Source organism: Methylophilus flavus (genome assembly GCF_042678905.1).
Lineage (GTDB): Bacteria > Pseudomonadota > Gammaproteobacteria > Burkholderiales > Methylophilaceae > Methylophilus > Methylophilus flavus.
Genome location: NZ_JBHTLN010000002.1, coordinates 576,716 through 634,386, shown reverse-complemented (window position 1 = coordinate 634,386; position 57,671 = coordinate 576,716). Strand labels below are relative to the sequence as shown.

The following is a 57,671-nucleotide window of genomic DNA, read 5'->3' as shown; positions in this document are numbered from 1 at the left end:
CACATAATTCTCCTGTGGCAAGGCACGACCTTTGGCACTGACAATACCGGCGGTCATGGTATTTTCCAGGCCAAACGGGGAACCGATGGCTGCTACCCACTCGCCTACTTTCAACGTGGTTGGATCGCCCACTACCACTTTAGGCAAACCAGTTGCTTCAATTTTAATCAGCGCCACATCGGTACGCTTGTCGGCACCTATGATTTTTGCCTTGAATTCGCGCTTGTCAGACAACTTCACCAGCACTTCATCGGCTTCACTCACTACATGCGCATTGGTCAGAATATAGCCGTCGCTGCTGATGATAAACCCAGAACCCAATGACTGGGTTTTATAATCCTGCCCGCCTTCTTGTCCTGGCAGGCCCGGCATTCCTGGGATTCCAAAACGACGCAGCAGCTCTTGCAAGTTTTCATCATTTGGCATACCTGGAAAACCCATGCCACCGCCACCATGAACTACCGAGGTAATGCTGATATTAACCACTGTAGGTCCTTGTTTTTCTGCCAGCTCAGTGAAGTCAGGCAAATCCTTGGCCTGCGCCGGCATCACAAACATACTTACTGACATGGTGCATGTCAGAAACACTGCAGAAATCCATTGCTTCATCATGATTCTTCCTATTATTTAATCAATTAAATTTCAATATTTTTAAAAACTTACTCATAACAGCCAAAAAGAAAAATTGGTCACTGTTAAAACACTTTTTCATATGGTGACTAAACGCACAAAAACAAATAGGCTTGGTTTGACAATCACTCCACAACAATACGTCAGACGCTACTGATCCATCCAATATCGATTGATTTGAGGAATTTGTCATGAATTGAGGATATATCAGAGATGAAAATGATTCTGGAAGTGGGTACAGCAAGCTGGATAGGTAGAAATCATCGAGGTTGATTACTTCTTAAAAGTCACCTGCTGCGCAATTTGTTCAACGGTTTGCGCGGGCACTTCGCCTACTACCACGAGTTGATACCCGTTTAAAACATGGGCATATACATTGGTAGAACCCATATTTTTCTTACCTATGCGGGGCTGCATGCCTTTAATCACAGGTTCGACAAACAGAGACACCGAAGCCAGGCCATCGGAAAAGATTAACTGCTGCACCGGTACTGCCCGGCCGGGCACGTGCAGCCGGATCTGGTCTACTTTTTTATATCCGGCAGGCAGGTTAGCGATCACCAGATTATTTTCCACATGGGTCAAATCGGTAGTGTCATCCATCACATACGGTTTGGAAGCATCAATCTTAGGCTGGAACCAATCCAGGTCTTTGGTTTGCAGCATGGAAACCTGGTTGAAACCGATTTGTTCCAGAGTATGTCCCTGCGTATCCAGCATACTCATTTTAAGCAGCAAGCCATATTCGCTATCGGACCAGACGCGGTACTGGTAGCGCAGATTATCATTCGGGATCATATCGATCACTTGCGCCAACCGTCCGGCGATACGCTCCTGGCCGATAAATTTAAGTTTGTAGTTTTGCTTGAGGGGTTGGAGCTGGGTAGGTAACATGGCCGGGAACAGGTTCTGGCCACGGCGTTTTTCAATCACTACTTTGTCATTTTTAGCATTAAAAATAACAATATCATCGCCTTCACTGAATACTTCACGCGGGCGACCATCTAATACGACATTGCGGGTAAATTCACGCCCGCCTTCATTGATGTGGGTAATTTGAACGGAGCGAATAATCGCTCCGTTGTGATAGATAAACAAACCCTGGTAATTAAGCTCCCTGGCTGCAGAAGCAGTTTTCTGCATGGCGGGCCATAAATCTTCTTCTGCCCATGCCTGCTGACAGAGCACAAACGCGAACAACACACGAATTACACCCTGCACAGACATACCAATCACAGTTAAATTTATTCGCCGGCGTTGTAAGTTACATTGTGGATGTAGTAAGTCGCACTATTTGGGGAATAGTTATGATGCGCCATGACATACTGATCAGTTTCGCTATCAGCAATCTGTACCGTTTCAACCGCAGCTGGCTGGTTGAGCACAAACATACCGACAAAAAAAGCGGCTGCTACAGATGCCGCGATTGACCAGATGTATTTACTCGGTCGCGGGCGTAGCTGCGTTACAGTGTTGGTTGCAGGTTGCTGCGGTGCCAGAACCACAGGCTCATCATTCAACGCAGCCATGATACGGTTTGTCATATCAGGCTGCACCCAATGCTCTTCGCGGATTACATCACGGATGATGTGATAATCCTGCCAGGCCTGCGCTACCTCTCCCGTAGACTTGGCTGCGAGGAAGATATGTTCACAGCGTTCAATATCGGCTTCGCCGTCAATTAAAGCGGACAATTGCTGCTTCATAATAACCCCAAATCAATCAATGTTTTTATGTTAGCACTTAACAAATTATTTGTCATAACACCTATAAATTCAAAATAATAATTGCATCAAAATGGACTGATTTACCAACGTTTATGATTTGGTGTGTCCAGCAATGGTCTTAGTTTTGCAGCAATGGTTTCACGTGCACGAAAAATACGTGAACGTACTGTACCAATCGGACATTGCATGACCGTGGCAATGTCTTCATAACTCAAGCCTTCAAGTTCGCGCAAGGTAATGGCCGTACGCAACTCTTCTGGCAATGCACCAATAGCATCGTTCACAGTTTGAGCGATTTCTTTAGTCATGAGGGAAGTTTCAGGCGTCTCCATCGTACGCATGTCCTGGCCCTCATCAAAATTCTCTACATCTTCAATTTCAATGTCCTGCATCACTTGTGGCTTGCGCCCCATGGATACAAGGTAGTTCTTCGCAGTGTTGATGCCTATACGATACAACCATGTATAGAAAGCACTGTCGCCACGAAAACTATGCAAAGCGCGATAGGCTTTAATAAAGGATTCCTGAACCACATCCTCGACTTCTGCCTGGTCGCGGATCATGCGCGACAATAGACGCCCAAGCTTGCGGTTGTACTTCTCCACCAGCAATCCGAATGCGCGTTTATCGCCCTGCTGGGCACGTTCAACCAGCAACTGGTCAAACTCTCTATTCTCTATCTGTTTGGCGTTTGCCGCCTGAACAGTCATATCGCGATGACTCCCTTGGGTAATTTTCTGATTGGGAGTAGTATACGCTTTTGTATTGTTATCGACGAACCCGGTGCGTGTTAACGCCTCTAATTTTGTTGTGTTTAACATCGTCTCATCCCTTATTTTCGCCTGCCAAATGCAACATGCAATACAGACATCATTCCGACATTGTCTTATCCGCAAAGTTCCACAGATTTAACAACACATGAATAAAGTCTTTGATATATTGATCATTGGCAGTGGATTGGCGGGACAATCTCTCGCCTTGCGCCTGGCAGAAAATTACCGCATCTGTATCCTCAGCAAACGCGAGCTATCCTTGAGTGCCAGCAATTGGGCGCAAGGCGGCATCGCGGCAGTGCATAATAGTGAAGATTCCTTGGAAGCGCATATTCAGGATACCCTGGATGCAGGTGCGGGATTATGTGATAGCGAAGTCACTCGCATGGTGGTCAATAATGCCCGTGCCAGCATTGAATGGCTATTGCAGCAAGGCGTGAATTTCACACGCGACGCCGAAGAAGATTTGCACCTGACCCGCGAAGGTGGCCACAGCCACAGGCGGATAGTGCATGTGGCAGATGCCACCGGCCAGGCAGTGCAAACAACGCTTACCGACCGCGTGCGTGAACATCCAAACATCACTGTTCTTGAACACCATATTGCGGTAGACCTGATCACCACGCACAAATTGTTCCAGCAGACCGTCAGCGATGGGCCTAATCGTTGCCTGGGTGCTTATGTATTGAATAGCCAGACCGGCCATGTCACAACGCTTTCGGCACAATATACGGTGATGGCCACCGGCGGCGCAGGCAAGGTTTACCTTTACACCACCAATCCTGACATCAGCACTGGTGACGGCATTGCCATGGCGTGGCGCGCCGGTTGCCGGGTTGCCAATATGGAGTTTGTACAGTTTCACCCGACCTGTTTATACCACCCGCATGCCAAATCGTTCCTCATTTCAGAAGTTCTGCGTGGCGAAGGAGGTTTGCTGAAGCTACCGGATGGCACACGCTTTATGCACCTGCATGATGAGCGGGCAGAACTGGCACCACGCGATGTCGTCGCACGCGCGATTGACTTTGAAATGAAGAAACGCGGGCTGGATTGCGTTTACCTGGATATCAGCCACAAACCACTGGAATTTATCAAGTCGCATTTCCCCAATATTTACAAGCGCTGTTTGCAATTGGGCATAGATATCAGCAAACAGCCAATTCCCGTCGTGCCTGCCGCCCACTACACCTGCGGCGGCGTGATGACCGATATGCATGGCCGCACCGATATCGACTGCCTGTATGCGATAGGCGAGACCGCATGCACCGGCCTGCATGGCGCCAACCGCTTGGCCAGCAACTCATTGTTGGAATGCCTGGCATTTAGCGAAAGCTGTGCCCAAGATATACAGGCCTCCGGCCAGCAGCCTACCATTTCCCTGCCTGACTGGGATGAAAGCCGCGTCACCGATGCCGATGAAGAAGTGCTGATCACCCATACCTGGGATGAGTTACGGCGGTTTATGTGGAACTACGTTGGCATTGTGCGCACCAATAAACGGCTTAGCCGCGCATTACACCGCATCCATATGCTGCGTGATGAAGTGCACGAGTTTTACAGCAACTTCAAGGTCAGCCATGACCTGATCGAACTGCGTAACCTGTTGCAGGTGGCCGAGCTGATCGTCCGCTGCGCCATTGAGCGCGAGGAAAGCCGTGGTCTGCATTACAGCAAAGACTACCCGGACTTGCTGCCTGAGGCGATTCCCACTGTATTAGCGCCGGAAAACTACACTAGCCTGCTGGATTAATATGCCAACACCCTGGCTGTTACTAGCGCTAAGCCTGATCAGCATTTGCTCTCATGGAGAACCCGTGCTACAAAAAGTGCTGGATGGCGACACCGTGATTATCCGCGACCAGGGAAATACTTATCGGCTGCGTCTGCTGGATATTGACGCGCCCGAATCACAACAAACGTATGGCAAACAGGCGAAGCGTAGCCTGATGGCACTCTGCAATGGCAAGATTGCCGTTCAGGCAACCGGCACAGACCTTTACGGTCGCACCCTGGGTCACCTATCCTGTAACAACATAGATGCCAGCCAATACCAGGTTGCTCAAGGGATGGCCTGGTTTAACAACCGTTACTCAACCCGCGCAGAATTAGCGTCATTGCAAGCGCAGGCACGACAACAGGCATTGGGCATCTGGCAACAACCCAACCCTACCCCACCCTGGGTTTGGCGCAAGCATTTTGGTCAACATTATCGGCACCCGGAATGACAATATCCTGCCAATATCCTTTAGAATAATGCTTTATTACCGAATAACTTAGGACATTCACATGCAAGTAGCAATGAACACCGTAGTCAGCATGACTTACAAACTACAAAATACTGATGGCGAAACACTGGAGGAAAGCCAGCAACCGGTTGCTTACCTGCATGGCGGTTACGACAATATTTTCCCTAAGGTTGAAGAGGCCATGCATGGCAAAAACGTCGGTGATGTGATTGAAGTCAGCCTGGACCCGGAAGATGGTTTTGGTGAATACGACGATGGCCTGGTGCAAATCGAACAAGCCAGCGCTTTTCCGGCTGAGGAATTAAAAGTCGGCATGCAATTCGAAGGTGAAGACGAAACCGGCGATGTGATTTTGTACACGATTACCGATATCGCCGATGGCAAAGTAGTTGTGGATGGCAATCATCCGTGGGCAGGTCAGCGCCTGTTGTTTACTGCAACGATCAAAGATGTACGTTCAGCCAATAAAGAAGAGATCGAACACCAGCATGTGCATGGTGCCGGTGGTCATCACCACTAAGTATTAAGTGTCTGCGCGAGCGAATTACTGCGTTGCGCGGACCTTTCCAAACAAAGCCTCGTAACCTTGCCGCATCCCGGTTTCGCCGTTACGAGGGTTCTGCACTTCATCTCGCGCTATCACTTAACTCCGCGTTTCCTTAAGTAACCGGCTGGCGCAATTGCCCTTGCGTCAATTGCAATACCTCATCGGCGATTTCCGCCACCTCATCCCGCACATGGCTGACATACAAGGTTGGCAGGCCAAATGTGGTGATCACTTTCCTGATATAAGGCAGCACCTGCTGCTTAAGCGTTTCATCCAGTCCGCTTAATGGTTCATCCATCAGCAATACGCCAGGCTGGCTGAGCAAAGCGCGGCCGATCGCTACCCTTTGTTTCTCACCGCCGGATAACTGGCTGGGCTTGCGCTGCAACAAAGTACCGATATCCAGCACAGTAACCACTTCCTGCAATGAAATAGGGACTGTCCCTTTGGGCATGCCATACACCAGATTCTGTTGCACATTCATATGCGGGAACAACCGCCCATCCTGAAAAACAATGCCGACTTGCCGTTGCCAGGGCGGTAGTTGAATGCCCTGCTTTGAATCAAACCAGACATATTGATGGCTTTGAATGACGCCGGAAGCTGGCATTAACAGCCCGGCCAGGCTGTGCAGCAAAGTCGTCTTGCCGGAACCGGATGCGCCCATAATCCCCAGGCAATGACCAGGCTTTAAATCAAACTTTGCTTGCAACGCAAAAGCAGGCTCTGTCGCCGCGACTGCATACGGCTGCCTGATCTGGATATCGACCTGCAGCATCAGCGCTGGCTCCTGATCAGCCGTCTTTCCAGCCATTGGCTGGCAAGCAGAGCAAACACCGACACCAGCACACTGAGGATCACCAGCCTGAGCGCCGCGGCGTCACCTTCTGGCGTTTGCGTCAGGCTATAAATAGCCAGTGGCAAGGTGCGGGTTTCACCTTCAAGGTTACCGGCAAAGGTAATGGTGGCGCCAAACTCGCCCAGGCTACGGCTAAATGCCAGAATCGCGCCGGTCAGCAAACCGTGATAGGACAAAGGCAGCGTGATGGTAAAAAATACTTTTATCGGCGAAGCACCCAGCGTTTGTGCGGCTTGCTCCAGAAGCGGGTTAACCTGATACAAGGCTTGGCGGATAGCGCGTACCATCAATGGAAATGCCATCACCGCCGAGGCAATCACGGCGCCCCACCAGTGAAAAGTGAACTGGATATGGAATTGCTCAAACAACCACGCGCCTATCCAGCCCCGGCGCCCTAGCAGTACCAGCAACATATAGCCCAACACCACCGGCGGCAATACCATAGGCAAATGCACCAGTGCATCCAGCAGCGATTGTCCCCAGAAACGTTTTTTGACTAACAGCCAGGCCATCAGCATGGCGGGTAATAGCAAAATGACCACGCACCAAAAGGCCACTTTCAAGGAAAGCAGCACGATGGCGATTTCGGCAGGTGATAAGGTCCACATACGAACTAGAAAGGTAACAACAGTTTAATCCAGTGGTTTGAACCCATATGAGCCTAGTAATTTTTTGGCTTCAGGTGTCTGCAGATACTGATAAAAAGCGGTGGTCGCTGAGGAAGCCTGCGGCAACACAGCCATAGGATAGATAATCTGCACATGGCTGTTCTCCGCAAACTCGCCAGCCAGTTTCACCTTGCTGGAAGATTGCGCATCACTGGCATACACGATGCCGACATCGCACTCATCGCGCTCCACCAGATTCAAGGTGGCGCGCACATCCTGTGTGCTTACCAGGCGGTTCTTGAGCTTTTCCCACCAGCCTAAACTGGTCAATGATTGTTTGGCGTAGATGCCAACCGGCACTGACAGTGTATCACCGGTACACCAGTAACCAGGCGCCTGCTGGTTCACATCTACAGCTGCCTCGGTCTTGATATTTAACGGTTTGGCTAAGGGGGTGATCAGCACAAGGCGGTTACTTAGCCAGGGCTTGATAGTCGCGGTTTGCACCAGTTGCTTGTCTTTCAGGTATTGCATCCACTTTTCATCGGCAGAAATAAATAAGTCTCCCGGCGCACCTTGTTCCAGTTGTTTGGCCAGGGTGCCGGATCCGCCATATACCGGCACGATCTGCACGCCGGATTGTTGGCTATATTGCTTGGCGAGAACGTTCATCACATCTGTGAGGCTGGCCGCAGCAAATACCTTGACCTTGCCTTCTTCCGCTTGGGCCAATGCGCTGATCAAACACAGGCCGACAAAAACGCCCACATAAGACAAATATCGCCCACCCCATTGCTTCATGTTTCCTATCCCCAAAAAAGATTAATAAGCGATGCTAGCAATCACTTGTCAAAAACAGTCATGCTACCATCGTTATATCCATGCATGCATTACGAGAACCAAAAAAATTACGTTTTTTTCAAATGTTTTGTGATCAGGTCCAGCTCATCCATTGCGGCCTGGGCCGATTTCTGCAAAATCTGCTGATAAGCTTCTACCAGCGATTTGCCAAACTCCGTCACTTGCGCCCCGCCACCGTGGGTACCGCCGGTCGTACTCACCACCACCACCTGGTCAAAACAGCGATTCATCACATCCACCAGCTCCCAGGCACGGCGGTAAGACATCTGCATTTGTTTGGCTGCGGCGGAAATAGAACCATGTTGCTCTATCATCTGCAACAGCTCAATCTTCCCCGGCCCAAGCGCGGTATTGCCGTCATGGTTAATCCGGATTTTGAGTAAGGTGGACGACATCGATCAATTATTCCAGCGGGATTTCAGTCTGGGCAAACGCTTCAAATGGCGGCAGTTCCGCCAGTGAACGTAAATTCAGGTCGTCCAGAAAATGTTTGGTGGTTGCATATAACGATGGCCTTCCTGGCACTTCGCGTTGTCCGACCACGTCTATCCAGTCACGCTCCTGTAACTGGCGGATCACGTTAGGGTTAACAGCCACGCCGCGAATCTGTTCGATATCGCCCCTGGTGACCGGCTGGCGGTAGGCGATAATGGCCAGGGTTTCCATGACTGCGCGCGAATATTTCGGCTGCCGTTCCGGATTCAGGCGGGAAAGATATTCGCTGTATTCCGGCTTGGCCTGGAAACGGTAACCACTTGCCACCTGGACCAGGTCAAGCGTTCTATCCAGCCAATCTGTTTTCAACTCATCCAGCAGCATGCGCAGCGTAGGCCGCTCCATGCGCCCCGCAAACAGCTTAAGCAGATCTTCCAGTGCCAGTGCTTGCGGCGAAGTGAGCAAGGCCGCTTCCAGAATCTGCTTCATTTCCTGGATATTATCCGGGTCACGCATCAAGAAGTCCCTTCGTCATATGCATGCGCCTGGACATAAATGGTGCCGAACGCCTCCTGTTGCGTAATACGTATCAAGCCTTCTTTTGCCAGTTCCAGCATGGCCAGGAAACTCACGACCAATTTGGGGATGCCATCTGTTTCCAGGTCAAACAATTCATCAAAGCGCAGCACGTTGGCCGTGCTCAAGCGCCGCAATAACAAGCTCATATGCTCGCGTACCGACAGTTCGGCGCGGCCCAGCTTGTGATGCTGGTTCAATTTGGCGCGTTTGAGCACATTGCGCCAGGCATCTACCAGGTCATCAAGGCTGACTTCCGGTGGTTTGACCTGGCTGACATGCTGGTAGTAAGCGGCCGCTATATCAATCTCCTCACCTACTTTAGGCATGGCATCCAGCCGTTGCGCAGCCAGCTTGATCGCTTCGTATTCCATCAGGCGCCTGACCAGTTCCGCACGCGGGTCATCCTCTTCTTCCACTTCGGTCGGCTTTGGCAACAGCATGCGTGACTTGATCTCTATCAGCATGGCGGCCATTAAGAGGTAATCTGCGGCCAGCTCCAGCTTGATCGCCTTCATCTTTTCGACGTAAGCCATATATTGCACAGTCAGCTGCGCCATCTGGATATCAAGGATATCCAGGTTATGCTTGCGGATCAGGTAGAGCAATAAATCCAGCGGACCTTCAAAGGTATCCAGGTAAACTTCCAGCGCATCCGGCGGGATATACAAATCCTGCGGCAGCTCGGAGAGCGTTTCGCCTTTGATTTTGACCGGGCTGTGTTCCTGGATATCCATACTGGGGATTGTAACGATTTGCGCGCGCGGATTAAAGGCTATTCGGCGTAAGGGTTGCCGAAGCCCAGTTTCTGCATGACTGCCGTTTCCATAGCCTCCATCAAATCGGCTTGCGCATCGACTTCATGGTCATAACCGTGCAGGTGTAATACACCGTGTACCGTCATATGCGCATAATGCGCCAGCAGTGTTTTCCCCTGCTCGCTTGCTTCCTTCACCACCACCGGCGCACAGATCACAATATCGCCCATCAGTTGCGGCTCTTCGGTTAATGGAAAAGTCAGCACATTGGTTGCATAATCTTTGCCGCGGTAAGTTGCATTTAACAGGCGCCCTTCCCCGGCATCGACAATACGGATGGTGACACTGGTATCCACACGTAAAGCGGCACGCACCCAGCGCCTGAATTCTGCTTCAGTTGGCAGGTTATTTTCTTCTGAAGCCAGTTGCAGGGAAAAATCTAATTGCGGCATACGGTCAAGTTTTCTGAAAAATATCCGTCATTATAAGAAGAAAACCCTTTAAGGAAACCGTGGGATGTCGAATCGGTCGAAACTGGTGGTTGCCAACCGTAAAATGCATGGCAGCGTACCGGACAATCATCAATTTATGCAAAGCCTGTTGCAGCAAACGCAGCATCACCATGCGCGCTACGCCGTGTGCCCACCACATCCGTACCTATACCAGGCGCAACACATCCTGCAAAACAGCCATATCGCCTGGGGTGGGCAAAACATGAGCCGTTTTGAAAAAGGTGCTTACACCGGCTCGGTTTCTCCGGTGATGCTGAAAGAATTTGGTTGTACCTATGTGATCATTGGCCATTCAGAACGCAGGCAACGCGGCCATGATAGCGATGAAAGCTGTGGCGAACGGTTTGAAGCGGCAATCAAAGCCGGGCTCACGCCTATCTTGTGTATAGGTGAAACGCTGGAGGAATATGAACAGGGTGAAACCGACCTGGTGGTCGTGCGCCAGTTAAATCCGGTGATTGCGCATGTCGGCATTGAGGCACTCTCCCAGGGCGTGATTGCCTATGAACCGGTATGGGCGATTGGATCTGGCAAAGCAGCCACGCCACAGCACGTGCAGGCGATCTTGTCATTTATCCGCGGCCATATAGGCTTGCTCGATGAGCAGGTTGCAGAAAAGATTGATTTGCTTTATGGCGGCAGCGTGAACCCCGGCAATGCAGCTCAGCTATTGAGTATGCCGGATGTAGATGGTGGCCTGATTGGTGGTGCTTCGTTGATTGCAGAAGACTTTATCAGGATATGCCAGATAGCGAATAAATTAACCGAATTGAAAACAGCGGCTTGATCAGCAGCAAGAATTGCAGGCAACAAAAAAGCCGACTTGCGTCGGCTTTTTTATAACCAGGTAATCCAGATTACAACTGTCTGAATTACTTAGCTTCTTCAGCAGGAGCAGCTTCAGCTGGTGCAGCTTCAGCAGGAGCAGCTTCAGCAGGAGCAGCTTCAACTGGAGTTTCAGCAGCTGGAGTTTCAGCAGCTGGAGCTTCAGCAGCAGGAGCCTCAACAGCAGGAGCCTCTTCAGCTGGTTTTTCACCACAAGCGGTCAAAGCCAAAGCCAACAATGCAGCCAACAATGCAGAACGTGTCATCTTTATTTCCTTAGTATGTATGAGCAAAATTTTGTGTACGGCACAATTCTCAATGCAAGAACCCGCCGAGTAGAAAAATTGTATCAGTAATTTATTAAAAAAAGAATGTAAGTGCAATTAAAAACACAGGATTTTTTTGTGTAAGAACAACAACTCTGCATTTTTAGACAAAAATAGGTCATAAATGGTTCAAATCAGCGCTGCCAAGCTCACATTTCACTCAAATGCAAGTAACCCACAAGGTACATCTCACGCAACCAGGGCATTAAATGGGTGTCACTCCCGGCTTTAAAAAGTGATTTACTCAATTGTCGCTGGTTAGCGAGAATATTGAGTATACGCGCGCTATCCTCACTGACATGAACAATTTCGCCATTGATAAAATACTGCCCTTGCCAGTGCAACATTTGCGTTTGCAAGTCTAGTGAAACGCCGCTATCACGAACCGCATCGGTAAACTTCGCCAGGCTAAGCTTTCGATTTGGTGTAAAAACGACATAGTTTTTTGGCTCAGTGAAGTAGCGCGCCAGAAATGGCCCCAACGCTTCCGGCTGCCAGGTTAATCGTTGCAGCATGCCACTGACCCGACCCACCATTGCCTGGTCAATCTGCGCAGCATCGGCGACTGGTTGTAATTCAGGATCCTGGTATAGCTCGTCAGGCAAACTCTCTTGCCTGCAGGCATCAAGAAACTCCACTGCCAGCTCCCGGGCCGCCGGTGCGCGAAAGCCGATGGAATAAGTCATACAGTCATCATCTTCAGACACACCCCAGTGGGCAACGCTGGGTGGGAGGTACAGCATATCGCCGGCTTCCAGCACCCACTCCTGCTCACTGACAAAATGTGAAAGGATGCGCAACGGGGCATCTGGAATCAGACGTAAGTCATCTTGCTGGCTGATAGACCAGCGGCGCTTGCCTGCCCCCTGCAAAAGAAACACATCATAACTGTCTATATGCGGCCCTACGCCGCCGCCGGTCGGTGCATAACTGGCCATCACATCATCCAGCCTGGCAGTGGGAATAAAATTGAAGTGGTTTAGCAAGGCTTGTGCTTCGGGCACCAGGTGATTCAAGCCTTGCACCAGTAGCGTCCAGTGTTGCGGCGGTAACGCTGAAAAGTCATCCTCATCAAAAGGGCCTTGTGTCACTTGCCAGCCTGCGCCTTCCTGCGCCTGGGCAGGATCAAACTGTATAAGACGTGACGGCACTTCTGTTTCGCAGGCCAAGCCAGCCAGTTCATCTGGCGTCAGCAAACCTTTGAAACCGGGGATGGCGCCACGGATAAGCAATGGTTTTTTTTGCCAGTATTCCGCCATGAATTGCGCCGGGGTCAGGCCATTGAGTAAAGTCAGAGCTTGTTGCATGAATAATGTTTATCTAAAAGGGAGGAAAGGCGTCGTGGTAATGCTTTGCGTTAACCGGGAAATAAAGCGCTGCGATTTTTCCGCCAGCATCAATGCCAGTAAATCAGTCCGCGTAACCAGTTTTGTAAACTCGCGCTCAAAACTCAGGTTCTGGCCATCCGCCTGCATGCTGTTGGTCAGCAGCAATAGCTCACCGCGCGCATTTTTGGCGGTGCCCAGTTTCCAGACGGCGATTTCAACATTGCGTGCGGCATTGTACAAATTTTGCGGCTCTATACTATCCATCAGGAAGAAAGCGGATTTATTACCGTGCGCACGGTATAGCATGGATTGTATGCCAACAACCAGGGCCAACACGCGGTCACCACTGAATTGAGGATTTAACGCCAGTTTAATCGCCGCGGTATCCTGCGCACCGCCCAGCGCCTCAAATTTCCACTGATGCGTAGCCACCTGGTCAAATACCTGGGTAGCAATCTTGTCTGGCGAGCCTAATCCAGATTTGTGTGCTTCGGCAGGGTTTCTTTTGTATAGCTTGAGCATCAGCAGGCGCAGACTGGCCTCATTCTCGGCATATTCAATATCCGCCAGCCGGTCACTATCACTTTTCACTAACTGATGCAGGGCATTACGGTCCTGCCGGATCGGCAATGGCTTGCCATTTGGCGAATCCACATAGCCGCCACTCGGGTTGGTGCTACAGGCTGCAAGCAACAATATGCTTATCCAGCTGCAGACCCGCCATTTCATGCCACAAGCACCCTTTGCGCTGGAAAAACAATACTGAAACGGCTGCCTTCACCCGGCTCACTTTCAACTTTCAGGATAGCCTGATGATGATGCAGGATATGCTTCACAATCGACAGGCCAAGGCCGGTGCCACCGGTATCACGGCTACGCCCGCTATCTACCCGGTAAAAACGTTCGGTCAGCCTGGGCAAGTGCTGAGACTCAATGCCTATGCCGGTATCCTGCACACTGAAAATCACCTGTTCATCCTGCATCTGCCAGAAAATATCTATCTTGCCATGTTCCGGCGTATAACGCACTGCGTTACTGGTCAGGTTACTCATGGCGCTTAGTAATTCATTATAGCTGCCGCGAATATTCACCTTGGCATCCATATGTAATGTAATGGTGTGCTCGCCCTGGCTCAGTGCTTTGGCATCCTTCAGCAACTGGTTAAGCATCGGTTCCATCGCAATATCGGTTTCATCCTTGAGCGTGACATTATTTTCCAGGCTGGATAATGTCAGCAAGTCTTCAATAATGCGCCGCATCCGGGTGGTCTGCGATTGCATCATGTCGAAATAAGGTTGAATGTCAGGCGAGACTTCGCCTTGCATATCGCTGATAGTTTCCAGGAAACCACCCACCACCGTCAACGGTGTGCGTAATTCATGCGACACATTGGCAATAAAATCCCTGCGCATGATTTCGGTTTTTTCAATGGCCGAGATATCCCGGCAAATCAGTAAGCGCTGCTTGCTCGCAAAAGGAATAATCTGCAATTCCAGCGAGACATCCGGGCTGCGCCAGGATTTGAGTTTCAGCGGCTCACTGTAATCTTCGTTCTGCAAATACTGCACAAATTCAGCCTGACGCAGTAAATAATAGATGGGCTGATTTTCATCATGCTGACGCTTGAGGCCTAAACGTTGCACTGCCGGTTCATTAAACCATTCGATTTCGTTGCGTTGATTGAGCACCACCACGCCATCCGGCAATGCACTGGTCGCGTGGCGTAATCTTTCCAGCGTGCTGCTAAGCTGGCTCTGGCTACGTGAGTGCCTGCGCATTTCCTGGTAAAGGTTGGCGAAGATGTCTTCCCAGATGCCTTTACCATTGGGCATGAAATTCAGTCCGGGTTTTAGTGACCACTGATAAAGCCTGTGCATCCAGTAAAGATGCCCGGCCAGGTAGGCAATAATGCCGGTGGTGTAAACCAGCCACGCGGTCTCCGCACTGGTTGTCCAGCCAAGAATGAGGCAGCAGAACGCCCAGAAAACCAGTAGCCAGAACGCTTTCCAACGAATATCTTGCACAGGCAACACCCAAAATACAGATGGCTGGGATTATACGACACATCCGGGGCAGGATTGTGACGCGACTGCGAAGGCGTGGATTACTCAGGAGTCACGGGTGCACTTCTGACATACGGCTTGGCCAGAGGCTCGCCAACAAACAAGCCTTGCATCGGCCACTTCACGCTTTTCCAGTAAGACTCGATCAGGGTTTCGCCTGCCAGGTAATGCGCCATCACCACTTGCGGATTAGGGAATTTTTGCCAGTAATTACATGGTTCTGACACCGTGCCATAGCTGCCGGTGACGCCAGCATCGAGCCAGCGCGTGGCAGGCATCTGGTAACTGCTGGTCAGCATGCCGCCTGTAGAAGTCAGATGATCTGCGATGGCGCCTGGCAGGTAACTATTGGTCAGCAGGTAATCAACGTTTGCCTGGCCGGTAAAATAAAACATGACTGCCTGGGCCTTCTCAAGTGCTTCCTGGTTTAGCGTATGTAACGTTAACCGTTTGGATTTGACCGTCATGCCATCCGGCGGGAAAAACGGCTCTCGTGGTTTGGAGCGGGCAGCATCTTTTGTTTTAAGGAAATAGCCATTGCCTTCATTCAGGCTGAATTCACTCAACGTACCGCGATCAATCAATGCCTTCGCGGCATCGACACTGGTCACCGGCAGCAACATGGAGAGGCGGATATGATGGTCTGCCCAGGGGTGCAGTGACGAACTATTGAAATAAGCACTATCACGGCCAGGATCACAGGTTTTTTTACACTGTTCGAGATCCAGGCCCAAAGTCAGCGCGCCTGTCAGGCTGTTGCACTGCACGGCAAACGGTGTTTTCCATACCAGCAGCAACACCTGCTGGTTGCCGAGCTTGGCTTCAATCTGGCTTTTCAGTGACTCAAATTCTGCGACGGAGAGGACATCTTTGGTTTGCCGTGGCAATTCCACGCCTATCAGGTTTTCAGCAGGCACCTGGCGCGCCTGCAAATAATAACGGGCGACTTCTTCACTGAGTGCATCATTCGCATTGTAGATCACCGCGACATCATCGGGCTTGAGCAAGGATGGCCTGGGACGTAATTGCCGGCTGATATCTGTAGCACCTGCCAGAACTTCGCTCACCATTAATACACAAATCAAACACAGCCCAAAACTGAGAACACCTATTCTTCTGTTAAAACGCATGAATAACAGCCACTCCATTGATCGTTATAAATATACAGTTCAGGCAAATGAAACCGCGTAAAATTCAATCATATCCCAGATTAGGTTGGGTATCAGAGACATTGATTTAAGGAGATGCATGCAATGACTACTTCTCAAACCATTTTGATTACCGGCGCCAACCGTGGTATCGGACTCGAATACGTCAGGCAATATGCGCAGGCAGGGTATACGGTGTATGCAACCGTGCGTGATGTTGCCAGGGCTGATGAACTACAATCGCTGGCGGCAAGGCATGCTCAAGTGCAGCTACTGTCGCTGGATGTTGCTGATATCGCCGCTATCCGTGCCTTGTCAACACAGCTATCTGAAGTGACCATTGATATCCTGATCAGCAATGCAGGCATCTACCCGCCAAGCCGCTTAGGCACTACTGACCCGCAAGAGTGGCTGCACGCTTTCCAGGTCAATACACTCACCACCTACTATCTGGCAGAAGCATTCTTGACTCACTTGCAACGCGCGGCGCAAGGCAAGGTGATTGCGATGACCAGCAAAATGGGTAGCATTGCTGATAACGGCAGTGGCGGTGAATACATTTACCGCAGCACGAAAACGGCACTCAATATGGTGGTAAAAAGCCTGGCGCTTGACCTGCAACCATTCAATATTGCCGTTGCTTTATTACATCCTGGTTGGGTGCGCACTGATATGGGCGGCCCGAATGGATTAATCAATACGGAAACCAGTGTGGCAGGCCTGCGTAAAGTGATAGATGGCCTGAGCCTGGCCCAATCAGGTGAGTTTATTGCCTACGATGGCAAACCGGTGCCATGGTGATTATCCAGGTCGATTGCTGATTGATTCCGGCATAACCTTGTAAGGACTGCGCTCTTCCAGTTCGTTCACATAATGCTGCATGGCGGTTTCTTCCCTGGATAAAAAGCGCGCGACGCTTTGGTGAAAATCTTCGTGCGCTAACCAGTGGTAGGAACAAGTGGTATAGGGCACAAAGCCACGCGCCAGTTTATGCACGCCTTGCGCGCCGCCTTCAAAATAACGTATGCCTTGCGCGATACAAAAAGCCTGTGGCTGGTAATAACACAATTCAAAATGCAGGCAGGAAATATCACGCAGACTGCCCCAGTAGCGGCCATATAACGACTCCGCTCCTAATATGCACAGGCTAGCAGCAATATCCTCTCCCGCTTGGGTCGCAATAAACAGCAACACATTGTCAGGCATGTCACGGACTATGTGTTCAAAAAATGTTCTGGTTAGATACGGCTGGCTACCGTGCCTGTGATAAGTGTTGCTATAGCATTGATAGAATAAGTCCACTTCAGCAGCAGTGAGTTGATCTCCGTTGACCACACGGCATGACACGCCCTGTTGCGTCACTTTGTTTCGTTCCTGGCGGATTTTTTTACGCTTGTCACGACTGAGCACTGCCATAAAAGCTTCCCAGTCCGCGTAGCCTTGGTTTTCCCAGCGAAACTGGACGCCATCGCGACGTAGCCATTTTTCTGCGGCACAATGCGCTGCTGATAATGCGTCAGGAAACAGAACATGCGTGCCTGATAACCCATGCTGTTCACAGAGAGTACGCATTTCTTGCAACATCGCTGCCGCAAGTTCTTCAGGCTCGGCATAGTTCGGGTGTACTAGCAAACGCGGGCCGGTGACGGGAGAAAAGGGAATGGCGGTAATCAGCTTGGGATAATACTTACCTCCTGCCTGCTCGTATGCATCTGCCCAGGACCAGTCAAACACATACTCACCGTACGAGTGGGTTTTAATATAGCAAGGTGCCGCGGCAACCAGTTGCTCGCCATCGAATACCATCAGGTGATAGGGAATCCATCCGCTCTGGTGGTCAACTGAAGCCGAAGTCTCAAACGCATGCAGAAACCTGTAATCCAGCATCGGGTGTTGCCCGGCCAAAGCTTGCCAGGCGGCAGGTGAGATATCCTGAAGTCCACGGGTCCAGTTAAAAGATAATTGGCTGAGAGGCATGATGAATTTATACCATGCTATATAGAGACAGTGGGAGTGTATGCAAGATCAGTTCAGAATTTTGAACCACTGCTATGTCAGTATCGTATCCATACCATACTGAAATGCCATCCAAAAAATCAACTGGGGCGCTTGCGAGGACCAGAAGCTTCTTTACCGGATGAGTTTACGGAACTGCTGGCAGGAATGACAGATGGGTTTGATTTTGGCTTGTTTTTGAGTTTGGCATCGATATCTGCATCGGCCGCTGCTGCTTGCTGTGCTTCAGTCTTGGATTCTGCTTCGCGCTGGCGCTCTGTCATTTTGGCATATGCGCTTTCAAGCTCTTCCAGGGTGATGACCCCATCGCCATCGAGATCGACATAAGAGAAATGTCGTGCCACCTGCGGCAGACACAACGTCGCCTCTTCCCTGTCCAGCGTTTCGTCATTATCACGATTACACTCGTTAAAGCGCTGCGAAATGCTGTCATGCATGGCTTTACGCTTTTGTAACATCAACTGATGGTCTGGATCGGTGTTACGGGCATACTCGGTAAGCGCCTTGCGCAAGCGCGCACGGTCTTCAGGGCTGAAGTTATGTTCCAGGGTTTTGGTAAGCCCGGACTCTTCGTTGTCCATGACACGGTTATCTGTTAACCGGATAGGCAACTTAAGATCGGCAAAGGCAGGCAATGCTAGCAACATGGTCGTTGTTAGCAAGAAAACCTCATTTAAATGTTTTATCGCTCTAAACATCCACACCTATACATAACATTGAATCTTTATCTATCACCAAAGCATTGTTAGGCTTAATAAAGATCACTTTTAAAAATGCCGGCTGACTGCAAAAAAGTCAGGCTGCATACCATAACGCAACTGTAGCAAGCACATCAACAGTTTTAACACAAAATAGCGCTTTTCAAGCCACCTTTCTGTGTAAACCGGCACTCATGATGCCTAAGGATTGTAAATGTAATATTTCATCGCAATCGCTATTTGTAACCAATTTGTAACCGACCCATTTCATGCTCTCTACTGCTTGGAGTATAATGCCAGCTAATAAGTTTAGTCCCCCCAGCCGTTTTATCATCAGGTCTCATGACCACGTTATTTCGGCTTAACGCGTTAACCAAGACGCCAGTTTTAGTGTGAAGGTTCGTATGGCAGAACAGTTTAAAAAAATCTTGATGGTCGATGACGACTTGCGTATGCGCGAACTCTTACAGCGTTACCTGACGGAACAAGGTTTCAATATCAAATCAGTGTCTGATGGCAAGGAGCTGGACAAAGCCATGGCCGCCGAGAGCTTTGATTTACTGATTCTCGATCTAATGCTGCCTGGCGAAGATGGCCTGGCTATTTGCCGCCGCTTGCGTGGTGCCAACCATGTCACGCCTATCATCATGCTGACCGCTCGCGGTGATGAGGTGGACCGTATTGTCGGCCTGGAAATGGGTGCGGATGACTATTTGCCTAAACCGTTTAATCCTCGTGAACTGCTGGCACGCATCAACGCCGTACTGCGTCGGCATGAAATCACGCCGAAACTGGCGGCTGAAGATAAAAATGCTGCCTTCCAGTTTGGCGAATTTGTGTTTGACGTTAACACCCGCAGCCTGAGTAAAAATGGCACTGCCATTACCATTACCAGTGGTGAATTCACATTACTAAAGGTATTTACCGAGCACCCGCGCCAACCACTGTCACGTGACCGGCTGATGCAACTGGCGCGTGGCCGCGAACTGGATGTGTTTGACCGCAGCATAGATGTGCAAGTCTCGCGACTGCGCCGCATTATTGAACCGGACCCGGCGCACCCACGCTACCTGCAAACCATGTGGGGTTTTGGCTATGTGTTTATTCCTGATGGCGAATCACCACAGTAACGCGCCGCCTCGCCAGCCCTAGCTCTCGTGCGCCTACTACCCCGCAGACTGCTCTCCCGCATCATGTTACTGATCGCCATCCTATTGGCGGTCAGCATCTATGCTTCGCTCAAAATCTTTGATTACTTTGATCGCGAACCCCGTGCCACTGCCGCCGCGCTGCAAGCCGTCACTATTGTCAACTACACGCGTGCCTCGCTGATTGCCTCGCACGAAAACCGCCGCCTGGCCCTGCTCTCAGAACTGTCTGGGCGTGAAGGCGTGCGCGTCTACGCGGCTGACTTCCTGGAAGATATCGAAGCATTACCGTCAGATCCGTTTATCAACCTGATGGCCCAGAAAATCCGCGACAAGCTGGGCGAAGAAACCATTATTACCGTCAATCACTACGATATTCCCGGTTTGTGGATCAGCTTTAATGTCGGACAGGATGACTTCTGGGTAGTGATTCCCAAAATCCAGGTAGACCGGCCATTCCCATGGCACTGGCTGGGTTGGGCTGCCGTGGTGGGCCTGCTATCCCTGGTCGGTGGCTACCTGCTGACGGCGCGTATCAACCGGCCATTGACCATGCTGGTACACGCCGCAGAGCGCTTGCGTAATGGCGAACCTGCACCAAAACTGCCTGAAGATAGTGTGGAAGAGCTGCGCGAGGTAACACATACGTTTAACGAAATGGCCGAGTCATTGGCCAGGCTGGACGCGGAACGCACATTGTTGCTGGCGGGCGTTTCCCATGATATCCGCACCCCGTTAGCAAGATTGCGCTTAGCGGTGGAAATGCTGCCGCAAGAAGCCGACTATATGAAACACGGAATGATTGAAGATATTTCCGATATGGATAATATCATTCACCAGTTCCTGGATTTTGTGCGCGGTGTGGAAGGCGAACCCACGCGTATGATGGATATCAACGACTTGTTACGCGCCCTGTCTGACCGACAACTGCGTGCAGGACGTGAATTGAAAATATCCTTGGGCCCGAAATATTTTATTCCTATCCGGCCACTGGCGATGCAGCGGCTGCTGGATAACCTGGTAGGCAATGCCTATAACTACGGCAAAGGCAAAGTGGAAGTGCGCAGCCAGGTGATGGCGGACAAGATTGTGGTCAGCGTGCTGGATAATGGCCCTGGCATTCCGCAAGAGCATGCCGAACGGCTGTTACGTCCGTTTGAACGTATGGATAGCGCACGCAATAAATATGAAGGTGGCAGTGGCTTGGGCCTGGCCATTTGCAACCGCATCTCAAAATTACATGGTGGGCAGCTCTACCTGCTCAATCGCCCTGAAGGCGGCCTGGAAGCCAGGTTGTCACTACCTATCCTGCCAAACACTTAACGCTATCTCTCCAGCAGTGAGCGTGATCAGCCAGCGGCATCCCCGGATGGTGTAAACCAGTTCAGGCGTGATCTTAACTGCACCACTTCACCGATAATGGTCAGGCTAGGTGGTTTTAATCCTGCTTTTGCAACATCACTCGCCAAATGTGCCAATGTTGATTCCACCACGCGCTGCTTTTGGGTAGTGCCTTGCTGTATCACTGCGGCTGGCATATCCGTCGATACACCATGCGCAATCAGTTGCGCACAAATCTGCTCCAGCCCCACCAGTCCCATATAAATCACCACCGTTTGCCGTGGACGCGCCATCGCCTGCCAGTCCAGATCTATGGTGCCATCTTTTAAATGACCGGTAATGAACAGGCAAGCCTGGGCGTAATCCCTGTGCGTTAACGGGATACCAGCATAACTGGATACACCATTAGCGGCAGTAATGCCAGGCACTACCTGGAACGGTACGCCATGCTGCATCAGCGTTTCGATTTCCTCACCCCCGCGACCAAAAATAAAAGGATCGCCGCCTTTTAAACGCAATACCCTTTTACCTTCCAGTGCCAGCCTCGCAAGCAAGGCATTGATCTCTTCTTGTGGCAGGGTATGCTGGTCACGCGATTTGCCGACATAAATCAGTTCGGCATCGCGCCGCACCAACTCCATCACTTCCTTGCTGACCAGCTTGTCATAGACGCACACATCGCATTGCTGCATTAAACGCAGCGCACGAAAAGTCAGCAGATCAGGATCACCCGGCCCGCCACCCACCAGATAGACTTCTCCACGCGGGGGTGCATCGTCGCTTTGCGTTAACAATTCACCGAGCAACTCGCGCGCCGCCTGCTCCTGGCCGGACAATACGCGTTCGACTAATGGGCCGTTTAATACGTCTTCCCAGAAACGGCGTCTGCTTTGAGTGGTAGCGAACCTGGCTTTTACCTGGTCACGGAATTCGCCAGCGATGGCTGCAATCCTGCCGTAAGCAGCGGGCAGCATGGTTTCAATCTTGCTGCGGATATGCCGCGCCAGCACGGGGGCATTGCCTTCACTGGAAATTGCAATTACCACCGGGCTGCGGTCAATGATCGAACCCATGGTGAAAGTACATAAGGCTGGCGCGTCCACCACATTGACGGGAATATTTAAGCGTTTGGCCGCTAGTGATACAGCTTCATTCACCGCCTCATCATTGGTCGCAGCAATCACCAGGCAGGCACCGGTGAGCTGTTCAGGCGCAAAACAGGTTTTCACATATTCAATCTCGTTTTGCGCCAACATCTCGTGCAGCTCAGTGCTTAGTTCAGGCGCAATCACGACAACTCTACCCTGCGCCTTACGCAACATAATGACTTTACGGGTCGCCACATCGCCACCCCCTATCACCAGGCAAAGACGTTGGGCAATATTGAAAAAAATCGGTAAGGCTTGCATGCAATAAAGCTTTTTAAAAGATACGTCATTTTACCGCAGTCATGAATTGCGCTGCCGATTATCATGCCAGCCACAGTCAAATACGCTAAAATACTGTTTTGATTTGAAAAAATGCTAGATGAAGCAGGACAGCGGTAAAAAAATATTCATTAAATCGTTTGGTTGCCAGATGAACGAGTACGATGCTTCACGCATGGTTGACTTGATGCGTGAACACGACGGCATGACCCAGACCGACAATATGGAAGAGGCTGATGTCATTTTGCTCAACACCTGCTCGGTCCGTGAAAAAGCCGAAGAAAAAGTATTCAGCCACCTTGGCCGCATGATTCCGCTCAAGGAAAAAAATCCCAATCTGGTCATCGGCGTTGGCGGCTGTGTCGCCAGCCAGGAAGGTGATGCGATTATCAAACGCGCGCCGTATGTCGATGTCGTATTTGGCCCGCAAACCCTGCACCGCCTGCCGGAACTGATTAAAGCCAAACGCGCACAAAACAAACCGCAGGTTGATATCACCTTTCCCGAGATCGAGAAATTTGACCACTTGCCACCACCGAGGATCGAAGGCGCCACCGCATTTTTAAGCATCATGGAAGGCTGCAGCAAGTACTGCACTTTTTGCGTGGTGCCTTACACCCGTGGTGAAGAGTTTTCCCGCCCGTTTGAAGATGTGCTGACAGAAGCCATTCAACTGGCCGAACAAGGCGTGAAAGAAATCACTTTGCTTGGGCAAAACGTGAATGCCTACCGTGTCCAGTATGCAGGCATTGAAGCTGACCTGGCCATGCTGATTGAAACGGTGGCGGAAATTCCACAAATCGAACGTATCCGTTACACCACCAGTCACCCTAATGAAATGAATGAGCGGCTGATTGCCTGCCATGCCAACGTGCCAAAACTGGCCAACCAGTTGCACTTGCCGGTGCAGGCAGGCAGTGACCGCATACTGATGGCGATGAAACGTAATTACACGGTATTGCAATACAAAGGCCTGATCCGCAAACTGAAAGCGGCAAATCCGGCACTGACCATCACCAGCGACATCATCGTCGGCTTTCCGGGCGAAACCGAAAAAGAATTCCAGGCGACCCTGAAGTTGATGAAAGATGTCGGCTTTGATTACAGTTTCAGTTTTTTGTATAGCCCCCGACCTGGCACTCCGGCCAGTTATTTGCCGGATGAAACACCACAAGAGACTAAAGCTGGATGGTTAAAACAGTTACAAACCGAAAATCAAACCAGCGGTGACGCCATCAGCCGCGGCATGCTTGGCACCGTACAACGTGTGCTAATCGATGGCCCGTCATGGAAAGACCCTAGCCTGCTGGCCGGTAAAACCGACAATGGCCGCGTGGTAGATATTGCAGCTGATGCACGTTTTATCCACCAGATGGTCGAAGTAAAAATTACCGATGTCTACAACCCGCACCGCCTGGTAGGCGAAATAGTGAATTAAGCAATGGAAATCACCCTAAAACCTGAAGACAACATGATGCTGGCCAACTTGTGTGGCCCGCTGGATGAAAATATTCGCCAGCTGGCGAATGGCCTGGATATCGATATCAACCGCCGTGGCAGCACTTTCCACCTGACCGGTACCGAAATAAATATGAGACTAGGCGCGCAGATGCTGGAAAACTTTTATGCGCGCTCAAAAAAGCCAATTGAGCTGGAAGATATTCAATTAGGCCTGGTTGAAATCGACAAGCTCAAACCAGAGGAAGTAGCCACCAGCGCAATGCCGGCACTGATGACACGTCGTGGCGACTTGCACGGCCGTACCCCGCGCCAGGTCGGCTACCTGCAACAAATACAGGATCATGACATTACCTTTGGCATAGGCCCCGCCGGTACTGGTAAAACTTACCTGGCAGTAGCCAGTGCAGTGGATGCAATGACGCGTGACCGCGTCAAACGGATTGTATTGGTACGCCCGGCGGTAGAAGCAGGCGAGCGTTTGGGTTTCCTGCCGGGCGATTTGAATCAGAAGGTAGATCCATATTTACGCCCGTTGTATGACGCGCTTTATGATCTGGCGGGTTACGATACGGTGAACAAAATGTTTGAGCGAGGGGCGATTGAAGTGGCGCCACTGGCTTATATGCGTGGTCGTACGTTGAACCAAAGTTTTATTATCCTGGATGAAGCGCAGAATACGACGCCTGAGCAGATGAAAATGTTTTTGACGCGGATTGGTTTTGGGACGAAAGCGGTGATTACGGGTGATGTGACGCAGATCGATTTGCAGCGTCACCAGAAAAGCGGCTTGGTTGAAGCACAGAAAATTCTGAAAGATGTGAAAGGTATTGCCTTTACTCACTTTTTGTCACAGGACGTCGTGCGGCATCCGTTGGTGCAGAAGATTATTAATGCTTATGAGAGATATGAGCAGGCGGGTTAGCAAGAACTCGTCATTCCGGCGTCGGCTGGAATCCAGCCAAGGTTCATGTTTAGCTTGGTTACAATAAAAGAACCATCGCTACACTTGTTGTAAACTCTAATCGGTATTTCTTTGCATATTCACCATTTTCTTTCGCCTCTAGGCGAGTTACTTTTCTTTGCTTGCTCAAAGAAAATGTAACCAAAAGAAATGCACCCTAGCTTCCGCTTTCTCCCTGCGTTGCTCATCACCGTGGGCGGCCAACGAAACTCGCCCTGACAAGCCACACAGAACGTGGCTTGTTGCGGAACTCAAACAGACGCTGGCCGACTCCTCCCACGCTGACTGCGCTACTCGGCGCGTCAGATAGGGGCCCGTTAAAACCACACGCGTTTACTGAAGTGAAGCTTTTCGCATTGCGTCCCGCTCAACCCTTGCATAAAGCAAAGCCAAATGGCAAAACAACGGAAGTGATTCGTGGAGTTTTGTCTTGTGAATTAAAAAAGGTCACTTAGCGCCCTCTGCCCATTACTTTCCAATACTGTTAAAACGTGGTGGTTTTCAACGGGTCCCTATCTGACGCGCCGAGTAGCGCAGGCAAAATAAGAAATAAGGGAGCGACTGTCTGAATCCCTCGGTGGCCTGCGTAGTGTGCAGGCCGCTAGGATGAGTTTCGCGACCGCTTATTTTGATGAGCAACGCAGGAAATGAGCGGAAGCTAGGGTGCCCTTTCTTTTGGTTACGTTTTCTTTGGGCAAGCAAAGAAAAGTAACTCGCTTAGAGGCGAAAAAGAACGGTGGATTATCCGAAGAAATACCTATTAAAACCATCAGCAAGCGCAACATTCGTTTTTTTATTGTAGCCAAGCCAAGAAGTAACTCTGCCTGGATTCTGGCCTCCGCCAGAATGACGGCCTATTGCAGGGTACTCTGGCTTCTGCAAAAGCCAGCCGCTCCGCAAATATGCTCTGCGAAAAAGCTCACAACTATCTCTAACTCTAACCCTCTATATACGTCGGAAATTTCTGCATAACCTCAGTAAACAACTCCTCTTCAACCCACCCAGCCAGCCATTCCCGTAATCTGGAATACGAACTATGTGCAAACCACTCCGCATCTACCGCCGCAAACTGCCGGATAAACGGAAAAATCGCTACATCCGCAATGTTGGCGGAATCATCCAACAGAAAACGATGCTCAGTCAGCAAAGCTTCCAACCTCTGCAAGAACTGCTCTCCCTGCTGGCGATAAAATAACGGAGATTGTTCAGGATAACGCTCAGGGTATTTATAGCGGTCTAGCGCCTTTTTAAAGTCGCCATCATTCAAGCCGATCAACGCATCGGCCATCGCCACATCGCCTCTAAGCCATCCATGTGTATCATTTTGCTGTAATGCCCAGCGCATAATATCCAGGCTTTGTTCGAATACTACTCCATCAGCCAACTGTAATACCGGCACCGTAGCTTTGGGAGATATCTGCAATAAGTGCTGCGGTTTCTCGCGCAGTGAGACTTCACGTAACTCCACTTGAATCTGTGCTGCCCATAACGCCATGCGAGCACGCATGGCATAAGGGCAACGGCGGTAGGAATAGAGTATTGGCAGCGACATTAAAGTAACGCGCGGCGGCAATCTTTGATCAGCTGCGGACCTTTATAGATCAATCCGCTGTATAACTGGATGAGGCTGGCGCCAGCTGTTATCTTCTCTTTAGCATCATCCCCATTCAAAATACCACCCACGCCAATAATCGGCAGACTGTTTTGCAATGAAGCAGCTAGCGTACGAATCACTTTTGTAGAACCTTCTTTTACTGGCGCACCCGATAAACCACCGATTTCTTCGCCATGTGGCAATCCTGCGACTGCATCACGCGCCAGCGTAGTGTTAGTCGCAATTACACCATCGATTCGATGCTGCATCAGCAAGCCTGCAATTTCCTGCACTTGCTCAGTCGTCAGATCAGGTGCGATCTTCAATGCGACCGGGACATATTTGCCATGCACTTGCGCCAGGATATTTTGCTCGGATTTTAGCGTTGCCAGTAATTCACCAAGTGCGTCTTTTTCCTGCAAGGCACGCAAATTCTTGGTATTGGGCGAGGAGATATTCACCGTAATGTAACTGGCATGCGCATACACTTTACGCATGCAGGTCAGGTAATCCTCTGCCGCGCGTTCGTTTGGCGTATCAAAATTCTTGCCGATATTGATGCCCAGCACGCCTTTGAATTTTGCGGCCTTCACATTCTGGATTAGCTGGTCCACCCCCAGGTTGTTAAAACCAAAACGGTTAATGATGGCTTCGGCTTCCGGCAAACGGAACAGGCGCGGTTGCGGATTGCCAGGCTGCGGGCGTGGCGTCACTGTCCCTACCTCGAGAAAACCAAACCCCAGTGCAGCCATACCATCGATGACCATGGCATTTTTATCCAGGCCAGCGGCCAGCCCTACCGGATTAGGAAAATGCAGCCCCATCACTTGCCTGGGTTGATCAGGCAGGCGGCCACTCGCGAATGCCAGCAAACCAAACTGCTCGGCGCGTTTTAGCGATTTAAGCGTCAGGTCATGCGCATGTTCGGCATCCAGCTTGAACATTAACGGTTTTAATAAGGGGTACACATTCATCAACTATTTCCTGTTATTGGCGCGTGAAAGATGATTTCACAGGATGCAGCATGCATTAGGTTTGCGTTATATCAAAAACCATCTCGATATAAGCGTTCAAAATAATCATCAGATACATGTTTGCAAGTGTTGACACTCACAAGAGGACATACGATGAAAATTCTGATTGATTTATTCTCTACCGATTATGGTTTGATGAGCTTGATCGTTATTGCCGCCATGACTATCGTCATGACATGGGCAGGCATATATGTTTACGTTAAATCGCGAAAATAATATGACACCTTAAGCTGGAAAAACAATCAAGTCCTGGTTTACAACGCTTTAAAGCCCTGCATATGCAGGGCTTTCACTTAATTATAACAGCCCCTGTTAGAGAGCAGCATCATCAATCAATGCCAGCGCTGAGCACCGCGTACATAAACAATCTACCATACCTGCCATGTCCAAATCAGGCCATGGACTATCAGTCAGTTTAACCACCTTTTACGCAATAACAGCTTTTCATTTATGCTATACTCACGAGCTTATTTTTCTCCACTGATTCATTTCCTTAGGTAGCGTATGGAATCAAATATTAAAGAATCTGCCCGGTTTTTATTGTTAGAAGGTGTGCATCAAAACGCCATTGATACACTGAACAATGCAGGCTATACCAACATTGACTATGTCAAGACCGCTCTGGACGAAGATGCCTTGATCGAAAGAATCAAAGGCGCCCGCTTTGTCGGTCTTCGTTCACGCACACAGATCACTAAACGTGTGCTGGAAGCTGCAGACAGGCTGGCCGCGATCGGCTGCTTCTGCATCGGCACCAACCAGGTCGACCTGGACGCTGCACGCGATAAAGGCATTCCGGTATTCAATGCCCCTTATTCCAATACACGCTCCGTTGCCGAGCTGGTCATTGGTCAAATCATTTTGTTGCTGCGTGATATCCCTAGAAAAAGTGTTGCAGTACATAAGGGCTCCTGGCCGAAAACAGCAGCGAACTCGAATGAGGCACGCGGCAAGACACTGGGCATCGTAGGTTACGGCAGCATCGGTTCCCAATTGTCCGTACTAGCGGAAAGCCTGGGCATGAAGGTCATCTACTTTGATGTGATCACCAAGCTGCCTTTAGGTAACGCCCGCCAGGTAGGTACCATGAAAGAACTGCTCAACCAGTCTGACGTGGTGTCTTTACACGTGCCTGAGCTTGAGACAACCAAAAACATGATGTCGACCGCCGAGTTTGAAGAAATGAAGCCCGGCTCTATCTTTATGAACGCCGCACGCGGTACTTGTGTGGACATTGATGCACTGGCAGTTGTCCTGAAAAACGGCAAACTGCGTGGCGCGGCGATTGACGTGTTCCCGACTGAACCAAAATCGAATGACGAGCCGCTGGAATCTCCGTTGCGCGGCCTGGACAATGTGATTTTGACGCCTCACGTAGGTGGCTCAACCGAGGAAGCGCAAGCCAATATCGGTATTGAAGTGGCAGAAAAATTTGTGCAGTTTGCTGGTGCCGGTACTACCGTATCTGCTGTGAACTTCCCGCAGATCGCCATGCAGCAACAGCCGAATACACATCGCCTGCTGCATATCCACCACAACCAGCCTGGCGTGTTATCCAATATCAACCAATTGTTTGCCGAGCGTAACATCAACATCGTCGCCCAGAGCCTGATGACAAGTAATGATATCGGTTACCTGGTGATGGATGTGGCTGATGTCGACTCCAAACTGGCATTTGAGCAACTGGATACTGTCGCCGGTACCATACGCCTGAGAGTGCTGTACTAATCAGCTTTCTGGCAGCAATAAAAAAAGCCTTGCAGTGATGCAAGGCTTTTTTTATTGCTGATTTCGCTAACAATGCACTAAAGCATTAGCGCTCGACCCAGTTCTTCAACTTGCTGGTTTTACCAATGCCAGGGTTAAAACTGTTGGTCGGGTCCAGCACACGATAAAACTTCCGCAACGGTTCCTTGGCAACATACTCATGCCCGACATTATGCTCGGCCGGATATTCCGCACCACGCGCATCAAACGAGGTTAATATTTTCTGCTTTAAAGCTTTGGCATCCACGCCTTTTTTCAACACGTAGTTCTGATGCATGACATGGCAAAATAAATGCCCGTAATAAAACTTGGCGGCAATCAAGTCATCAATCTCTTTCGGCAACTCTTCAAACCATTTGGCTTCATTCCTGCGCAGTGCTACGTCCACGGTCATCATCGCACCCAGCGATTCTTTATGTAATGCATGATAGCGGCCAATCGCGCCACCGGCGACAAATCGATGCAAGATGGCTTTATCACCTTCTTCTTGCGTACACTCGAAGTAATCACCCTGGTGTGTCTCGAAAAACTGCTTGAGGTATGCGCGTGCTTCTTCAATGCCTTCACCACTCATTTCAACAATCCAGTGATGCTGGTATTGCTGGTGATACGCCTCCATGCGGCCAGGCAGATGGCTAGGCAACAAATAGCTGAACCATTGCATCAGCACTTCAGACAGCTTGGCAGGTAAAAACCTGAAGTTGCTGGCGATACGGTCAACCGTGCGTTTCATGCTGAACAGGGTGGGGATGAACTTGGAACCGAAAGTATTGATCACCCAGAAAGTATCTTTACCGTATTTCTTGGTCACGGCATAGCAATCACGGTGAAGATATTCGCCGGACACAGGCAGCGATTTGAATTGCGTAAGAATCTCGCGACGCATGGTCGCCAGCACTTGCGCATCATTGGTGCCTACGTAAAACACCTGCTGCTTTTGAATCGGGTAAGTATCCAGGCGCACGGCAAATACCGCCAGCTTGCCTGCGCAACCAGATGACTCATGCAGGCGACGCCCGTCATTATTAAAACGTGCTGGCGTATCGGCATCCACTTCGCGTACGCGCTCGTGATACACATTATCTGAAGCCAGTTTATCCGGATGCTCAATATCCGCCTGGCGATAATGCTTGTGTTGCAGGTTGGTGAGTATTTCTTCGGGCGTGTTACCTAATTGAATGCCTAAATGGTTCACCAGTTGCAAAGTGCCATCCGCGTTAATCTGCGCATAAAGCGATAGCTCGGTATAAGCCGGCCCACGCTGCACCAGCGCACCGCCAGAGTTATTGCACACTCCCCCGATAATCGAGGCTCCAATACAGGAAGAGCCGATCACCGAATGCGGCTCGCGCCCGTATGGCTTCAGGGTCTCTTCCAGGCCAAACAAGGTGCTGCCAGGCAAACCGATAATCTGTTTGGCATCGTTAATCAGGTGAATCTCACTAATACGCATGGTATTGATAATGATTATCGGCCTGTCATAGTCATTGCCATCAGGTGTGGAACCACCGGTAAGGCCGGTATTGGCAGCCTGCATGATCACAGCCACATCGGCTTCCACGCAGGCTTTTAACAGCTGCCAGATTTCCAGCAGGGTTCCAGGTCGCGCCACCGCCATCGCTTCACCAGAACCAAAGCGGAAACCTTTGCTGTAGGGTGCAATTTTAGTGTGGCTGGTCAATACAAATGACTTGCCGACGATGGCTTGCATGTTGCGGATTAACGTTGCGCTGGCTGGGTGTGTCATAAGAAACTGAGGGGAATGATCCTTAAATTCGGCAGCAGAATTATAGCATGTTCATTTTTAGCAGACCGCCGCGCCGCTTGCGAAACTGAATCATGATTGCATTGTCTGTTAATAAAGATAGTGACATGGAATTTCGCGCAAGAATAATCATAACAAGAGTAGAATCTGGCCTGAATTATTCTGCACAGTTTAGAGATGCATCTGCTGATGCCTGATTTCAAGTCATCATAAATAACAACATGCTGAATCAAGTCACATAAACAGTCGTTTGAGGATCTAATCCAGATTTAAACACCATGTCGAAATACACGTTTTCATACAAAAAATGGCTCATGCCACTGGTTGCGCTAGCTTTATTTATCGGCCTGGCCATGGCTGTCATGCAAAAACCGCAGGCCCCCGAGGTTACTTTTACTACGCTGGATGGCAGGAAAATCAGCATGTCATCGCTGCGTGGCAAAACCGTGCTGGTTAATTTCTGGGCCACCGATTGCCCCGGCTGTATTAAAGAGATGCCGACCCTGATTGAAACTTATAAAAAATATAAAGATAAAAATTTTGAGGTCATTGCGGTAGCCATGCCTTATGACCCGCCAGCCCAGGTTTTAAATTACAGCCAGGAGAAAGCGCTGCCGTTTGCCGTGATGCACGATGGTTTTGGCGAAATGGTCAAAGCCTTTGGCAAAGTCAACCTTACACCCACTGCTTTTGTATATGACCCGCAAGGCCGTCGCCTGCAAAAAGTCATAGGCGAACTGGATTTCCCTAAACTACACGAATTAATAGAACAGCAGGCACCCTAGTATGTTGTGGATCAAAGTGTTTCATATCCTGTTTGTCACCAGCTGGTTTGCCGGGTTGTTTTACCTGCCCCGCATTTACGTCAACCTGGCGATGGAGACTGACCCCCAGGCGTATGCGCGACTGGTGTTGATGGCACAAAAGCTGTACCGCTTCATGCAGCCGCTTTCGATACTTGCATTAGGCTTTGGCCTCTGGTTATGGCTGGGCTACGGCTTCACCGGTGGCTGGCTGCACGCTAAATTAACCCTGGTGTTTCTCCTGCTTGGTTATCACCATTATTGTGGAAAATTACTCAAACAGTTTGCGGCGAAGACCAGCCAGCGCTCACATACCTGGTTCCGCTGGTTTAATGAAATCCCGGTGCTTCTGCTGCTTGTGATCGTGATTCTCGTGGTGGTTAAACCTTTTTAAACCATGCTGGAAAGCCTGCTGCAATCTGAGTGGTTAGTACGCATGCTGGATAAATCCGGCAAGCAACCTGTGCAAAAACTATTGGGATTATTTTCTATCCTGGATGATTTACTTTCCAGTCCTTTAGCCAGCCAGACACTCTCCTCCAACCCCACTACGGAGGCCGGGCGTTTGCAAAATTATTTGACCGTGCAATCACAGAAAGCGGGCGCACGCCTGCCTGAAATGCTGGCTAACCAGTTGTACTTTATGGCGATGAGCGCCTGCCAGGAGAAGCTTAGACATCCCGACTCCACCGCCCTGCACCATGCCAGGCGTGCAGCGCAAGCCTTGATCAAGGAGCAGACCAGCCGGGAAATCGACTGGCTTGCAGTGCGTAATTACAGCATTGTCGCGATAGCCTTGTTCAGCGGCATATTGGCAGGGCATTTTTGGCCGACATCGCAGCCGATTGAAATCAGCACCGCAAGTGCGGCTGAGCCATCCGAGCCCTCACCAAATCCATTCTCCCTTGAAGCCAGCCCCTCTGAAACAGCGGCCATCTATGGTCGCCTGGAAACCATGAAACATGGCGATTGCCGCATGATAGAAGCGCTACATCTGCCGGAAAGGCTAAAAAGCGTGTATATCGAAAACGTGATCAATGGCCACGTCACCACCAACAGGGATGAACAGGTGCTGGTCAATCAGCTGCTCGATCAGGTGCAATGTAATTACACGCCAAAATTAATGGCTAATTCCAGAAACTAATCACGCCTAGATTCAGCTAACCCGCCATAGCATTGAATAGCATACGAATACTATACCGTTTAGTATAGGGTGCTATAATCCACCCCATGAGTGTGCTCAAGCAAAAAATCCTGCAGGTGTCGACGGACCTGTTCCAGACGCGTGGTATCAACTCCACCGGCGTAGACACGATTGTGGCAGTCGCGGGCACCACCAAAATGACGCTGTATAAATACTTTGAAACCAAAGAAGAACTGATCCTGGCGGTATTGCAGCAAAGCCATCACGATTTTCAAAGCTGGATGAATGAAAAGCTGGCAGGGTTAAGTGACAAGCCTGACGCCAAGATTCAGCAATTATTTGATTTTATTGAGGAATGGGTCACTTCACCCTCTTTCATCGGCGTGGCTTTTATCAAGGCTTCGGCTGAATTCCCCAACGAAGAAAACCGTATTCACCAGCTGTCATCACAGCAATCACGAGAATTTCGCCAGTTTATCCATCAGCTGGCGCAAGAAGCGCAGATCAAAGATGCCGAAGGCCTGGCCCTGCAACTTTCCATCCTGTTTGAAGGCGCAGTGCAGGCGGAACAAATCAAGCGGGGCTCAGGTGCCATAAAGTCAGCCAAAAAGGCCGCTAAAACCCTGATTGATATGGCCATCAAGCAATCCTGAAGCAGTACCAAACTGACAAAGATTAAGTAAGGCTTGCCAGCTTATGGGCTGGCGGCAATAATAGCTGCTATTTTTCAACCACAGACTCATTCCCAAGCTCAAAACGACACATGAAGATTCTAATTTGCGGCTCTTTGGCCTATGACACCATCATGGTGTTCCCCGACCAGTTTAAAAACCATATCCTGGCGGACAAAATCCATAAACTCAGCGTGGCATTCCTGGTCCCGGAAATGCGACGGGAGTTTGGCGGCACTGCCGGCAATATTGCCTACAACCTGCAACTGCTGGAAGGCCAGCCGCAGATCATGGCCACCGTAGGGGATGATTTTGCGCCTTATCAAAACTGGCTGGAACAGCACAACATTGATCGTCAGCATATTAAAACCATCAATGGCGCATTCACTGCACAGGCATTTATCACTACTGATATCGACGATAACCAGATCACTGCATTCCATCCTGGTGCCATGCAGCAAGCACATGCCAACAGCGTCAACGATGCCAAGGATGCAGTGCTGGCGATCATTGCCCCGGACGGGCGCGATGCCATGTTCCAGCATGCCAAAGAATGCCACGAAGCAGGGATTCCATTCATGTTTGACCCCGGCCAGGGCCTGCCGATGTTCAATGGCGAAGAATTACTCCATTTTATTGAGCTGGCAGACTATCTGGCAGTGAACGATTATGAGTCTCAGGTCATCCAAGATAAGACAGGGCTGACACTGGAGCAACTGGCTGCAAAAGTGAAAGCCCTGATCGTGACGCTGGGTGGCGAAGGGTCACATATTTATGCTGATGGTCAACGTCATGAAATACCATGCGTTAAGGCAGAAGCAATAGTAGACCCGACTGGCTGTGGCGATGCTTACCGGGCTGGCTTGTTATATGGCATTGCACGTGGTTGGGACTGGAAAACCTGTGGTCGCCTGGCAGCAACCCTTGGCGCGATTAAAATTGCGCACAGGGGTGGCCAGAATCACACAGCCAGTCGAGAAAAGATTGAAAGTATTTACAGCCATGCGCTGGTCCAGGATGCAATTAAGGAAGACCCTTCATTGAGTCGTCCTGCATCAAGCTAAATCAATATTGAGATCAACGGATATTGACGGAAACCAAGAGAAAATAAGACAGGAGAAATCACATGAAAGTGCATGCATTAAAGTGGGTTGCTTTGGTAGTCATGGTAGGATTTTTAGGCGCGTGTGCCAGCTCCAACTCCGGCAGTGTCTACTCGCGCGACGAAGCGCGTAAAACACAAACGGTGAAAACCGGCGTGGTTGAGAGTGTGCGTAGTGTCAAACTGGAAGGCACCAAGTCTCCAGTCGGGACTGTCGCTGGTGGTGCTGTTGGTGGTATTGCCGGTAGCAGCATAGGCGGCGGCAAGGGCAGCATCATTGCTGCGGTGATTGGTGCAGTTGCCGGTGGTTTGGCAGGGTCAGCGATTGAAGAAGGCGTGACGCGTAAAAACGCCTATGAAATCACTGTCAAACTGGACGGTGGCAACCTGGTGTCTATCGTCCAGGAAGCCGACGAACAGTTTGCGCCGGGTGACCGTGTGCGTATCGTGGAAAATGGCTCCACTTCACGCGTAAGCCATTAACTCAAGCAGCACAGCGTATAAAAAAGAGCGACCAGGTCGCTCTTTTTTATTGCCTGCGCATTTCCATTTCCGTCACACAACTGTCACAACATCGTCACCAATCATTCACATCGCAATCCTATCATCTCGCTAAATCACTAAGGAGAAGCGTGATGTTTGAGCAAGATTTGCAGCAACCCGGCAGTGGTCACTCTGGCATTTCTCAGTCTGATCTTCAAAACAGTATCCATCCCTCGCGCAAGCAGGCCGCCTCACTCAGCGTCGCCCTTGCCACCAGCGCAGAAGAAATCACCGAAGCACAACGCCTGCGTTTCCAGGTATTTTCCGAGGAAATGGGCGCGCACATCAAAAGCACTAACGGGCTGGATGTCGATGGTTTTGATGCCTTTTGTGACCATTTACTGGTGCGCGATGATGCGACGCAACAAGTGGTAGGCACCTACCGTATTCTCAACCCTATGCAGGCGATGCTGGCGGGTGGTTATTACTCAGCCGGTGAATTCGATTTAAGCAGATTGTCGCCGTTGAGCGACCGCACAGTAGAAGTTGGCCGCGCCTGCGTACACGCAGATTACCGCACTGGCGGCACCATTACCATGTTGTGGGCAGGCCTGGCCAAATACATGATGGCGCGCCAGTATGAATACATGATAGGTTGCGCCAGCATCTCCATGCATGATGGCGGCCATATGGCGGCTTCGCTGTTCAGCAGCTTGCGTGAAGAATACCTCTCACCGGCCGAATACCGCGTGTTCCCGCATAACCCGTTACCGATTGAGGCACTGGACCAGTCCTTACCGGTCACCTGCCCGCCATTGATCAGGGGCTACCTGCGACTGGGCGCCTACATTTGCGGCGAACCGGCCTGGGACCCGGCTTTTAATACTGCAGATATGCTGGTATTGTTACCTCTCTCCCGCATCAACCCCAGATATGCAGCGCATTTCTTGAAATAATTTGTCCAATATACTTTTAACGAAAACACCCTTTTTAATCCGCGGATGGCGCATCGCCCGCATTAGCTTGCATGTATTGATAGGCCTGACACTGGCAACCCTAGTATTGCCGGTGGCCAACCGCAACGTGCGCACGGCTATCATTCAATGGTGGTGCCGCCGTTTGTTACGCTGTTTCAACATTACCCTGACCATCAGCGGCGCATTGCCCGGCAAAGATACGCATGGCGTGCTATTTGTCGCCAACCATATTTCATGGGTAGATATCCATGCCATCAACAGCCTGCTACCGGTACGTTTTGTCGCCAAGCTGGAAGTCAGGAACTGGCCGGTATTCGGCTATCTGGTCAGAAAATCCGGGACCATTTTCATCAACCGCACACGCCAGCGCGATGCGGCGCGCGTGGTGCAGATTGCCAGCAATGCCCTGAAGCTACGAGATAATTTGTGCGTTTTCCCGGAAGGGACGACGACAGAGGGCACACAGGTATTACCTTTCAAAAGCAGCCTGATACAGGCAGCGATTGATGCCAATACCATCGTGATTCCGGTGGCGATCCGCTATGCACAACCGGATGGCAGCCTCAACCTGGCTGCGGCTTATGCCGGGGAAACCACCATGGTTGAATCCATGCTGGCATTTATTCATATGCGGTCACCGACAGTCCATTTGCACTTTTGCCACCCGATTTTAGCCAGGGAGATGAGTCGCCAGGCACTGGCCGAACTTGCCCACGCTGAAATCACGCAGGTGCTCTCCCCTATATCACCGTCAAATCAGCAAGCGCCCAGTCTGCAAACGCCTGACCAGGAGGCGGTGGCCTGATCATGGCACATAAGCCTGCCAGCCAGCTTTCAAAATCAATAGGATCACCATCACAATAAATACCCGCCGCACCAGCCCTGCACCATGCTTGAGTGCCAATGCAGTGCCCAGCAAACTACCGGCCACATTGGCAGCCGCCATCGCCAGCCCTACCTGCCACCAGACATGCCCGGTCGCTCCCAGTAATAACACTGCCGCCAGGTTTGAGGCCGCATTCAATACTTTAGAGGAGGCTGATGCGTGCAGGAAATCCACGCCGAGCAAACGTATCAGCAGGAAAATAAAGAAACTACCCGTGCCCGGGCCAAAAAACCCGTCATACCAGCCAATCAGACCGCCAATCGCCATGGCCAGTAACAGCCGGGTACGCTGCGTACGTAGCGGGGCATGCAACATGCCAAACTGGCGATGCAGCAATGTATAGAGCAGCACAAACAGCAAAATCAGCGGCAGCAGTTTGCGCAAAAACTCAGGATCCGTTTTGGTCAAGGTCCATGCGCCCAGCCATGACCCGGCAAAAGCAATTAGGGCTGCCGGGAGCAGCCAGGCCCAGTCCAGTTTGACCCGCTGGGCATAACGCAACGCCGCCACCGCAGTACCAAATACGCTGGAACATTTATTGGTGCCCAGCAGCAGCGAAGGCGGCAAGGTGGGATAAGTGGATAACAGCGAAGGTACAGTGACCAGGCCACCGCCGCCGACCATGGCGTCCATGATACCGGCCAGGAAAGAAGCCAGCACAACCAGCCAGAGATCCATCATGGCAACAGCGCGCTAGTCACCGCCACCTGCCGCTGGCCTATCCCGTTCGTCCAGCCCCACTTGTATCACTTTCTGATTATCCAGGTTGTAAGCCGTCAGCTGGCGCCCCCATAAACAACCGGTATCCAGCGCCACCACGCCATCGCCCTGGTGCAGGCCCAAGGCCGACCAGTGGCCGAACAAGATCGTTTGTGCACCAGCTGAACGCCGGTCGGGGATTTGAAACCAGGGGTAATAACCCGCAGGCATATCCGGCACCTCGCCTTTAAAGGTGAACTCCATCTCGCCCTGTGCACTACAAAGGCGAATGCGGGTAAAGGCATTGACGATGGCACGCAACCTGTCCATGCCCACCAGCGCATCGTTCCATTGCGCCGGGGTATTACCGTACATGGCGAATAAAAAAGTGGCATAGTCTGCATCGCTCAATACGGCTTCCACTTCCTCAGCCAGCCGTTTGGCTTTGCTTAATGTCCATTGCGGATACAAGCCAGCGTGCACCATGGCATAGTCGTCTTCCAGCACCATCAGTGGCTGCTGGCGTAACCAATGCAAGAGTTCGCCACCATCGGGCGCAGAAAAAATATCGGCCAGCGTGTCAAACCGATGCGGTGGACGCACGCCATGTGCCACGGCAATCGCATGCAACTCATGATTGCCCAGCACCAGCTTGATCTGGTCTTTATGTGTATAAGCCCAGCGCAATACCTCAAGCGAACCGGTACCACGATTGATGATATCGCCCACCAGCCATAGCTGGTCATGCGCAGGCTGAAAATTGATTTCAGCCAATAACTGCATCAGCGAGTGATAACAGCCCTGGATATCACCTATTGCATATCTTGCCATGCTTTTCACCTGTGCCTGTCATCATCTATGTAAGTTAAAACAGCTATATTCTGCACTATAAACAAACAGTCGCTAAAAACAAAAAAGCCGCTTGTCACAAGCGGCTTTTACATAACATGCAGTTTATTTCTTCAAACTGGCAGCATCAAATTTTGCCCCGGCCTGATTCGCCATATAAGCCACAGCATCAGCGACTTCGTGGTCGGTCAGGTCAGCGCCGCCTCCACGTGGTGGCATGCTGCGGATACCTTCAATCGCGTGTTTCACCAGTGTTTCGTAACCCTGTGAAATACGTGGACCCCAGTCACCGGCATTACCGATTTTTGGTGCGCCCAAAGCGCCTACACCGTGACATGCTGCACAAGTGACTTTTACAATCTCTTCACCGCTTTTTTCTACGTGATCACCAGCGTCTGCCGCTACTTCAACCGTAGCAACCGGCTGGATGTTTGCGGCTATTTTTTGTTCTGCCGCTTCTGTGACTTCTTTGGCTGGTGCAGGTTTTTCACTGCCAATCACACCAAAAAGATAAGCCAGCAGTGACACTAACAGAGTGAATCCAATAATTGTGCCTGGTATCACAATGATTAACTCTTTGATGCTTGAACCTTCCTTGTACCCCGACATATCTGCGCCCCATTGATTTTGAAATGACCTGCGCGATTATAACGCAGAACCCAATGTCATGAAACGTAACATGGCCACAGCCCGCCCGCACACGTTTAAAGTCCGTGAAAACAAAAAAGCCAGGCAATCAATGCCCGGCTCCATAAGTCATACTGCAAATGTTATTGTGATTAGCTTATTTCTGGCGGCGACGCATTGCGCTCAAGGCAAGCACACCCAAGCCCAGCATTGCGGCTGACGTTGGCTCAGGCACTGCGCTGATGCTGTACAGTGAAGTCGTGTTAGAACCTTCGTTAGCAAACGCGAGGTAGGATTTTCCACCAAACGTAAACGCGGTCAATCCTTCCGGTGCCAGGTCACCGGTAGACACGATCATATCGATAAAGCTGACTTTGGTCGGGTCAGTGATATCAAACAAAGCAATCGCACCGGTGGTGGTTCTTTCCAAACCGACAGCAGCAATGGTGCGGCCATCCAATGTAAACAGCTCAACACCTTCTGGCTCCACGCCTTTGTCACGACTGCGGCCATCATCGTAAATACCACGCGCTGCCGCTTCTTTATCGAGAATATCGCCACTGTCATATACCAGCGCGCCATTGGCATCACGGATGCTGAATGAACGTGCACCTGCCGCGTATAAATCACCTGGGGAAGAATCTGTATTAGATACACGGATATTGGCCAAGTCGCCGGTTGCGCCTAATGAACTGGCTGCAGAACGGTCACCGTCATCTTCACGGAAATCACCTTCATTCGCCATCACCAGATAGTTTTTGCCACCAGCAGAATAGGTGTCAATGCCGTCCGGCATGTAAAGGCCTTTAACGTTGGCATTCACAAAGCTGACAGTACCATTATTCAAAGGATCCAGCGTATTGCCCGGCTGGCTAAAATCTTTAGCGCCCAGGCCAACCACATTGGTAAATGTGTTGGTATGCAGGTCCAGAATACCAATCGCATTGGCTTCCTGTAATGTTACATAAGCCTTGCTGCCATCCTGGCTCACCGCAATATATTCCGGCTCAAAATTCATGCCGGTATTGGTGCGGATATGAGAGCCTGAAGTTGGCACACCGTTTAATGTTGCTGTGGCAGCCACAGTGCGGGAAGCGACATCAATCACAGTAACGCTGCCAACTGGATCATTCGCAGCGGCGCCATAGTTACGTGGCACATCTGTACCAATACGTTTGCCGTAAGTATCTGGTGTACCTTCGTTTGCGACCAGGATTTTCGAACCATCATGCGTGAATGTCAGCATGTCTGGCAACGCGCCAACAGTAAAGCTGTTGGTGCCAGCGGCCAGGCTTCTGCTGGAAGTATCATACAGCTGCACGATACCGGCATTGGTACGTGTGTTATTTTCAATCGCGAATGCAGCCAGGCCATTTTTGATGCTCACACTGTTGATGCTTCCAAAAGCGCTGGTGTCGATACGTTGCACCAGGCTGCCGGTGCTGGCGTTCAATACATCCACACCTTTAACCCCTGCTACCCAGATGGTATTGGTGATCGCATCGTAAGCTGGAATTTCAGCCAGGTAGCCACTGCCACTATGGGCAAAAGACCACTCTTTGCTGATCTGATAAGTTGTCGCGGCCTGCGCAGCACTCATGGTGCCTAACGCTAATGCCAGCATTAATGTCATTTTTTTCATTTTGGTATCCTCTCTCAAAGACCTTAGAGGATACGTAGCCAATATGACAAATCCTTTAAACTGCCATGTCAAACAGAAGTCAACGGACTATATAAAAACCGCTTGCAAACATATTTCATCAGCCTGAAACAATAGACTTGTGAGCGCACACTCTCACATCACAGCCGCGCATAAGCGTAATTCTGCGGGTACACCACTTTTTCACGCGCATCGGTCCAGATAATGTCGCAGTTTTCGTCATCGATATGCATCATGCGGCCATCACGGTCCACACAATATTCACCGCAGACGATGCGCTCTTCCACTTTGTAATCCTGGGCAATGCGCGTGTAGTCAAACAAAATGGAACGGATCACCGTGCTGTCGCGCTGGATATGGCAACCGTTACTGATCCAGGTTGGACCAATAATGCGTGCGTTCTTGTTCACCCGCGAACCGGAGCCGATATACACCGGCCCTTCAATATGCGTATGCTCCCAGTCGATATGTACATTCAACCCGACCCACACACCTGGCTTGACCTGTTTACCTGGAATCGGCATTGATGGGAAAAAGCCCTGCATCATCTGTTGCATCACCAGCCAGTAATCCGCCACCACGCCAATATCTATCCAGTTAAACGGATGCTGGATCGCATAAAAAGGCAACCCGCGTTGCACCAGTAACGGGAACAGATCAGAACCAATATCAAACTCGCTACCGATAGGGATGAGGTCCAGCACTTCCGGCTCAAAAATATAAATACCGGTGCTCGCCCAGTTAGAACGCGCTTCCAGCTGGCTGGGCTTTTCCTGGAACGAAATAATGCGCCCTTCCTGGTTGGTCACCACCACGCCATAGCCGGAAACCTTGTCCATAGGCACCTGCATGGTCACCAGGCTCGCCATCGCACCTTTCTCTTTATGCTCTTTCACTGCCCTCGTGATATCCAGGTCAATCACCGCATCGCCGCACAGCACAATGGTTGTCTCATCAAAAAAGCCGCTGAAATCCTGGATCTTGCGCATGCCTCCCGCAGAACCCACCGCATGCGGTACTACCTGACCATCGATAATATCGCCCTCAAACGAATAACCGATATTCACGCCGAACCTGTGGCCGTCTTCAAAGTAATCCTGGATTTTTTTGTGCAGGTAACTGACGTTGATCATGATATCCGCCACGCCATGCAAGGCGAGATGCTCAATCAGGTAAGCCATCACCGGCTTGCCCAATACGGGGATCATAGGTTTGGGTAATTCATAAGTAAGTGGCCGAACACGTGTGCCTTTACCAGCAGCCAGAATCATGGCTTTCATAATGCTTATATCCTTAAATAACTTTAACGTTTTCAGGAACAAGCATAGTCATGCTCTATGACAGGATTATTTCAGGCGACTTATGCCAGCAAAGGCAGAGAAAAAGACAGCTCGCGCACCGGGGCAGTGCGACTTATTTGCTATAATGGCCGGATTGCGCCCGTAGCTCAGCTGGATAGAGTATTGGTTTCCGAAGCCAAGGGTCGTGAGTTCGAATCTCGCCGGGCGCACTAATTATAAATAGTTATAACGACCAATCAGAGTCGATCCTGGATGGAAAAAAAACATTCTGGTTGTGACTGAAAGTGGGTGAGCTTCAAAGTTGAATTGAGGCTAGTCTGCTAGAAAATCAAAAATTAAGCCTTTTCATTTTCTGAACGCTGCTCTGAAGTCATTTGGATCGGCTATGGCTTAGGGCGTTTTACTTCGGGCCGGGTTTGGAACTGCGAACGGGAGCGAATTTCAATAAATGTTGAAAGGTCAGTAAGCTAGAAAAGCTCCTAACATTTTTTGATTTTCACTGTCTTTCCAACATCCATTTCTCAAACTCTACTTGAGGTAAAGGTTTTGAATACCAAAAACCCTGAATGTAATCGCAACCCACGCTATTTAATAATCTAAGTTGTGCTTCAGTTTCAACGCCTTCGGCAATGACTTTCAATCCTAGCTTGTGCGCCATCATGATAATGGCTTCGACTAAAGGATAGTCGGTGGATTCCAGAGATAAATTGATGATAAAGGCGCGGTCTATTTTTAAATAATCTGCATCAATGCGTTTGATGTAAGCCAATGAAGAATAACCAGTGCCAAAGTCATCGATAGCAACTTCGATTCCGGCATCTCTGAAACGTAATAGTTGTTCTGCAGTTTTTTCCGAAGCATCTAGCAAGACACCTTCAGTAATCTCAACACACAGGCAATTGTCAGTGCTGCATGCTGATTCGATTAAGCTGAACCAACGGTCAAAGAACAAAGTGTTTTTGAACTGTGCGGGCGAGAGATTTACACTGATTTGAAAATCGGGACCAAATTGCTCTCGCCATTTGAGCGATTGGTTGAGACACTCTAAAAAAACCCAACTGCCTATTTCATGTATAAGACCTGCATCCTCTGCCAAAGGAATGAACTCTGCGGGACTAACCATGCCCATGGCGGGATGCCGCCAGCGAATCAAAGCCTCGGCTTTTGTAACTTTGCCTGTCTTTGAATTCATGATCGGTTGAAAGTAAATTTCAAACTCGTTATTCAAAAGTGCATTGCGTAGTTCGCGTTTTTGTTCTGAACGACGATTTGCAACTAATTGCATTTCCTGGGTATAAAAGGCATATTGATTCCGACCGAGCTTTTTGGCTTCATACATAGCTTGATCTGCATTTTTAATAAGACTATTGGAATCTTCTGCATCATCTGGATAAACGGTGATTCCAATACTGGCCGAGATATAAGATGCATACGAATCAATCATAAATGGCGATTGTATTTGTTGGAGAATATTTGACGCCACAATGGTCGCATCTTGACAGTCAAGAACATCCACTAAAGTCACAGTAAACTCATCGCCGCCTAATCGAGACGTGCTATCCGTCACTCTCACCACCTCATTAAGCCGGCGAGCAACTTCAATTAATAACTGATCTCCACCTTGATGACCCATGGCATCGTTTACTTCCTTAAAGCCGTCCAAGTCTAGATATAACAAGATGACCTTGGTTCCTAAGCGGTTAGCACGCAGAACTTCTTGTGTCAGTCGTTCTTGAAATAGACGACGGTTTGGCAAGTGAGTCAGTGAATCGTGATTGGCTTCGTACCATATCCGTTCCTCATGCTTCTTTTTCTCAGAAACATCTGAGAACAATACGACGTGTCTGAATGGCCGGCCATTATCATCAGTGGTGGTATTGACTGTTACCCAGTTGGTATATTCTTCACCCGTTTTTTTTATTCCACAGATCTCACCACGCCATGATCCAATTTCATGCAGATCCTTGCGAATGGCATCATAAAAATCCTGTCCATGTCGAGTAGATCCAAATTTAACAGGATGATGACCAATTACCTCTGAAGAGCCGTAACCAGATATTTTTGTGAAGGCGGGATTCGTGGCAATTATTCTGCCTTCGATATCCAGAACAAGCATGGCTTCGCTCGTATTTTTGAATATTGAATCCGATAATCGTAGCTCTTCCGCGGTTTGATGACGCTCAATAGCGATTCTAGCTAAATTAGAAAGATACTCCATCTGCTCAATATCTGCCTGCAAAGGAGTTTTTGGTGATCTGTGATAGATAGCAAAAGTACCCACCACGTCATTGTGATCCACTATGATGGGCATTGACCAGCAGGCCGCAAGTCCATGCTTGGCTGCAAGCTCTCTGTAGTCTTTCCATAGAGGATCGGTCTGAATATTTTCGACGATGACGGTTTTACCAATGAAAGCTGCTGTCCCACAAGAACCAGAATTAGGACCAATTTCGAGATTTTCTACAGATTTACAATACTCTTCAGGAAGGCTTGGTGCTACATAATTCATTAGAAGCCGCTTAGATTTATCGAGCAGGAGAATTGAACACAAGCGCTCAGGGCTTTCTTCTTCCATTCCTCTTACTAAATATTCGAGAATGCTCTTTAGAGGTGCATTATGTGCAACCAAGTCCAAAACTTGGTTCTTAATTTGCTCCCGCTTTTCAGCTCTCTTACGATCAACGATTGGTCGAACAACGGCACAGTTAAACTCGTGGCCATTATATTCAATGTAGTTAGAGTTAATTTCTACTGGCAAAAAACTGCCATCTTTTTTTCGATGTTCTGTTTCAAAAGTTCTGGAGCCCAGATTTTTCAACCTGGAAAAATGGTTGGCCCAAATTTCGGGTGTGTAACTCAAATCAATATCGAAAATTTTAAGCTTATAAATTTCCTCTTTGGTGTAATCCAAGGCTGTAAATGTTGCTTCATTGACGTAAACAATGTCACCTTCATCACTTATCCAGGTAATCCAGTCCTGAATTTTATCTAATGAAAACCGGGAGAATAAAGCAAAGTCTAGGAAACCTTCTTTATGTACCGCTGGCATGGCATGCCCTCCAAAACACCTTCTTTGTTGATAGTCCAACTGTTCTTGTACTAATGTATTTCGGAAAAGCTTTGTTACATCTAACTAACTCTCAAAAGGACAAACAAAGTTAGAGTTGAGAGAAAACTTTGTGCTGGTTTACTTATTTAGAACATCTTTAGATTACTCAGAATAGGTTGTTAAGATAGTCAGTTCAGAACTGCTTTTACTGTAGGAATAATCTAACCAAATCAAGCTTCTGTGAATTGCCAACGATTATGGCAACTTCCGCATTTTCTCAACTGTTTTTTCTGTTAGCAAATCCAATCTCTCTTTAACTGTTTCCGCAAGCTTTTCGGCAGTACGGATAGTCGTATTTTGATCTAACCATGAGCTTTCCAATTGAGCATATTTGGACATTACAACCTTCTTAGTTTTCATATCCACAATCAACAATCTAGGATAGACAAATAAATAAGTGGGTTTGAATGCAACTCCAATGACCAAATAATCTGCATTTGTATCTTTATTTAAATCCGCCGCAGTTTCTACGTTTTCATAAAGATAGGACGGGGAATTCTTATTTATTTCATCCTGGACTTTCACTGACGAGGGAATGATCGTGAGTCCCTTATTACTAAGTTGATTTTTGAATGTCGATGTAAGTAATTCGATCCTTATCAATTCTTCAGGTGCATTTGGTAATCCAGTTCGATCATCAAGCTGAAACGCAAGAACAACTATTTTTGGCAAGCTTTCTTCTGCAACCCCTTCACCGGAGGCGAGAAGTATAGTCAAGGAAAGAAACAAATTGAGGATGATATATTTCATGGTGAAGTTTGATGCAACATATTTGGCAAGTTTAAATATTTCGCTAAATAATTGGCATCGGTATACAGCTGATTGCACAGTAAGAGGTTCGCTATCTAATCTTTTTAGCCCATAGACTACAGCAGTTGTTTAAGTAAAAAAAAGGGACGTGCAGGCACACATCCCTAAGGCAATCAAAGAACCCTAGTCCCCAATTACCATCATGAAACCGGTGATGTTAATGTACCCACACAAGATTAATTTAAAAAATGAAATTTGACATAGGGATTCAAGCATCAGCATTTTTATCAAGAATCTCTTTATCGTTAAATTCGTGACCAGGCTTTGTAATATGAAGTTCTAGTTCAGAACCTTGTTCTTGAATGGTTTCTACAGATGATTTTGTCTTACCGCAAGGATCATTTTTAATTCCATTATCGATACCATTAACTAATTTTCTCTCAGAAATCTCAGAAATCGAACATTGAGTCATATATATCCATATTAAGTCTATTTGGTTAATAGTAATTTATAGGAATTTAATTGACCAAGTGATAGGTATTTTGCCGAGTCGTATGTAAGACATTGGTTAAAGATGCAACCATGATTAGGTTAATTCTCATAGATTTGAAGTTTAAGATCGCTTAGTAGACTTAATTAATAGAATTTCGACTCAGCCAGCGAATCAATGCTTTGACACAATGCTTCGTAGTTATGCATAGGAGCGTTATCTATTGCTTGGAGGTAATCGGTATTTTTCTTTAATTTTTGTATCACCTCATCAAATGCTTGTTGGTAAGATTTATGGGTAAAATTTTCAGCATTATATGATACCCAGCCGCGCGCCTGCCCTTGTCCTTTGACTGTCAACAGTGGCTTCCCTAATACGCTGTTTTGGTCAGGGTTAGTATAAATTTTTGCTGTAATCTCGCTATAAAACACCCCCCTCTGTAGGTTATAAAACATGCTTGGTATGATCAATATTAAAGCTTGTCCAGTTGGCTTAGTCTGACAATCGGATGTTTTGAAATGCTGCGCATTGAAACTACCCTTGCCAGCTTTTTCAGCTGACTTGCCGCGATTGTGCCAGTAATCAACCCGTGGATGAGATAGGCGAGTTGGATGCTGATAGAACGTTGACGGTATCTGGAATACCAAAGTGGGCTCCTCGTGAGCGCATACATAACCACTCCAGCTTGTAACTAGGAGGAAGAGCAGAATTTCTTTCATAGATTACTCCTAGTGTAAGGTTTAAGCCTTACATTAATCCCCAAGCAGTGTAAGCATGGGTTACTACATCTAAATTAGTAATCTGGCTGCTCTACTGAAATCATTTAATAGATTAATTCCAGCATCATGTTTACGAATGTATTTCGGGATATGTGCAGAAAAAGCAATTTCTCCGAGAATTATCTCACTTCAATACAAACCCGAGCATGGTTTCTTAGTATCTGAAATTTGCAAGTTTAAATCTCAATCTACTTTTCCTCATCTGCAAGTTCATCAGCTTCCGGATCTAACCCAGGCGTATGTGATTGCCCAGGATCGATAGTATTTTGATCAGCTGGGTATGCTTCATGTTCAGGCGAAATCTTTTGAGATTGTTCTTCCCGAACATCGATTTCGTTCGTCTCAGATGGGATAACACTACTCTCTAGGGAATTATCGTCAGTTCCTACTTTTGCAGTAAGGGCCATTTTGAATCTCCAATTTATTTGACACAATGTGCGCATCAAAGAGTTATGACATAGGAGTATAGGTGGGGATGATAAGAGTAATAAGTGAGATACCGCTGATTGTTATGTAGGCATTCTGTTGCTAAAACAATCAAGCTAATTCCGACGAGTGAAACCACTAAGCCAATATAAATCTACTCTTGATGGAATAGTTACATAATCAAGCACCTATCAGAAAAAGAATCAGTGACAAGATGCCAACAGGCACGATTATCGCGACTGCACCCGCACCGACTAAAAGAGCTGCCGTAGAAGCGTTCATATCACGAACCTTCAAGAGGTCACCATGCGGTGTTGGGGACTTTTGAACAGGCTCAGTGTCTTGATGCCTTGATAATCGCGGTTTCCTCATGATCAAACTCTGCTTAAGAATATTGCAGAGTATTGCATTACTCAATGAAACCTTCAGTCTGATAACGTACACACCCGCATGTATTTCTTCAATTTGCAACCGCATAGGACGGATAAGGATTGTTTAATACTCAATTCCGACGATGCAAATCATTAAGACGGTTTAAAGAAAAATGAGGTGCTTTATCTTGAGAGGCTTAAGTCTAATTTAGAGTGATGCATTAATCATGAGGATTCAATGAAGGATTATTGTAGATTCATACATTTGCTTGTCCAGCTGATAGCAATAACATGCTTTCTGCAGCAATGCCGCCCGGTTTAATATCTCAAAATGCCCCCGACTGTAATGTACTATTTTCGCTTGCTGTAATCGATTTGCAGCATTATTAATCCCTGCTCTACGGACACCCAATAAAGTCGCAAGTAACTCTTGGGTGATAGTTAAAGTCGATGTTTGCAACCGATCACTGTAGTTGAGCAGCAAGCGTGCCAGCCGCTGCTGTACATCATGGAGGCCATTACACACCGCAGCCTGCGCATATTGCGTAGTCCTTACTGCAATATATCTATCCAGACAAATGCAAAAGCTTTTGCTGCTTAACTTTAAGGCATATAAATGCTCAGCTGAAATGCGAAGCGCGGTTCCGTTTACCAGCACTTTGGCCGAGTAAGGCACAAACTGAACACCCAGTGCTGGCACGATTCCTAACATGCTTTCATTGCCAATCAACGCAATGGCTAATGGTTTATCTAATGTATGCTGAAGGATTAAAGCGATGATGCCGCAAGTTGGAAAATATACATGCTCAATGGCTATACCTGGCGCATTTAATTCTTGGCCAAGCGCTAGATCTACCCATACACCATATTTTACAAGTTGATTTTGACTACGACTGTCCAATTGGCTTATTAACTCGTTCCGAACGGGTGTGTGTTCCATCCAACAAAGTAACATATCAATGCTATTTCATATGTTCGTTTCCACACATGCGGAGAATTAATTCGCATTAGCTTGCGCTTAGCAGAGAGAATGATCATTCCACAAAAAACGATACGAATTGAATATATTTGGTCTAGGTGAAAGGTATTGGTTTCATTGATGATGTCTTTTCATATCCGGTAGTAGCCGATCAAACTCTGTTTTTACTACCTTATAACATTCACAAACAGTCTTTTCCAGCTTGGGTCGGTTTAACACACGGATATGCCCACGAGAGTACTCAATCATGCCAGCACGTTGCAACTTTCCTGCGGCCTCAGTGACCCCTTCGCGTCGTACGCCCAACATGTTAGCAATCAACTCTTGGGTCATGTGAAGATCATTTGCAGGTAGTCTATCCAGACTCAGCAATAGCCATCGACACAATTGTTGTTCGATGGAATGATGGCGATTGCAAACTGCAGTTTGTGTCATTTGTGTTATCAAAGCCTGCGTGTAACGCAACAGTAAATGCATCATTGCGCCACTTCGATTGAACTCCAGTTTTAATAGATTGGATTTCATCCTGTACCCATAGCCTGCGCTTTGCACCACAGCACGACTAGGTGTGGTTTCGCCACCCATAAATAATGAAATCCCTAATACCCCCTCATTACCAACAACGGCAATCTCAGCGGATGCGCCACTTTCTAATACATACAATAGGGAAACTATGGAAGTTGTTGGAAAGTAAACATGTTGTAGCTGCCCACCCGATTCGTATAGTGTATGGCCTAAGGGCATATGGACATGCTCAAGCATTGGTTGAATGCGCTTGTAATCAGATTCAGGCAGGGCCTCCAACAAATGATTCTCCTGTGGTTGTGGAGTGGGTTGGCCAGCCATGTTCCGCCCTTTGCTGAAAGTTTAGATCATAGTACACGTTACAGATTTAATATGTTCGATAGCGTACATAAACGCTTCCGAGAAATGACTAGGGATAACGTGCTTGCTCAAAGTCATTCTCCTGTCTTTGATCGAGAGCATCCCTGGCTAAAGTAAAGACGCCATCAAATGGCGTCTTAATATGCAAAGAAAATTAATCAGAGTCAGTTTTTAAGATGTTTTTTTGGAGCGGCGTGCGCCTATCAATCCCATGAGCCCAAGCCCAGACAGCACCATTAGGCTAGTAGAAGCCTCAGGTACAGCTGATGTAGCAAAGCCATCTGCATTTGACCCAATACCATTTGAGATCACAAAATTTCCTGGTTGGTAGTTTGTGGCATTGGTTCGGATAATTTGAATGTAGCTTGTTGTTCCTGGCTGAATATCACCCAAACCCACCGGTATAAAATTAAATCCAATGACACCTGCAAGCGATCGGTCTGCATTGTCTGAGGTTTCGGTACCTGTTGTAAATATCCCAAAACTAGTTGCAGTCTGAAACACATCGACTGAGCTTGCACCCAAGCTACTGAAGTCAAAGGCCGCAAATCTGTGAATACCATTCTGAGAGCTTTCTTCGCTCGTAAATTGATAATAGAAATCCAAGCCAGATGCCGTACTATAAACCGCTGAGCGAGCAGTGCCATTGTAACTAGCATTACTTATTGCAGTGGTGGCTGTATCAAGCAAGGTTCCTCCAAAATAACTACCCACGATATCAACAGGGGCAGTCGATGTATTTACTGCTAGCGCTGTTGCATTAGCATTACCTACTAATCCAGCCAAAACTAGAGTAGTCATTAGTATTTTAATTTTCATGTGCATATTAAATTCCTTAGAGGGGGTGGGAGAAGCAATCAATTTACTAATTGCTCTTCATCATTCCCCATTCAACATTGGAACTCTGTACGCTAGAACACTTATCTAAGTAAAAACCTGGAATTTATTTTTGCCTTGTACATTCAAGGGGAAGGTAAATGGTGGCTAATAAAAGGCGAATTAAACTATGGAAGCCTGGTGCTAAAGAAACAACATCCACAAAAAATTCTGCATTAATGTGAGGGTATTCTCGACTCATCGAAAATGTGAATAGACAGAGTGCGTTAACGCACAGAAGACGGAAGAAGTGAAAAGTATAATTCCGTATACAGATTTCAACCAACTCAACAAATCATGAAATCGGGTATCGCCTGTTATCCAGATTCAGATGCTTGCGTTTGTTTAAATTTGTTTGTGACGTTTACTCTTTTCTAAATGGATTTCCCCAGCCATATAGAAACGGGAAATCCCGCTTCGGCGGGATTCTTTTCTAGTCAAAAGTGCATTCTCGAACATTAAAGCCATCTGGGCATATCTGTAAACGCATTTGGCAATATTGCATTAGCTATTTAGATCTGACTATTCTGCCTGTACAGATTCAAAGACATCTAATTATTAAAAGTTTCAAGCCTGCGGCTATGAGATTCATCAGAAATGAAGTTGTAATGATTCATTTGCCATTCCTGCAGGACTTCAGCTAATGGAGAATGTATAGGTCTTTGACCAGTATTATTTGCATAGCCAAGCAATCCAGTTGGACACTGCCGGTCATCATCCCAGCCGGGATAATCTATGACTGGATAGAGACATACTCCGTCCATGGGAATTCCTACTGATTGTGCTTTAGCCACTTCACGAAAAATATAGCTTGCCCATGTTGATCTACAATCCCCCTCTGCACCTGTTTCAGCAATCAACATGCTCCGGCCATAGCGCAAATACACCTCAGCCAGCATATCGTGCAACGGTCGGTATCCAAATGACGCGGCAGACAGACGTTCACCATCCAGATACCATTGATTTGTGCTGTAATAATTTAACCCAATAATATCGAGGTATTTTGGATCGCCACCCAGCCCTGGCCATGACTCTCCAATCAGCATATCAAACGCTTCAAATTGCGATTGGCGGTAAGCTTCGGCTGGGCCTTTTTCTGCAGGATGGCCTATTCTGGGTAATACATTAATCAAGGGTTCTGCGGTAATGAAACGGGTGTGGGGATCAACCTCACGAATAGCTTCAATAGCCGCTATGGTGGCACGTACAAGTTGATGCTTTAGTTCTAAAGCACGACCGGTTGACATTGGATTAAATAAGGCAATGTCTCCTCCGGCCCAAGCCCAAAAAGATATTTCATTTATCGGACAGATTAGTGGTGTAATCCCAGTTTCATTTTTAATGACATGGACTGTTTCGGCCGCGAACTTTGCAAACCGGGTCACAAATTCCGGACGCCAGATATTCAAGTCGTCAGGAATGCCGTAATGGCAAAGGTCCCAGATTATTTCTACTTGCGCTTGATGTGCAGCACGGAGCATTGGTAAGAAACTTGACCAGTCATACTCGCCAGCCCTTGTTTCAACCAAATGCCAGCGAAGCCCATCTCGCAAAGTTTTAAGACCATGCGCTTGCAATGCACTGTAATCTTCGTAAGCCCATTGGTCGTGTATGGATGATGCAATAAGGTCAAGTCTACGCCCATCCCATCTACGATGCGTAGAACATTCAAAACCACCCATAAAGAAACTTTTGAAATTTTTTGAGGATTGCAATTCACGTCTCTGTTAGCGCAACTGGCATTGCAAGATTTGAATTAGGCTCCGCAGTGGCCAATCTTTGATAGGTAGCCAAAGCCTGTCCAACCACCTGGTCCATGTTGTAATACTTGTAGGTCGCCAATCGCCCAACAAACGTCACGTCTGGTGTAGCATCTGCCAGTGCTTGATACTTTTTGTACAATTCAGCATTTTGTGGTCGCGGAATTGGGTAGTACGGGTCCCCCTCGGCTTGAGGAATCTCATAAGTTAGAGCAGTTTTTTCATGCACCTGGCCTGTGAGATATTTATATTCGGTGATACGTGTATGCTCAACATGTTCATCCGGATAATTCACCACCGCGACAGACTGGAATTTTGGTTTATCTACAGTCACATGACGGAATTCGAGAGAACGATAAGGCAATTTGCCGAAGCAATAATCAAAATATTCATCAATGGGACCGGTGAAAATCAGATGCCTAAACTCAGCTGTACTTTTTACCGTCCGGTAGTCTACATCTAGCATGATGCTGATATTCGGGTGTTCCACCATCTTTTCAAACATGGCTGTGTAGCCATCTAATGGCATCTGCTGGAATTCATCCAAAAAATAGCGGTCGTCACTATTAGTTCTCGTAGGTACACGGGAAGTGACAGACTTATCCAACTCTGATGGATCAAGCCCCCATTGTTTCTTGGTATAGCCGCGAAAGAATTTTTCGTATAGCTCTGTGCCTATCTGGTTAATTACCACATCCTCTGAAGTTTTAATTTCTGCCACAGGCTCGGCGCGCTCTGCCAGAAATTTTTCCGCTTGGGCAGAGTCAAGATTTAAACCATACAATTTATTGAGGGTGCTTAGGTTGATAGGAATTGGTAACAATTGACCATCGACATCCGCCAGCACCCGATGCTCATAGGCGCGCCACTTCGTAAAGCGGGATAAATAATCCAGAATTCTTTGCGAGTTAGTGTGAAAAATATGCGGACCATACTGATGGATCAGGATACCGTCATCATTGACATAATCATAAGCGTTACCACCAATGTGGGGCCGGCGATCAATAAGAAGCACGCGCTTATTCAAGTCTGTAGCCAATCTTTCGGCAAGTACACTACCAGCAAAGCCGGCTCCTACTATCAAATAATCAAATTGAGTTTTAGCCATTAGTTGCTACCCAATAGTATTGGGCTAGCTTGCGTAACCTGATTAAGAAAAGTTTTGGCCGGGCTGACCTGCAATCGATCTTCCATTAACAAATACATGTTTTGCCAGGTTTTGTCCCAGGACATGCCGCGCAATATTGTGTCAGCTTTGGTTGCGATGGCATTTGGATTACCCATGGCAATCAGTGCGATCTCAATGCTTTCAATGAACATCTCGCTATCACCAGCAATTAAAACCAAGTCACTTTCCCCATACATGTGTACCACATCATGAATCGGCGTAGACACTACAGGACGACCTCCTGCCAAGTATTCTGGTGTCTTTGTCGGGCTGATGTAACGGGTGGATTGATTGATAGCAAAGGGCATTAATGCCACTTCCCAGCCACATAAATAAAGCGGCAACTCGCCATAAGCTTTTGGTCCAAGATAATGAATGTTTGGCAGTCTAGGCAGAGTTGCTGGATCTATCTTGACAATCGGCCCTATCATTATGAGCTGCCATTCAGGACGGGCCGTTGCAATCTGTCTAAGCAATTCGACATCAATCCGCTCATCAATCACGCCATAAAAGCCAATTTTAGGGCCTGGTATGTTAGCTTGATCTAACGGCTGCTCGTTACTGAGCCGTGCCATGCCAAAATGAAGAACATCGACACTGCTCGGCATGGGATGCACATTTTGATGTTGTTTACGTTTTGTTTCATACAAACTGTAGCCGCCAGTAAATACGATGTCGGCTTTTTTAAATAAAGCCTTTTCAAAATCTAGCAAAGCTGGCGGTGCACCGAGGAAAGCAGAAAGTTCATCCATACAGTCATAAACCACCAACGAAGCATTGAGGTGATCTGTAAATGCCAAACTCATTGGTGTGTAATACCATAGAATTGGATCTGCCTCTGCAATCATTAAATAACGATCAAGTAGGTTCCTAAGTAAATCTGTACCCTCAGTTGTACTTATATGATGTGCAGGAAGATGCGGAATTAATACGCGAACACCTTCATCCACCATTTTGACTTCCAGCCAGGCAGTTTCGCCTTCACTTAAAACTGGCTCCTCAAAAAACAAAACCTGAAACATTTTTGCGAATCGACTCATGAGATGCTGTGGTCTTTGATAGACAAAATTCCAGCGTAAATGGGATAAGCACAGAAGGGTAGGCTTAGTAGGGTCTGTTAGGGTAACTAATCCAGAGTTGCTTAGTGCCTCATGTGGCAAAACACTTTTTACTTCAAAAGGCGACCTACTCATTCACAACTCCTAGTTAATTTACATCCTGCTTGGTTATTTATAGGATAGGTGAATGTTTGGGCAGACATAATCGGCCATTAAATTATTCTATTGTAGGAGGATGTTAAGCCTTAGAATTGGTGCGGCCTGAGAGCAGTTTTGAATTTAAAATATTTAGTAATGACGAGATATGAGGATTTGCTCAGGCAAACAATTAGATATTTGTAGTTTTATATTTGGCTATCTCACTTGTTAAGTGAAAGCATTGCGGACTGCTGAATTTAAAAACCACAACAGCAGTCGTAGTAGATAGGCAGAAAATTATTTACCTCACTAATTAAAAAGCCAGCCTGGTTAAGGCTGGCTTAGTTTAAAACATTGAATAACTACGAATATTCTCATGCATTATTTTAAATACATGCTCAATATTGAAAAAGCGCTTAAAGTTTGAGTTCTTTCAAACTAATGGTGGATCAGTTTCTCTTGAGTGATCGCGGGGCTTCCCTACTGCCATCATAAACTGCTCTATGGATTGCGAAGTTGTGTCGTCATCATATTCGTTAGAAATGATTAGTCCTGGATCTACCGAACCGTCTGGTAAAGTGACTTCAATGCCAGCCTTGTCCAGTAAAATCTTCGCTGAATTTGACACCATGATAGGTTTGCAGTGGCGGTACTGGTCACGCAGGAATTCAACGGTATGGGCATCGATAGCTAAATTAGTCACCGAGCGTTCACCGTCTGCAATGACCATGGCGTCAAATAATACTCCCGGCATTGTTTCCAAGGTGGCTTCTACATTCAAGGTATCACCCTGACTGGTTTCAATTTTGCCTAATTGAGAGCTCAAAACCCTAGGCACGCCACCTTGAGAAAGAATCGCATCATATAAAGCATTGACGCTGTCGCCATTTACACCATTCGCAGCCAAGATGGCGATACGTTTGGTCTTAATAGTGCCATCACCTGGATAATGGGTTTCTGATAGGGCTGGCGATGCGTCTAATACCGGGAAAGGGATTTCACTGGCCAAAGGCGCTGCGACTGGCAAATCGATTCCTAAACCATTTGCCACCGCTTGGGCTAATGTCTGATCCACGTTCACTAACAAAGACACCACTCGTTCTCGAATCGCTGGGACTTGAACACGGGTCAATTCGAATCTGAATGCATTGATAATGTGCTGCTTTTCAGCTCTCGACTGGCTGATCCAGAACAAGCTGGCTTGTGAATAATGATCGGCAAATTTTTCAGGCTTGCCGCGCACTTTGTCCTCTGTAATTGTCTCTGGGAAACTGGTGAATCCCTGCATGCCCGCCTGAAATGGACAGCCACCGCCTAAAGAATTGGGTTCATAAGCAACCCTGCCACGGGGAATATTCTGTCTATGCATGCCATCCCGCTGGTTGTTATGAATTTCCTGTAACGGGGCATTGATTGGAATCTCATGGAAGTTTGGTCCACCCAAACGTGTAAGTTGTGTATCCAAGTAGGAATGTATGCGTCCTTGAAGTAGGGGATCATTGCTGAAATCAATGCCGGGGATAATATGTGCAGTACAGAAAGCCACTTGTTCAGTTTCTGCAAAGAAATTGTCAGGGTTACGGTTTAGCACTAACTTGCCTACAGGAAGTAGTGGTATTAATTCCACCGGAATTAGCTTGGTCGAATCCAGGACATCAAACTCAAATTCGTCTGCTTGTTCTTCGGTGAATATTTGCAGGCCAAGTTCCCACTCAGGGTAAGCACCTGATTCAATGGCTTCCCACAAGTCCCGGCGATGGAAGTCAGCATCAGCACCACTGATTTTAACTGCTTCATCCCAGGCTAATGAATGCGTCCCAGCCACTGGAGTCCAGTGGAATTTACAAAATACAGATTCATTTTTTTCATTGATCAGCCGGAAGGTATGTACGCCGAAGCCTTGCATCATGCGATAACTACGTGGGATAGCTCTGTCTGACATTTGCCAAAGCAGCATGTGAGTAGATTCTGGCATCAGGGATACAAAATCCCAGTAAGTATCATGCGCAGAAGATGCTTGTGGCATGGCATGGTGCGGCTCAGGTTTCACAGCGTGTACCAGATCAGGAAACTTCATCGCATCCTGAATGAAAAACACAGGAATATTGTTCCCCACTAAATCCCAGTTTCCGGAATCAGTATAAAACTTCACTGCAAAGCCACGTACGTCTCTTACGGTATCACTTGAACCACGTTCACCGGCTACAGTCGAGAAACGAACAAATACCGGCGTTTGCTTTCCG

The 57,671-nt window shown here is 48.3% G+C and carries 58 protein-coding genes and 1 tRNA gene (2 of these 59 running past the window's edge); 20 read left to right on the top strand and 39 right to left on the bottom strand.

The genetic code is table 11. The features are described 5' to 3' along the window. The 4 genes from ACFQ2T_RS13020 to rpoE all read right to left on the bottom strand — a co-directional run. Positions 1–612: the 5' portion of a DegQ family serine endoprotease gene (locus tag ACFQ2T_RS13020; RefSeq protein WP_379035097.1), read on the bottom strand. Its footprint begins 813 nt before the window's first position; 612 of the gene's 1,425 nt are visible here — the first part of the coding sequence; the start codon lies at positions 610–612; the stop codon falls past the left edge of the window. 291 nt (positions 613–903) lie between these two features. Next, positions 904–1,857: a MucB/RseB C-terminal domain-containing protein gene (locus tag ACFQ2T_RS13015; RefSeq protein ID WP_379035095.1), complete on the bottom strand. Its 954-nt coding sequence runs from the start codon at positions 1,855–1,857 to the stop codon at positions 904–906. A gap of 17 nt (positions 1,858–1,874) precedes the next feature. Then, on the bottom strand, positions 1,875–2,336 hold the full coding sequence (locus tag ACFQ2T_RS13010) for a sigma-E factor negative regulatory protein (RefSeq protein WP_379035093.1): 462 nt from the start codon (positions 2,334–2,336) through the stop codon (positions 1,875–1,877). Positions 2,337–2,437: 101 nt separating this feature from the next. Beyond that, a complete protein-coding gene (rpoE, locus tag ACFQ2T_RS13005) occupies positions 2,438–3,067 on the bottom strand; it encodes an RNA polymerase sigma factor RpoE (RefSeq protein WP_379035184.1) in 630 nt (209 codons plus the stop codon). Positions 3,068–3,275: 208 nt separating this feature from the next. Here rpoE and nadB point away from each other — a divergent pair, with 208 nt between their 5' ends. The 3 genes from nadB (at position 3,276) to ACFQ2T_RS12990 (ending at position 5,899) form a co-directional block, all read left to right on the top strand. Beyond that, positions 3,276–4,883, top strand: coding sequence for an L-aspartate oxidase (nadB, locus tag ACFQ2T_RS13000; protein WP_379035090.1), 1,608 nt, complete (start codon positions 3,276–3,278; stop codon positions 4,881–4,883). A gap of 64 nt (positions 4,884–4,947) precedes the next feature. Continuing rightward, the gene (locus ACFQ2T_RS12995) at positions 4,948–5,358 is read left to right on the top strand and encodes a thermonuclease family protein (protein ID WP_379035088.1); all 411 of its coding nucleotides are present in this window, start codon (positions 4,948–4,950) and stop codon (positions 5,356–5,358) included. 61 nt (positions 5,359–5,419) lie between these two features. Beyond that, entirely contained in the window at positions 5,420–5,899 is a 480-nt protein-coding gene (locus ACFQ2T_RS12990; RefSeq protein ID WP_055827529.1) for an FKBP-type peptidyl-prolyl cis-trans isomerase, read from the top strand. A 139-nt stretch (positions 5,900–6,038) separates the two neighbouring features. Here ACFQ2T_RS12990 and ACFQ2T_RS12985 read toward each other — a convergent pair whose 3' ends face one another. The 7 genes from ACFQ2T_RS12985 to ybeY form a co-directional block, all read right to left on the bottom strand. Next, positions 6,039–6,740 carry an ATP-binding cassette domain-containing protein gene (locus tag ACFQ2T_RS12985; RefSeq protein ID WP_379035086.1) on the bottom strand — a complete coding sequence of 234 codons (702 nt, stop codon included), beginning with the start codon at positions 6,738–6,740 and terminating at the stop codon, positions 6,039–6,041. After that, complete coding sequence (gene modB, locus ACFQ2T_RS12980; RefSeq protein WP_379035084.1) at positions 6,704–7,393, bottom strand: molybdate ABC transporter permease subunit; 690 nt, start codon at positions 7,391–7,393, stop codon at positions 6,704–6,706. Before modB ends, ACFQ2T_RS12985 begins: the two co-directional genes overlap by 37 nt. 24 nt (positions 7,394–7,417) lie before the next feature. After that, positions 7,418–8,194 (bottom strand): molybdate ABC transporter substrate-binding protein, encoded by a 777-nt coding sequence (gene modA / locus ACFQ2T_RS12975; protein WP_379035082.1) that lies wholly within the window; start codon positions 8,192–8,194, stop codon positions 7,418–7,420. Positions 8,195–8,301: 107 nt separating this feature from the next. Next, positions 8,302–8,649, bottom strand: a complete 348-nt coding sequence (locus ACFQ2T_RS12970) for a winged helix-turn-helix domain-containing protein (protein WP_379035080.1) — start codon at positions 8,647–8,649, stop codon at positions 8,302–8,304. 7 nt (positions 8,650–8,656) lie between these two features. Then, positions 8,657–9,205 (bottom strand): SMC-Scp complex subunit ScpB, encoded by a 549-nt coding sequence (gene scpB / locus ACFQ2T_RS12965; RefSeq protein WP_379035078.1) that lies wholly within the window; start codon positions 9,203–9,205, stop codon positions 8,657–8,659. Continuing rightward, a complete protein-coding gene (locus ACFQ2T_RS12960; RefSeq protein WP_379035076.1) occupies positions 9,205–10,002 on the bottom strand; it encodes a segregation and condensation protein A in 798 nt (265 codons plus the stop codon). The genes scpB and ACFQ2T_RS12960 overlap by 1 nt, the downstream gene beginning before the upstream one ends. Positions 10,003–10,040: 38 nt before the next feature. Beyond that, complete coding sequence (gene ybeY, locus ACFQ2T_RS12955) at positions 10,041–10,475, bottom strand: rRNA maturation RNase YbeY (RefSeq protein ID WP_379035074.1); 435 nt, start codon at positions 10,473–10,475, stop codon at positions 10,041–10,043. 64 nt (positions 10,476–10,539) lie between these two features. Here ybeY and tpiA point away from each other — a divergent pair, with 64 nt between their 5' ends. Continuing rightward, a complete protein-coding gene (gene tpiA / locus ACFQ2T_RS12950; RefSeq protein WP_379035072.1) occupies positions 10,540–11,322 on the top strand; it encodes a triose-phosphate isomerase in 783 nt (260 codons plus the stop codon). Positions 11,323–11,407: 85 nt separating this feature from the next. On the opposite strand, the gene ACFQ2T_RS12945 is transcribed toward tpiA, so the two are convergent. From ACFQ2T_RS12945 to ACFQ2T_RS12925, 5 genes are all read right to left on the bottom strand, one after another. After that, entirely contained in the window at positions 11,408–11,626 is a 219-nt protein-coding gene (locus ACFQ2T_RS12945) for a hypothetical protein (protein ID WP_055827555.1), read from the bottom strand. Between the two features lie 209 nt (positions 11,627–11,835). Then, positions 11,836–12,993, bottom strand: coding sequence for a JmjC domain-containing protein (locus tag ACFQ2T_RS12940; protein WP_379035070.1), 1,158 nt, complete (start codon positions 12,991–12,993; stop codon positions 11,836–11,838). A gap of 9 nt (positions 12,994–13,002) precedes the next feature. Beyond that, the gene (locus tag ACFQ2T_RS12935; RefSeq protein ID WP_379035068.1) at positions 13,003–13,743 is read right to left on the bottom strand and encodes a hypothetical protein; all 741 of its coding nucleotides are present in this window, start codon (positions 13,741–13,743) and stop codon (positions 13,003–13,005) included. Then, a complete protein-coding gene (phoR, locus tag ACFQ2T_RS12930) occupies positions 13,740–15,038 on the bottom strand; it encodes a phosphate regulon sensor histidine kinase PhoR (protein ID WP_379035066.1) in 1,299 nt (432 codons plus the stop codon). The genes ACFQ2T_RS12935 and phoR overlap by 4 nt, the downstream gene beginning before the upstream one ends. Before the next feature lie 80 nt (positions 15,039–15,118). After that, positions 15,119–16,147: a TIGR03790 family protein gene (locus ACFQ2T_RS12925; RefSeq protein ID WP_379035064.1), complete on the bottom strand. Its 1,029-nt coding sequence runs from the start codon at positions 16,145–16,147 to the stop codon at positions 15,119–15,121. 183 nt (positions 16,148–16,330) lie between these two features. Between ACFQ2T_RS12925 and ACFQ2T_RS12920 the strand changes: the two genes are divergently transcribed. Further along, positions 16,331–17,026 carry an SDR family oxidoreductase gene (locus ACFQ2T_RS12920; protein WP_379035062.1) on the top strand — a complete coding sequence of 232 codons (696 nt, stop codon included), beginning with the start codon at positions 16,331–16,333 and terminating at the stop codon, positions 17,024–17,026. Here the strand turns inward: ACFQ2T_RS12920 and ACFQ2T_RS12915 are convergent, their stop codons facing one another. Beyond that, positions 17,027–18,202, bottom strand: coding sequence for a GNAT family N-acetyltransferase (locus tag ACFQ2T_RS12915; protein ID WP_379035060.1), 1,176 nt, complete (start codon positions 18,200–18,202; stop codon positions 17,027–17,029). Positions 18,203–18,321: 119 nt separating this feature from the next. After that, complete coding sequence (locus tag ACFQ2T_RS12910) at positions 18,322–18,903, bottom strand: hypothetical protein (protein WP_379035058.1); 582 nt, start codon at positions 18,901–18,903, stop codon at positions 18,322–18,324. A 440-nt stretch (positions 18,904–19,343) separates the two neighbouring features. Here ACFQ2T_RS12910 and ompR point away from each other — a divergent pair, with 440 nt between their 5' ends. Both ompR and ACFQ2T_RS12900 read left to right on the top strand, forming a co-directional pair. Further along, on the top strand, positions 19,344–20,069 hold the full coding sequence (ompR, locus tag ACFQ2T_RS12905; RefSeq protein ID WP_379035056.1) for an osmolarity response regulator transcription factor OmpR: 726 nt from the start codon (positions 19,344–19,346) through the stop codon (positions 20,067–20,069). Between the two features lie 27 nt (positions 20,070–20,096). Continuing rightward, positions 20,097–21,410, top strand: a complete 1,314-nt coding sequence (locus tag ACFQ2T_RS12900) for an ATP-binding protein (protein WP_379035054.1) — start codon at positions 20,097–20,099, stop codon at positions 21,408–21,410. 26 nt (positions 21,411–21,436) lie between these two features. Here the strand turns inward: ACFQ2T_RS12900 and cysG are convergent, their stop codons facing one another. After that, positions 21,437–22,837 (bottom strand): siroheme synthase CysG, encoded by a 1,401-nt coding sequence (cysG, locus tag ACFQ2T_RS12895; RefSeq protein ID WP_379035052.1) that lies wholly within the window; start codon positions 22,835–22,837, stop codon positions 21,437–21,439. A 118-nt stretch (positions 22,838–22,955) separates the two neighbouring features. Here cysG and miaB point away from each other — a divergent pair, with 118 nt between their 5' ends. Both miaB and ACFQ2T_RS12885 read left to right on the top strand, forming a co-directional pair. Then, a complete protein-coding gene (miaB, locus tag ACFQ2T_RS12890; RefSeq protein ID WP_379035050.1) occupies positions 22,956–24,293 on the top strand; it encodes a tRNA (N6-isopentenyl adenosine(37)-C2)-methylthiotransferase MiaB in 1,338 nt (445 codons plus the stop codon). A gap of 3 nt (positions 24,294–24,296) precedes the next feature. Then, positions 24,297–25,238: a PhoH family protein gene (locus tag ACFQ2T_RS12885; RefSeq protein WP_379035048.1), complete on the top strand. Its 942-nt coding sequence runs from the start codon at positions 24,297–24,299 to the stop codon at positions 25,236–25,238. A 976-nt stretch (positions 25,239–26,214) separates the two neighbouring features. Here ACFQ2T_RS12885 and ACFQ2T_RS12880 read toward each other — a convergent pair. Both ACFQ2T_RS12880 and ACFQ2T_RS12875 read right to left on the bottom strand, forming a co-directional pair. After that, the gene (locus ACFQ2T_RS12880) at positions 26,215–26,829 is read right to left on the bottom strand and encodes a glutathione S-transferase (RefSeq protein ID WP_379035046.1); all 615 of its coding nucleotides are present in this window, start codon (positions 26,827–26,829) and stop codon (positions 26,215–26,217) included. Continuing rightward, entirely contained in the window at positions 26,829–27,845 is a 1,017-nt protein-coding gene (locus ACFQ2T_RS12875) for a quinone-dependent dihydroorotate dehydrogenase (protein WP_379035044.1), read from the bottom strand. The genes ACFQ2T_RS12880 and ACFQ2T_RS12875 overlap by 1 nt, the downstream gene beginning before the upstream one ends. Positions 27,846–27,998: 153 nt before the next feature. On the opposite strand from ACFQ2T_RS12875, the gene ACFQ2T_RS12870 reads away from it, so the two are divergent. Continuing rightward, positions 27,999–28,121 carry a DUF3149 domain-containing protein gene (locus ACFQ2T_RS12870; RefSeq protein ID WP_379035042.1) on the top strand — a complete coding sequence of 41 codons (123 nt, stop codon included), beginning with the start codon at positions 27,999–28,001 and terminating at the stop codon, positions 28,119–28,121. Positions 28,122–28,409: 288 nt separating this feature from the next. Beyond that, positions 28,410–29,633, top strand: coding sequence for a phosphoglycerate dehydrogenase (serA, locus tag ACFQ2T_RS12865; RefSeq protein ID WP_379035040.1), 1,224 nt, complete (start codon positions 28,410–28,412; stop codon positions 29,631–29,633). An 85-nt stretch (positions 29,634–29,718) separates the two neighbouring features. Here the strand turns inward: serA and dld are convergent, their stop codons facing one another. Continuing rightward, positions 29,719–31,419 carry a D-lactate dehydrogenase gene (gene dld, locus ACFQ2T_RS12860; protein WP_379035038.1) on the bottom strand — a complete coding sequence of 567 codons (1,701 nt, stop codon included), beginning with the start codon at positions 31,417–31,419 and terminating at the stop codon, positions 29,719–29,721. A gap of 296 nt (positions 31,420–31,715) precedes the next feature. Between dld and ACFQ2T_RS12855 the strand changes: the two genes are divergently transcribed. From ACFQ2T_RS12855 to ACFQ2T_RS12820, 8 genes are all read left to right on the top strand, one after another. Next, on the top strand, positions 31,716–32,222 hold the full coding sequence (locus ACFQ2T_RS12855) for a TlpA disulfide reductase family protein (protein WP_379035036.1): 507 nt from the start codon (positions 31,716–31,718) through the stop codon (positions 32,220–32,222). Position 32,223: 1 nt separating this feature from the next. Continuing rightward, a complete protein-coding gene (locus ACFQ2T_RS12850) occupies positions 32,224–32,634 on the top strand; it encodes a CopD family protein (protein WP_379035034.1) in 411 nt (136 codons plus the stop codon). A gap of 3 nt (positions 32,635–32,637) precedes the next feature. Next, positions 32,638–33,384 (top strand): hypothetical protein, encoded by a 747-nt coding sequence (locus ACFQ2T_RS12845; protein ID WP_379035032.1) that lies wholly within the window; start codon positions 32,638–32,640, stop codon positions 33,382–33,384. 86 nt (positions 33,385–33,470) lie between these two features. Next, the gene (locus tag ACFQ2T_RS12840; protein ID WP_379035030.1) at positions 33,471–34,037 is read left to right on the top strand and encodes a TetR/AcrR family transcriptional regulator; all 567 of its coding nucleotides are present in this window, start codon (positions 33,471–33,473) and stop codon (positions 34,035–34,037) included. A gap of 110 nt (positions 34,038–34,147) precedes the next feature. After that, positions 34,148–35,119 carry a carbohydrate kinase family protein gene (locus ACFQ2T_RS12835; protein WP_379035028.1) on the top strand — a complete coding sequence of 324 codons (972 nt, stop codon included), beginning with the start codon at positions 34,148–34,150 and terminating at the stop codon, positions 35,117–35,119. Positions 35,120–35,181: 62 nt separating this feature from the next. Continuing rightward, a complete protein-coding gene (locus ACFQ2T_RS12830) occupies positions 35,182–35,640 on the top strand; it encodes an outer membrane lipoprotein (protein WP_379035026.1) in 459 nt (152 codons plus the stop codon). Positions 35,641–35,792: 152 nt separating this feature from the next. Beyond that, on the top strand, positions 35,793–36,596 hold the full coding sequence (locus tag ACFQ2T_RS12825; RefSeq protein WP_379035024.1) for a GNAT family N-acetyltransferase: 804 nt from the start codon (positions 35,793–35,795) through the stop codon (positions 36,594–36,596). Position 36,597: 1 nt separating this feature from the next. Next, positions 36,598–37,422: a lysophospholipid acyltransferase family protein gene (locus ACFQ2T_RS12820; RefSeq protein ID WP_379035022.1), complete on the top strand. Its 825-nt coding sequence runs from the start codon at positions 36,598–36,600 to the stop codon at positions 37,420–37,422. On the opposite strand, the gene ACFQ2T_RS12815 is transcribed toward ACFQ2T_RS12820, so the two are convergent. From ACFQ2T_RS12815 to ACFQ2T_RS12795, 5 genes are all read right to left on the bottom strand, one after another. Next, positions 37,423–38,184, bottom strand: a complete 762-nt coding sequence (locus tag ACFQ2T_RS12815) for a sulfite exporter TauE/SafE family protein (RefSeq protein WP_379035021.1) — start codon at positions 38,182–38,184, stop codon at positions 37,423–37,425. Positions 38,185–38,196: 12 nt separating this feature from the next. Further along, positions 38,197–39,033, bottom strand: coding sequence for a symmetrical bis(5'-nucleosyl)-tetraphosphatase (locus ACFQ2T_RS12810; protein WP_379035019.1), 837 nt, complete (start codon positions 39,031–39,033; stop codon positions 38,197–38,199). Positions 39,034–39,156: 123 nt separating this feature from the next. After that, entirely contained in the window at positions 39,157–39,660 is a 504-nt protein-coding gene (locus tag ACFQ2T_RS12805) for a c-type cytochrome (protein WP_379035017.1), read from the bottom strand. A 175-nt stretch (positions 39,661–39,835) separates the two neighbouring features. Next, the gene (locus tag ACFQ2T_RS12800; protein ID WP_379035015.1) at positions 39,836–41,320 is read right to left on the bottom strand and encodes a choice-of-anchor I family protein; all 1,485 of its coding nucleotides are present in this window, start codon (positions 41,318–41,320) and stop codon (positions 39,836–39,838) included. Between the two features lie 158 nt (positions 41,321–41,478). After that, the gene (locus ACFQ2T_RS12795) at positions 41,479–42,618 is read right to left on the bottom strand and encodes a sugar phosphate nucleotidyltransferase (protein WP_379035013.1); all 1,140 of its coding nucleotides are present in this window, start codon (positions 42,616–42,618) and stop codon (positions 41,479–41,481) included. Between the two features lie 156 nt (positions 42,619–42,774). On the opposite strand from ACFQ2T_RS12795, the gene ACFQ2T_RS12790 reads away from it, so the two are divergent. Further along, positions 42,775–42,848, top strand: a tRNA-Arg gene (locus tag ACFQ2T_RS12790). A 287-nt stretch (positions 42,849–43,135) separates the two neighbouring features. Here the strand turns inward: ACFQ2T_RS12790 and ACFQ2T_RS12785 are convergent. From ACFQ2T_RS12785 to ACFQ2T_RS12730, 12 genes are all read right to left on the bottom strand, one after another. Next, positions 43,136–45,688, bottom strand: a complete 2,553-nt coding sequence (locus tag ACFQ2T_RS12785; RefSeq protein ID WP_379035011.1) for a bifunctional diguanylate cyclase/phosphodiesterase — start codon at positions 45,686–45,688, stop codon at positions 43,136–43,138. A 255-nt stretch (positions 45,689–45,943) separates the two neighbouring features. After that, a complete protein-coding gene (locus ACFQ2T_RS12780; protein ID WP_379035009.1) occupies positions 45,944–46,498 on the bottom strand; it encodes a DUF2380 domain-containing protein in 555 nt (184 codons plus the stop codon). 268 nt (positions 46,499–46,766) lie between these two features. Continuing rightward, the gene (locus ACFQ2T_RS12775; protein ID WP_379035007.1) at positions 46,767–46,970 is read right to left on the bottom strand and encodes a hypothetical protein; all 204 of its coding nucleotides are present in this window, start codon (positions 46,968–46,970) and stop codon (positions 46,767–46,769) included. Between the two features lie 164 nt (positions 46,971–47,134). Beyond that, positions 47,135–47,707, bottom strand: coding sequence for a hypothetical protein (locus tag ACFQ2T_RS12770; RefSeq protein WP_379035005.1), 573 nt, complete (start codon positions 47,705–47,707; stop codon positions 47,135–47,137). Between the two features lie 248 nt (positions 47,708–47,955). Further along, a complete protein-coding gene (locus tag ACFQ2T_RS12765) occupies positions 47,956–48,174 on the bottom strand; it encodes a hypothetical protein (RefSeq protein ID WP_379035003.1) in 219 nt (72 codons plus the stop codon). A gap of 625 nt (positions 48,175–48,799) precedes the next feature. Then, positions 48,800–49,504 carry a Crp/Fnr family transcriptional regulator gene (locus ACFQ2T_RS12760; RefSeq protein WP_379035001.1) on the bottom strand — a complete coding sequence of 235 codons (705 nt, stop codon included), beginning with the start codon at positions 49,502–49,504 and terminating at the stop codon, positions 48,800–48,802. Between the two features lie 153 nt (positions 49,505–49,657). Then, positions 49,658–50,389, bottom strand: a complete 732-nt coding sequence (locus tag ACFQ2T_RS12755; protein ID WP_379034999.1) for a Crp/Fnr family transcriptional regulator — start codon at positions 50,387–50,389, stop codon at positions 49,658–49,660. 210 nt (positions 50,390–50,599) lie between these two features. Then, positions 50,600–51,253, bottom strand: coding sequence for a PEP-CTERM sorting domain-containing protein (locus ACFQ2T_RS12750; protein ID WP_379034997.1), 654 nt, complete (start codon positions 51,251–51,253; stop codon positions 50,600–50,602). 602 nt (positions 51,254–51,855) lie between these two features. Further along, entirely contained in the window at positions 51,856–53,019 is a 1,164-nt protein-coding gene (locus ACFQ2T_RS12745) for a beta-glucosidase (RefSeq protein ID WP_379034996.1), read from the bottom strand. Position 53,020: 1 nt separating this feature from the next. Further along, positions 53,021–54,172, bottom strand: coding sequence for a UDP-galactopyranose mutase (gene glf / locus ACFQ2T_RS12740; RefSeq protein WP_379034994.1), 1,152 nt, complete (start codon positions 54,170–54,172; stop codon positions 53,021–53,023). Further along, a complete protein-coding gene (locus tag ACFQ2T_RS12735; protein WP_379034992.1) occupies positions 54,172–55,425 on the bottom strand; it encodes a glycosyltransferase family 1 protein in 1,254 nt (417 codons plus the stop codon). The genes glf and ACFQ2T_RS12735 overlap by 1 nt, the downstream gene beginning before the upstream one ends. A gap of 436 nt (positions 55,426–55,861) precedes the next feature. Continuing rightward, a protein-coding gene (locus tag ACFQ2T_RS12730; RefSeq protein WP_379034990.1) for a catalase crosses the window boundary here: on the bottom strand, positions 55,862–57,671 show its 3' portion. 602 nt of this gene lie beyond the right edge of the window; the window shows 1,810 of its 2,412 coding nt (coding positions 603–2,412); its start codon lies beyond the right edge, outside the window — the gene reads right to left on this strand; it ends in the stop codon at positions 55,862–55,864.

Excerpts from the sequence above, each read along its gene's own strand:
- ACFQ2T_RS12920 (WP_379035062.1), top strand. The coding sequence starts at position 16,331 with ATGACTACTTCTCAAACCATTTTGATTACCGGCGCCAACCGTGGTATC.
- ACFQ2T_RS12785 (WP_379035011.1), bottom strand. The coding sequence starts at position 45,688 with ATGCCAGCGGTACATAAAGAAGGTTTCCTAGACTTTGCTTTATTCTCC.
- ACFQ2T_RS12960 (WP_379035076.1), bottom strand. The coding sequence starts at position 10,002 with ATGGATATCCAGGAACACAGCCCGGTCAAAATCAAAGGCGAAACGCTC.
- ACFQ2T_RS12825 (WP_379035024.1), top strand. The coding sequence starts at position 35,793 with ATGTTTGAGCAAGATTTGCAGCAACCCGGCAGTGGTCACTCTGGCATT.
- ACFQ2T_RS12880 (WP_379035046.1), bottom strand. The coding sequence starts at position 26,829 with ATGTCGCTGCCAATACTCTATTCCTACCGCCGTTGCCCTTATGCCATG.
- ACFQ2T_RS12870 (WP_379035042.1), top strand. The coding sequence starts at position 27,999 with ATGAAAATTCTGATTGATTTATTCTCTACCGATTATGGTTTGATGAGC.
- ACFQ2T_RS12815 (WP_379035021.1), bottom strand. The coding sequence starts at position 38,184 with ATGATGGATCTCTGGCTGGTTGTGCTGGCTTCTTTCCTGGCCGGTATC.
- modA (WP_379035082.1), bottom strand. The coding sequence starts at position 8,194 with ATGAAGCAATGGGGTGGGCGATATTTGTCTTATGTGGGCGTTTTTGTC.
- ACFQ2T_RS12810 (WP_379035019.1), bottom strand. The coding sequence starts at position 39,033 with ATGGCAAGATATGCAATAGGTGATATCCAGGGCTGTTATCACTCGCTG.
- ACFQ2T_RS12750 (WP_379034997.1), bottom strand. The coding sequence starts at position 51,253 with ATGCACATGAAAATTAAAATACTAATGACTACTCTAGTTTTGGCTGGA.
- ACFQ2T_RS12945 (WP_055827555.1), bottom strand. The coding sequence starts at position 11,626 with ATGACACGTTCTGCATTGTTGGCTGCATTGTTGGCTTTGGCTTTGACC.
- scpB (WP_379035078.1), bottom strand. The coding sequence starts at position 9,205 with ATGCGTGACCCGGATAATATCCAGGAAATGAAGCAGATTCTGGAAGCG.
- ACFQ2T_RS12855 (WP_379035036.1), top strand. The coding sequence starts at position 31,716 with ATGTCGAAATACACGTTTTCATACAAAAAATGGCTCATGCCACTGGTT.
- tpiA (WP_379035072.1), top strand. The coding sequence starts at position 10,540 with ATGTCGAATCGGTCGAAACTGGTGGTTGCCAACCGTAAAATGCATGGC.
- ACFQ2T_RS12770 (WP_379035005.1), bottom strand. The coding sequence starts at position 47,707 with ATGAAAGAAATTCTGCTCTTCCTCCTAGTTACAAGCTGGAGTGGTTAT.
- ACFQ2T_RS12970 (WP_379035080.1), bottom strand. The coding sequence starts at position 8,649 with ATGTCGTCCACCTTACTCAAAATCCGGATTAACCATGACGGCAATACC.
- ACFQ2T_RS12840 (WP_379035030.1), top strand. The coding sequence starts at position 33,471 with ATGAGTGTGCTCAAGCAAAAAATCCTGCAGGTGTCGACGGACCTGTTC.
- ACFQ2T_RS12990 (WP_055827529.1), top strand. The coding sequence starts at position 5,420 with ATGCAAGTAGCAATGAACACCGTAGTCAGCATGACTTACAAACTACAA.
- ACFQ2T_RS12760 (WP_379035001.1), bottom strand. The coding sequence starts at position 49,504 with ATGGAACACACACCCGTTCGGAACGAGTTAATAAGCCAATTGGACAGT.
- ACFQ2T_RS12805 (WP_379035017.1), bottom strand. The coding sequence starts at position 39,660 with ATGTCGGGGTACAAGGAAGGTTCAAGCATCAAAGAGTTAATCATTGTG.
- cysG (WP_379035052.1), bottom strand. The coding sequence starts at position 22,837 with ATGCAAGCCTTACCGATTTTTTTCAATATTGCCCAACGTCTTTGCCTG.
- ACFQ2T_RS12835 (WP_379035028.1), top strand. The coding sequence starts at position 34,148 with ATGAAGATTCTAATTTGCGGCTCTTTGGCCTATGACACCATCATGGTG.
- miaB (WP_379035050.1), top strand. The coding sequence starts at position 22,956 with ATGAAGCAGGACAGCGGTAAAAAAATATTCATTAAATCGTTTGGTTGC.
- ACFQ2T_RS12885 (WP_379035048.1), top strand. The coding sequence starts at position 24,297 with ATGGAAATCACCCTAAAACCTGAAGACAACATGATGCTGGCCAACTTG.
- ybeY (WP_379035074.1), bottom strand. The coding sequence starts at position 10,475 with ATGCCGCAATTAGATTTTTCCCTGCAACTGGCTTCAGAAGAAAATAAC.
- ACFQ2T_RS13015 (WP_379035095.1), bottom strand. The coding sequence starts at position 1,857 with ATGTCTGTGCAGGGTGTAATTCGTGTGTTGTTCGCGTTTGTGCTCTGT.
- ACFQ2T_RS12850 (WP_379035034.1), top strand. The coding sequence starts at position 32,224 with ATGTTGTGGATCAAAGTGTTTCATATCCTGTTTGTCACCAGCTGGTTT.
- ACFQ2T_RS13010 (WP_379035093.1), bottom strand. The coding sequence starts at position 2,336 with ATGAAGCAGCAATTGTCCGCTTTAATTGACGGCGAAGCCGATATTGAA.
- ACFQ2T_RS12845 (WP_379035032.1), top strand. The coding sequence starts at position 32,638 with ATGCTGGAAAGCCTGCTGCAATCTGAGTGGTTAGTACGCATGCTGGAT.
- glf (WP_379034994.1), bottom strand. The coding sequence starts at position 54,172 with ATGGCTAAAACTCAATTTGATTATTTGATAGTAGGAGCCGGCTTTGCT.
- ACFQ2T_RS12755 (WP_379034999.1), bottom strand. The coding sequence starts at position 50,389 with ATGGCTGGCCAACCCACTCCACAACCACAGGAGAATCATTTGTTGGAG.
- ACFQ2T_RS12875 (WP_379035044.1), bottom strand. The coding sequence starts at position 27,845 with ATGAATGTGTACCCCTTATTAAAACCGTTAATGTTCAAGCTGGATGCC.
- ACFQ2T_RS12925 (WP_379035064.1), bottom strand. The coding sequence starts at position 16,147 with ATGGTGAGCGAAGTTCTGGCAGGTGCTACAGATATCAGCCGGCAATTA.
- ACFQ2T_RS12940 (WP_379035070.1), bottom strand. The coding sequence starts at position 12,993 with ATGCAACAAGCTCTGACTTTACTCAATGGCCTGACCCCGGCGCAATTC.
- ACFQ2T_RS12985 (WP_379035086.1), bottom strand. The coding sequence starts at position 6,740 with ATGGCTGGAAAGACGGCTGATCAGGAGCCAGCGCTGATGCTGCAGGTC.
- modB (WP_379035084.1), bottom strand. The coding sequence starts at position 7,393 with ATGTGGACCTTATCACCTGCCGAAATCGCCATCGTGCTGCTTTCCTTG.
- ACFQ2T_RS12765 (WP_379035003.1), bottom strand. The coding sequence starts at position 48,174 with ATGGCCCTTACTGCAAAAGTAGGAACTGACGATAATTCCCTAGAGAGT.
- ACFQ2T_RS12795 (WP_379035013.1), bottom strand. The coding sequence starts at position 42,618 with ATGAAAGCCATGATTCTGGCTGCTGGTAAAGGCACACGTGTTCGGCCA.
- ACFQ2T_RS12800 (WP_379035015.1), bottom strand. The coding sequence starts at position 41,320 with ATGAAAAAAATGACATTAATGCTGGCATTAGCGTTAGGCACCATGAGT.
- nadB (WP_379035090.1), top strand. The coding sequence starts at position 3,276 with ATGAATAAAGTCTTTGATATATTGATCATTGGCAGTGGATTGGCGGGA.
- dld (WP_379035038.1), bottom strand. The coding sequence starts at position 31,419 with ATGACACACCCAGCCAGCGCAACGTTAATCCGCAACATGCAAGCCATC.
- ACFQ2T_RS12775 (WP_379035007.1), bottom strand. The coding sequence starts at position 46,970 with ATGACTCAATGTTCGATTTCTGAGATTTCTGAGAGAAAATTAGTTAAT.
- ACFQ2T_RS12780 (WP_379035009.1), bottom strand. The coding sequence starts at position 46,498 with ATGAAATATATCATCCTCAATTTGTTTCTTTCCTTGACTATACTTCTC.
- ompR (WP_379035056.1), top strand. The coding sequence starts at position 19,344 with ATGGCAGAACAGTTTAAAAAAATCTTGATGGTCGATGACGACTTGCGT.
- rpoE (WP_379035184.1), bottom strand. The coding sequence starts at position 3,067 with ATGACTGTTCAGGCGGCAAACGCCAAACAGATAGAGAATAGAGAGTTT.
- ACFQ2T_RS12915 (WP_379035060.1), bottom strand. The coding sequence starts at position 18,202 with ATGCCTCTCAGCCAATTATCTTTTAACTGGACCCGTGGACTTCAGGAT.
- ACFQ2T_RS12935 (WP_379035068.1), bottom strand. The coding sequence starts at position 13,743 with ATGAAATGGCGGGTCTGCAGCTGGATAAGCATATTGTTGCTTGCAGCC.
- serA (WP_379035040.1), top strand. The coding sequence starts at position 28,410 with ATGGAATCAAATATTAAAGAATCTGCCCGGTTTTTATTGTTAGAAGGT.
- ACFQ2T_RS12735 (WP_379034992.1), bottom strand. The coding sequence starts at position 55,425 with ATGAGTAGGTCGCCTTTTGAAGTAAAAAGTGTTTTGCCACATGAGGCA.
- ACFQ2T_RS12830 (WP_379035026.1), top strand. The coding sequence starts at position 35,182 with ATGAAAGTGCATGCATTAAAGTGGGTTGCTTTGGTAGTCATGGTAGGA.